The organism is Brevibacillus sp. FW301-21C12A (assembly GCF_058788915.1).
In genome coordinates this window covers 227972-283366 of record NZ_JBYTBG010000001.1, presented here as the reverse complement: position 1 = coordinate 283366, position 55395 = coordinate 227972, and the positions used below count along the sequence as shown (strand labels likewise).

Genomic DNA, 55395 nt, shown 5'->3' with positions numbered 1-55395 from the left:
TGAGGCAAACGTCAACCGCTTCGCCGAGTACATGCAGCAGTTCAGCAGCCAGACGCAGTTCATTTGCGTGACGCACCGCAAAGGCACGATGGAGAGCGCAGACGTTTTGTACGGGATCACGATGCAGGAGGGCGGCGTGTCCAAGCTGGTCTCGGTCAAGCTGGAGGACAGCGACAAATTCGTCGAGTCTGCCTCGTAATTCGCCGCAGCATCGTCAGTGCCCGCAAGCAATAGAAACGAGCATACAGCCGAAGCTCGACTTCATGCGAGCTTTTGACAAGATTATCCGCAAAGGAAGATGAACATGAGCTTTTTCAAGCGCCTTCGTGACGCGATCGTCCAAAAATCCGAAGAAGTAACCCAGAAGTTTACGGATGGACTGGCGAAAACGAGAGATTTGCTGGTAGAAAAAGTGGAGGATCTGGTCCGCCGCTACAAAAAAATCGACGACGATTTCTTCGATGAGCTGGAAGAAATTTTGATTACGTCCGATGTCGGCGTCAACACCGTCATGGAGCTGATTGACGATTTGCGGACAGAAGTGCGCAAGCAAAAAATCGAAAACGCCATGGACTTGCAGCCGATTTTGTCGGAGAAGCTCGTGGCCCTGCTGAAAAACGACGAGGCGGCAGACACCGCGCTCAACGTCGAGGACGGACGGCTGAATGTCATTTTGTTCGTCGGCGTAAACGGAGTCGGCAAAACGACGACGATCGGAAAAATGGCGCACATGTTCAAGCAGCAGGGTAAAAACGTGCTGCTGGCCGCAGGCGACACGTTCCGGGCAGCCGCGATCGAGCAGTTGGAGGTATGGGGCGAGCGCGTCGGCGTTGACGTCATCAAACAGCAGCAAGGCTCCGATCCGGCAGCGGTCATTTACGACGCCATCCAGGCCGCCAAATCGCGCAAGGTCGACGTGCTTTTGTGCGATACGGCCGGACGTTTGCAAAACAAGGTCAATCTGATGGAGGAGCTGGCGAAGGTGCACCGCGTGTTGCAGCGCGAACTGCCTGGCGCGCCGCATGAAGTGTTGCTCGTCCTCGACGCCACGACTGGGCAAAACGCGCTGTCCCAGGCGAAGACTTTCGGCCAGTCCGCCGGAGTGACCGGCCTAGTACTTACCAAGCTCGACGGTACGGCGAAGGGCGGCATCGTCATCGCGATCCGCAACGAGCTGAACATCCCGGTCAAATACGTCGGCCTCGGCGAGAAGATGGACGATCTGCAGCAGTTCGATCCCGAGCAGTTTGTGCATGCGCTGTTTGCCGGATTGATCCAAAAAGAGGAAGCCGAAGAGCAGGAAAACGCGTAATATCATAATGTCTGGAACGCAAAAAAAGATGTCAATAAAAAACCTTGACACTAGGTGTAGAATTAGGTACTATAATCTACGTGCTGTAAAGAAAAAGCCTTTACAGTTTCGAAACGAGTACCTCACAGCAAAGGATTGGTTTCATGTTAGAAAAGACCAATCAAGTCAATCTCTTGTTTGACTTTTATGCGCCGCTACTCAAGGGCAAGCAGCGAGAATATCTGGAGCTGTACTATCTGGATGACTTGTCGCTCGGAGAAATCGCGGAAATGCACGAGGTCAGCCGACAAGCTGTTTACGACCACATCAAGCGGGCAGAAAAGCAGTTGTTCGAATACGATCAGAAGCTTAATCTGGCACAGCGCCACGAGAAGCGGATGGAAGTGCTGGCACGAATGAATGAGCTTGTAAATGGGCTTGCAGAGAGCGAGACAAGAGACGAGCTGAATACTTTGCTCCACCAACTGTCAGAGATGGATTAGGAGGGCTCGCATGGCGTTTGAAAGCTTGGCCAATCGGCTGCAAAACGCATTTGACAAACTGCGCGGCAGAGGAAAGATCGACGAAACCGTCGTCAACGAGGCGATGCGGGAAGTCCGCCTTGCCCTGCTGGAAGCAGATGTTAACTTCAAAGTAGTAAAAGACTTCGTCGCTCGCGTCAAAGAGCGCGCAGTCGGCCAGGAAGTCATGAAAAGCCTGACGCCAGGTCAAATGGTTATCAAAATCGTGAACGAAGAGCTGGTCGCCCTGATGGGTGGCAGCGTAGCTCAGTTGACGATGGCGCACCGTCCGCCGACCGTCATCATGATGGCGGGTTTGCAAGGGGCGGGGAAAACGACCACGACTGGTAAGCTGGCCAAGTATTTGCAAAAGCAAAACAAGAAGCCGCTTCTGGTGGCAGCCGACATTTACCGTCCGGCTGCGATCAAGCAGCTACAAGTTTTGGGGGAGCAACTGAATGTTCCCGTCTTCACTCTCGGAGATCAAGTCAGTCCTGTTGACATCGCTCGGCAAGCGATTGAACACGCGAAAGCCAATCACCTCGACGTTGTGATTCTCGATACGGCAGGTCGCCTGCATATTGATGAAGCGTTGATGGACGAGTTGAAGCAAATTCGCGAAGTTGCCAAGCCCGATGAGATTTTGCTCGTCGTGGACGCGATGACAGGTCAGGACGCCGTCAATGTGGCGGAGAGCTTCAACAGCCAGCTCGAACTGACTGGCGTGGTTCTCACCAAGCTCGACGGGGATACCCGAGGCGGTGCGGCACTATCCGTCAAAGCTGTCACTGGCAAGCCGATCAAGTTTGCGGCGATGGGTGAAAAGCTGGATGCGCTCGAACCGTTCCATCCGGATCGCATGGCTTCCCGCATTTTGGGAATGGGTGATGTACTCAGCCTGATCGAAAAGGCGCAGGCGTCCGTGGATGAAGAAAAAGCGCGCGACATGGAGCGCCAGATGCGTCAAGGGGAATTTACCTTCGACATGTTCCTGGATTCCATGCAGCAGTTGCGCAATTTGGGGCCTTTTGAGGACATTCTCGGCATGCTGCCCGGAATGAACAAGATGAAAGGCAAAATGAACGTGGACGAGAAGCAGATTGCCCGCGTGGAAGCAATCGCCAAATCCATGACCAAGGCAGAGCGTGCCAACCCCGACCTCTTGAACGCCAGCCGCCGCAAGCGCATTGCGAGCGGAAGCGGCACGAGCATTCAGGAAGTGAATCGGTTCATCAAGCAGTTCGAGGAAATGAAAAAAATGATGAAGCAATTCTCTGGCGTCGCCGACAAGATGGTCAAGAAGTCGAAGAAAAAAGGCGGCTTCGGACTGCCGTTCATGGGCAAAGGCGGAGGAACCAACCAAGGCGGCATGAACTTCCCCTTCAATTTCAAACCACCGTTCAAGTAAAGAGGCATGATCTCTTCGCGCCGCTGACTTGTCAGACAGCGCGATGGTTCAGATATAGTAGCACCAACGCAGATGTTTATCTCGCGTTGATCCATACAGGAGGTGACACAACATGGCAGTTAAAATCCGTCTGAAACGCATGGGTTCCAAGAAAGCTCCTTTCTACCGTGTAGTAGTAGCTGACTCCCGTTCCCCACGCGATGGCCGTTTCATTGAAGAAATCGGTTACTACAATCCGGTTGCTCAACCGGCAGTGGTGAAAATTGATACCGAAAAAGCGGTACAATGGATCCTGAATGGTGCAGCTCCGACTGATACCGTTCGTAACCTTCTCTCCAAAGAAGGCGTTCTCGCAAAAGTGCACGAAACCAAATACGGCAAATAAGTCGGTCATCTGGGGGTCTGATGATGAAAGCGCTGGTCGAAACGATCGCTAAAGCTCTCGTCGATCATCCGAATGAGGTTCGTGTGAATGCAGTGGACAAAGAGCGCACTCTCGTCTTTGAATTGTCGGTGCACCCTGATGATATGGGGAAGATCATCGGCAAGCAAGGACGGATCGCCAAAGCCCTGCGCACTGTCGTGATGGCGGCATCCGTGGAAACGGACAAGCGCGTCACGGTTGAGATTGTTTGACAAAAAGGCTGGGAGCTTTCCCAGTCTTTTTTGGTTGATATGAACTGATACGTCGAAAGGAGTGACAGGACATGCTCACGATTTTTCGGTCGGTACAGGTCAAACTCATCATGACAGAAGCATCCCGCGCTGTGCTGATTGACCAGTACAGCAGACAGCTTCGCCAGCAGCGCGAAGAATGGGAGCAATGGCAGTTCCAATCGAAAAAAATATTGGCCGAAGCGAAGAAAAAGTCTGCGGATACATATGCGCTCGCGCAAGAAAAGATTGCCCAGGAAGAGCGGCGGCGCAAGGAAAAAATCGCCCAGCTCTCTTTTGCCTTGCAGCAGGCGGAGAGTCTTCCCGAAGGCAGTGAGATGGATTATCAGACTGTGCAAAGTCCCGTCACAATCCAAGTAGGCGATGTTTGGGATGAAATCATGGCAGGAACGGAAATCATGATAAAAGATGGACGAGTGCATGAGATTCGACAAACGGCAGGACATGCAGCCGATGAATAGAAGGAGTGAATACGCTTGGGCAAACAAAAGTTTTACACGGTGGGCAAGCTGGTCAATACGCACGGGCTCAAGGGAGAAGTGCGCGTAACCTCGACGACGGATTTTCCCGATCAACGGTTTCGCAAAGGCAGCGAGCTGTTTTTGTTTCACCCGTCTCTTTCCGAGCCAGTGAAGCTGAAAATCGCGACTCGTCGCGCCCATAAAGACTTTGAGATTTTGAGCTTCGAGGGTTATGGACACATTAACGACATCGAAAAATACAAGGGCGGCGAGCTGAAAATTCCGGAAGACGCGCTGATGGAGCTGGAAGAGGACGAGTTTTACATCCATCAGTTGATCGGCTGCGAAGTCGTTACGGACGAAGGGGAAGAGCTCGGAAAAATCGTCGATGTGATGCAGCCGGGAGCAAACGATGTGTGGGTCGTAAAAGGGCGGCGCGGAGAGATTTTGCTGCCGTTTATCGACGATTGCATCAAGGAAGTGGACATCGCCAACAAACGCGTGGTTTGCCATCTGATGGAAGGCTTGCTGTAGGAGGTACTTCTGATGCGGATTGACATTTTTACGCTGTTTCCCGAAATGTTTGCGGGCGTCTTGTCCAGCAGCATTTTGGGAAAAGCCCGCGAGAAGGAGCTGGTCGACTTTCACGTCACCAACTTTCGCGATTTTTCCGAGAGCAAGCATGGCACGGTTGACGATACGCCATACGGCGGCGGCGGGGGCATGGTGCTCAAGCCCGAGCCGTTGTTTCGGGCGGTAGAGGCGCTCGCAGGGGAAAAGAAGCCGCGTGTGATCCTCATGTGCCCGCAAGGCGTGCCGTACAACCAAAAGCTGGCCGAGGAGCTGGCCCAGGAGGAGCATCTCGTGTTCATCTGCGGCCATTACGAAGGCTATGACGAGCGCATCCGCGAGCATTTGGTCACGGATGAAATCTCGATTGGCGATTACGTGCTGACAGGCGGCGAGCTGGCCGCGATGGTCGTGATCGACAGTGTCGTGCGCTTGCAGCCGGGTGCTCTGGGAAACCAGACGTCAGCCGTCGAGGATTCGTTTTCGACCGGGTTGCTCGAATACCCGCACTATACGCGGCCGGCGGAGTTTCGCGGCTGGAGGGTCCCGGATATTTTGCTCTCCGGCCACCATGCCAACATCGAGCGCTGGCGCCTGAAAGAATCGTTGCGCCGAACGAAGGCGCGCCGTCCCGATCTCTTGGCGAAGCTTGAGCTGACAGACGAAATGAAAAAGCTGCTGGCAGAGCTTGAGCAGGAGCAAAACATGGAAGGAAAATTGTAGAACAGGCCTTGTAGTTTCCTGCCTACTATGTTAATATACTTCTTGTGGCAATTTTGCCCGCTGACTAAGGCGGTCCGCTACTCGTAATTCGGTCCCTGATGGGTGACCGGGCCAAACTGGCGAGACGAGTAAGAACGTCTATCGGAAGGAGGGAATTGAAATGAACCAAGTTATCCGTGAATTGGAAAAAGAGCAATTGAAACAGGATATTCCTGCGTTCCGACCTGGTGACACTGTTCGTGTACACGTTAAGGTTATCGAGGGTCAGCGTGAGCGTATTCAGCTGTTCGAAGGCGTAGTGATTCGCCGTCGCGGTACAGGTGTCAGCGAAACATTTACTGTTCGTAAGATTTCTTACGGCGTAGGTGTTGAGCGTACGTTCCCAGTACACACGCCTAAGATCGAGAAGATCGAAATCGTGCGTCATGGTAAAGTACGTCGTGCGAAACTGTACTATCTGCGCGATCGCGTAGGTAAAGCAGCTCGTATTAAAGAAATTCGTCGATAAGCGAAGCGCTTGAAAAGGGGACTGGTCTGCTTGCCAGGCCTCTTTTTTCCATTTACAGGGTTGGACGAGCCAGCTTGGGAGGGCGTAAGTGATGAACGAAGAAGTATCCTCCGGTCGCACGAAAAAAAATGAGCTATGGGAATGGACGAAGGCGCTCGGCATTGCCTTGATTCTCGCTTTTCTCATTCGAACCTTTTTGTTTGCCCCGTTTATTGTCGAGGGCGAGTCCATGGAAACGACGTTACATAACAGCGAAAAACTGGTCGTCAACAAGGCCATTTACTATTTGCAGGAGCCGAAGCCGGGTGACATCATCGTGTTTCACGCAGAGAAAACGCGCGACTACATCAAGCGCGTCATCGCTGTGGCGGGAGATACCGTCGAGGTGAAAGGCGATCAGCTCTACATCAACGGCAACATGGTTGAAGAGCCATATCTTGCACAACATAAGGAACAGGCGAAACAACAGGGAGAGCCGTATTTTACGAACGACTTCCCACCCGTCACGGTACCGGCAGGCCACATTTTTGTAATGGGCGACAACCGTCCGAACAGCCATGACAGCCGGGCCATCGGTCCTGTCGCTGTCAGCACGGTGGTTGGCAGAGCGGAGTTTACGTTCTGGCCGATTGCAAGCATTCGCATGACGAGATAATCGCAATAGCTTCAAGGTAGGTGAGACAACATGACGATCCAATGGTTTCCCGGACATATGGCCAAGGCGCGTCGGCAAGTTACGGAAAAGCTGAAATTGATTGATGTGGTGATCGAGCTTCTCGATGCGCGGCTTCCCCTTTCCAGCCGGAATCCGATGATTGACGAGATTGTCAGTGACAAGCCACGATTAATTTTGCTGAACAAAGCCGATCTCGCAGACGAGAAGGCGACAGAAGAATGGATTGCCTATTTCCGCAAAGAGGGCATTCGCACGCTGCCGATTGATGCCTTGAGCGGAAAAGGCGTAAACAAACTGCCTGAGCTGTGCAAGGAGCTGGCGGCAGACATGCTGGCGAAGCGCAGCGAACGCGGAATGCAAGGACGCGCGATCCGCATCATGATTTTAGGAATCCCCAACGTCGGAAAATCGTCGCTGATTAACCGTCTGTCCAAGCGCTCGGTAGCGGCAACGGGCGACCGCCCGGCCGTCACGAAGGCGCAGCAGTGGGTGAAGATGGGCGACACGCTTGAACTGCTCGATACGCCGGGGATTCTCTGGCCCAAGTTTGAAGACCAGATGGTTGGATTGCGCTTGGCGGCGAGCGGTGCGATCAAGGACGAGCTGATTGACTTTACAGAGGTAGCGCTGTTTGTCATCAGCTATATGATGCACTACTATCCGGAACGCTTGATCGAGCGTTTCAAGCTGAAGGAGCTGCCGGACGATCGCATCGCCATGCTGGAGGAAATCGGGAAAAAGCGCGGCTGCCTCATTTCGGGCGGCAACATCGATTACGACAAAGCGGCGGAAATCTTTTTGCGCGAGCTGCGCTCAGGGAAGCTCGGGCCGATCTCCGTGGAACGCCCGATTGACTGGGAAATGGACGAACCGATCGGCAAGCCGCTCTCGCTTATGGAATAGCGTAACGTTTTGCCGCACACGCACACGAAAAGCCTGTCTATCGATTGCTGATAGACGGTTTTTTTCGTAAGAAGGAGAAATGAGTCAATGAATCTGGCGGATATGTCGATAAAAGAAATACGGATGGCGATCGAAAAATTGGACGAGGTACCTAGTGATTTTTTACAATGTTTGCAAGCGGACAAACGGGCAGGCGTGCAGGCGCTGGCGAAGCAGGTAGAAGCCGCGAAGGCTCGCCAGGCCAAGCTTCAGCAACTGTGGACCGAGATGAGTACATATGAACGCGCACTCTATGCCGACGGGCACCAGCACGTTTTTGGGGTGGACGAGGTAGGGCGCGGGCCTTTGGCCGGGCCTGTCGTGGCGAGTGCCGTTTGCTTGCCGAAAGATTTTTATTTGCCAGGCTTGAACGATTCCAAAAAGGTTCCGGTAGCTACGCGCGAGGCGTTTTACGAGGTAATTATGCGGGATGCCGTTGCGGTCGGAATCGGCATGGTCGATGCTCGGCGGATCGATGCGATCAATATTTTGAACGCTACCAAGGAAGCGATGAAGGCAGCCATCGAAGACGCCGGAGTGCCCGCTGATGTGCTTTTGATTGACGCTGTGCAACTGACAGGGGTGTCCTGCAAGCAAATCCCGATCATTGGCGGCGATGCGAAATGCGTATCGATCGCAGCAGCGTCCATCGTGGCAAAAGTGACGAGAGACAGGATGATGGCTGAGTACGCCAAACAGTACCCGCAGTACGGCTTCGATAAAAACGCGGGCTACGGTACAGCCGAGCATCTCGCAGCGATTGCCGCATACGGGCCGACGCCGCTTCACCGTATGACCTTTACCGGGGTGAAAGAACAAGCCTGACCAACTGCTTAGCACTTTCGAAGGAGGGGAGTCCATGTTATCCACGTCGCAAATCATGTCGTCTTTCGTGCAAAAGACACCTTCGGCAAACGTCAAGCCGGTAGAGCTGACGCCCGGACAAGTATTCAAAGGCACGGTGGTCAAGCATTATCCGGACCAAATGGCGCTGGTCCAGATCGGCGGAATGCAGGTTCAGGCCAAGCTGGAGGCGAATCTCGAAGCGGGTCAAAAGGCGTGGCTGCAGGTTCAGCCTTCGAACGGAGTCGTAACCTTGAAAGTGCTGGACACGTCTGCGGAAGCGACAGGAAAGGAAGCATCGCTGGAAAGCTTGATGCGTTCTCTCGGCATTGCGGAGACAAAAGAAAGCAAGGCAATCGTACAGGCGCTCGTGAACGCCAATTTGCCTGTCACCAAGGAAATCGCCCAGGCTTTTTCGCAGGTGGCGCAGCGCATCGGGATGGATGACAGCACAGTCGATGCGTTTCTTTTGGCGATGAAGCGGAATTTGCCGCTGACGCCAGATTCGGTTTCGGGACTGAAGGCGTTTGTGTCCGGCAAACCGCTGGGCCAGGCGATTCAGCAGTTTTTGCAGGAAGCGACGTTGTTTTTGAACCAGGAGGAAAATGCCGCCAAGCAGCCTGGACAGCCTTCCGCTTCCGGCACAGGGGCACCGTCTGGCGCGATGAGCGCGGATGTTCGGCAAGTGGTCGGCCAACTGAAAGAAAAGCTGGCTGCGCTGCCGTTGTTGCTGCCGACAGCGGAAAGCGCGGAAGGTGCGGCTGTCTCCACCAAACCAGTCGCGCAAGGAAATGCAACCAGTCAAGGCACAGCGCAAGCGGCGGCAGGCAATGCCAGCCAGTCCACTCTCCAAGCGCTTTCTTCAAACGCGCAAGGGACGGCGTCCAACGCTTCTGTAGCTCCCGGATCAATCGGACTACAGGCGGCGGGAGCGCAAGTGCCAGCCAGTCAGCCGTCTGACGGTACGGGAAAAGCGACCAGCCTGCCAGGTGCTGTGCCACTCGCAGGGGCGGGTGAAGCGCCTTCCAGCGCAGCTTCGGCAAATGCCATGCGCCAAGCGAGAGCTGTGCCTGAGCAGACAAGCTCCGCTTTTCCAGCGGGAGCAGCTTTGGAAGGGACGAAAAACAGCCAGCAGCCGTCTGGACTTTTTCCCCAGCAAAATCAGGGGCCAAATATCGAGCTTCCCGCTACAGCCAGGCCAATCGCCACCCCCGGCGGACAACAGGCGAATGGCGCAGTGCAGCCGCCTGTGACGGGGACTGTAACAGGCTCGCCCTCCGCCAACCCGCTCGTCGAACTGTTTCGACACTTGGGCATCAACCATGAACGCGAATTGATGGGCCAGGCGCTTGGACAGCAACAAGCCGATCCGGGAGCGCGCAAGCAGCTCGAAACAGTGAAATCGTTGCTTTTGCAGATCAGTCAGGCGCCTGCGCAATCAGTGCCGACTGCGCTGCGCGAGGCAGCCGATCAGTTGCTGCAGCAAGTCACCGGACAGCAGTTGATGATGGTCCAGCCAGGCAGTCACACCTTGTCGCAAATCGTGCTGCAAATTCCGATTCGCCAGGCAGATGGCGAGGAGACGGCTTTTGTGCAGATCGAATCGAAAAAGCAGGGAAGCGGCAAGCTGGACCCGGAAAACTGCCGCTTGTTTTTCCATCTGGAGCTGAAAGGCATGGGGACGACGATGATCGACGTCGGAATTGTGAACCGGATCGTCAACCTGCAAATCTTCAATGATTCTCCTTGGCTGGAAGCACTGGCCCAGGGGACGAAGGAGCAGTTTGCGAAGCAATTGCACGACGTGGGCTATCATTTGTCCGCCATGCGCATTCAGCCAGTTCCCGACAGGCAGAGCAGCAAGCCGGGAGCGAGCCAGGCCAAAGGAGCGATTTTTGCCGATTACAAAGGGATGGATGTGCGCGTATGAACCAATCCGGCACCCCTGACAACAAGCGCAAGCAGGCTGTAGCCCTCAAATACCAGGCTGGCGCCATGGAAGCGCCAAAAGTGGTCGCAAAGGGGAAAGGCTTCGTTGCCGAGAACATGCTGAAAACGGCCAAGGAGCACGACATCCCTATTCAGGAAGACCCTTCGCTCGTAGAAGTGCTGGGGAAGCTGGATTTAGACCAGCAGATTCCCCCTGAGCTGTATCAGGTAGTGGCGGAAGTGCTCGCTTTCGTGTACCGCCTGGACAAAGGGGGAGCCAAAAGATGAGCAACCGCCGCAGACTTCTCGGACAAAAAGGTGAGCAGCTCGCGAAGCGTTATTTGCTGCAAAAAGGGTACGAGATCGTCGCGCAAAATATACGCACGAGACAGGGTGAGATTGACCTGATTGCCCAGGATGGCGAAACGCTTGTCTTTGTAGAGGTGCGCACCAGGAGCAGTCTTGCCTGCGGCACGGCTGCCGAATCCGTGACGTGGAGGAAAAGACAGAAGCTGCGTGAGCTGGCTGTCGCTTATTTGCAGGCACAGTCGCGGCATGTGCCGTCCATTCGCTTTGACGTCGTCGCCATTTTCCAGCCCGCCTCGGCCGATGGCGAGCAAGCAGCGCCGACGATCGAGCATTTTGTGGGGGCTTTTTAAAAAAACGGGCTCCAGGCTACCTGGATAATGGGGATATGTCTACAGCAAGGGTCACCGCACCTGCGTACAATGTACTGTACTCGACGCGATGAAACTCCTCCAAGCATCATCATTCGCCTTCCAGGCATAGGCTGGAAGGCATTTTTTCTTTTTTCCGGCATAAGCCACAAGTCCGATCAGCCTGTGTTGCCAAACGAAAGAAACGATTGCCTTTCGCGCTAAATTAAAGTTTTTTAGAAAAACAAATGTTTTTCTAAAAAACTTGTGATTTAATGTGACATTTTTCCATTTCATTCGTCTTACTCGGTGAAGGAAACAATGTGGAGGGTAAAACATGAAGCTGACAAAAAGCAAGGTAATGAAAAACGTCTCACTCGCTGTCGCAGCTATTTGCGCCGTTCAGTTTTCCGTAACGGGCATTGCGTCTGCACAAGTATCCACAGCCCAAGCTGCGAGCAGCTATGTAGCGAAAGCCGATGCAAGCGGCCTTGAGGCAAGCTCGTATTATGCGGAGGTAACCATCGGGCAGCCGCTGACCTTGAAAGTTACATACAATGGCCGCCCGCTGGATGGCGCGCTTGTAAGCTGGACAACTTCCAACAGCTCGATCGCAACGGTTCGCAATGGAGTCGTAACCGGATATAAGACAGGCATGGTCATCATTAACGGGAAATACAACGGCGATTCGATCCGCATCCGCGCTTCCGTCATCAAAGAGCCGACATTGGAAGCATCCAGCACTTCGGTAAGCCTGAAAAAAGGCGACACGAAAACGGTTTCCCTCCAATACGGAGGCAAAGCGCTTTCCGGCCTCGATGCATACTGGGTATCTTCTGATGAATCGGTGGCGACGGTAAAAAGAGGCGAAATTACGGCGAAAGCAAACGGTACCACAGTTATAACGGCTGAGTACAAAGGAAAGTCCATCAAAATTAACGTGAAAGTGTCCGGCAATCAATCCGGCAAGCTCGAAGCCAATGAGAGCAAAATTTCGCTGAAAAAAGGCGAGAAAGAAACGATCAAGCTCACCTATGATGATGAAAAGCTCGCTGGATCGAAAGCAACCTGGAAAACATCCAAATCTTCCGTAGCAACTGTATCGGATGGGGTCATCACGGCGAAAGCCAAAGGTACGGCAACCATCACAGCGGAATACAAAGGCTACAAGGTAGAAATCGAAGTCAGCGTCGACAACGGCAGCTCGGCTTTGCTGGAAGCAAACGAGACTAAGCTGAAGATGAAAAAAGGCCAGGAAAAAACGATTACCCTCCGCTATGACGACGAAAAGCTCAACGGCTCCAAAGCAGAGTGGAAAACATCCAAATCATCTGTAGCGACTGTTGACGACGATGGCGTTGTCACAGCGAAAAAGAAAGGGACCGCAACGATTACGGCTACGTACAAAGGTGAAAAAGTCGAAATCGAGGTTACGGTAGGCGACAAAGGCAGCAGCCTGCTGGAAGCGGACGACACCAGCCTGAGCCTGAAAAAAGGGGATTCGGAAACGATTACGTTGACCTATGATGGAACAAAGCTCACCGGCTCCAAAGCGAGCTGGAGCACGTCCAAGTCTTCCGTAGCTACCGTTTCCACGAGCGGCAAAGTGAAAGCGAAGGCGAAAGGAACGGCAACGATTACAGCCAAATACAAAGGCGAAGAAGTAGAGATCAAAGTAACGGTAAAATAATAACGCCCGCGAAAACGCTCGCTGAATCCAGACCATCTGGTTCAGCGAGTTTTTTTTAGGTCCGCACACAGTAGCCGGATGAAGACGCACTTGCTACAATCAGGAAAGACGGTAAAAATTCGGACGACACGTCAGCGTTTGTTTTGCGCTCGCGACTGTCGGGAAGGGGATGGCAGATGCAGGAACTCATCAGGCAAAAGCTGCTGGAAATCGAAAAAGAACACGAGCTGAAGGTGCTGTTTGCCGTCGAGTCCGGGAGCCGTGCCTGGGGCTTTCCTTCGCAGGATAGCGACTATGATGTACGGTTTGTGTACGTGAAGAAGCCCGAGTGGTATCTTTCCATTGATGACAAGCGGGATGTCGTGGAGCTGCCCATCGATGAAACGCTCGATATAAGCGGCTGGGATATACGAAAGGCGTTGAAGCTGTTTCGCAAATCCAATCCGGCTCTGCACGAATGGCTGGCTTCCGGTATCGTTTATCGGGACGAGCTCGGATTTCGCGCGGAACTGATTCAGATGCGCAACGAGTTGTTCTCGCCCAAAACAGCGATGCTCCACTATTTGAGCATGGCGAATGGAAACTACCGCAAGGATTTGCAGGGTGACCACGTGCGGATCAAAAAATATTTTTACGTCCTGCGCCCGATCTTGGCTTGCGAATGGATCGAAAAGTACAGGACAAACCCTCCGCTCCTGTTTCAGCAGTTAGTAGCCGAGCTGGTGACAGATGCGGACCTGCGGCGGGAAATAGACGAGCTGCTGCACCGGAAAATGGAGGGAGACGAGCTTGATCTGGAACCGAGGATAGATGTGATTCACGCGTATATCGACGACAGACTGGAAAGACTGAGCGCCTGTGCGAGCGAATACGCAGGCAGCATGCCCGATCAGACGGCCAGGCTGGACGAGCTGTATCGCCGCTATTTGCGCTTGGCCTGGCCGGAGTGATGCGAGTGCCGTAGGAGCAGCGAAAAGAGCACAGGGATGGGGGAGCAGCCAATGACAAAGCTGCCTGAGCATACCCGCGAGGAACTGAAGCGCAAGGACAAGTTGGGCGAGCCTGCAAAGTCCGCAAAGCCCGCATGTGTCCAAGCGACCGCCTTCATGCAGCGAAACACCACTTGCTGGGAGCCAGGCGTGACGGAGAGAGGTTCGGCAGCAGCGTGTTCAAAGCGTTTGCATCCGACAGACTTTCCAGCCTGCAAGCGATTTGTCATTGCTCCTTACGTCGGGGCTGGAGTGATTTTGCTTGGCATGAGCCGGGAGGAAGCGGCCGATGCCATGCAGTTCATTCCGCGACCATTTCGCACGTTTCAGCAGCCTTTGGACAGTGACGATTTCTCGTGTTGCTTTGTTTCCTACAAACCTCCCGGCGTTTGTGAGGCGGTGGAATTTCATCCGAATGTTGAAGTTCTTTTTTACGGAAAAAATTTGCTGGGGCAGCCGTATCAGGAAGTAGAAGCGTTCGTTCGGGAGCATGATCCTGATTGGCAAGCGACAGGCGACGGTTTTACTTCGTTTCGCTACGGCTTTGGCGTCTACGCTCCCTATGCGTTTGAAGACGTGTGCCAGCCTGTGGAATCTGTCATCGTCTTTGAAAAAGGCTACTACGCGCAAGCACCTGGAAGCGGCTAGATTGTAGCGGACGCATTGAAAAGCAAGCTCACAGTCGATTGCCCGCCAATTATTTGGTATAATGCCGTAGGTACATACGATCTTTTCCAACCATTATTTTTTCGTGCAAAGTGAGGATTTCCATGATGAAGAAGCTGGTACTCGTATTAGACGTAGAAAAAGCAGACAAAATCGACATGCAAAAGCTGGCCGACTCGATGTCGGAAGCCATTCAAACTGTAGAGGGCATCGTCTTGCACGACCTCGTCATGTTTGACAACGACGAAAACAATGCCGACAAGCTCATTGCCAATGTGAAAAAGGAGCTTTCCTAAAACGAACAGCGCTGCGCCGCGCAAGTGACGGCTTGCCGCCAGGGTGTAGCGGCTGCAGGGACAAAAGAACAGCCATGCCAAGACTCGCGTATTGTGTAGCGGGTCTTTTTGTGTTTGGACAGATTTGTTGCAAGACACAGCCAGTTGCAAGAGAAGGGAGGCAGTCTGTGAGAAACGGATATGCGGCAGGTTTGGAAGATTTTCTGCCGCTGCGATAAACTTTCGTACTCAGCTTGCTTTTCCACTTGCGCTAAACCTGCGTGTACCTCGCTTTCATTCTCACTGCTGAGCTAAACCTGCGCACCTCGCGTTTTCATTCCCGCCACTGTAATAAACTTGCACATCCCTGCTATCTTTTCCTACGCTACTAGCAAAGGGGGAGAGAATATGTACGCATGCAGCTTTTCCGGGACTGTTCTCGGCATAGACGGGATGATTGTGAGCGTGGAAACGGACATTGCCAATGGACTGCCGCAGTTCGACCTGGTCGGGCTGGGCGGCTCTGCCGTGAAGGAAGCGAGGGACCGCGTTCGTGCTGCCTTGCGCAATGCAGGCTACGATTACCCGATGCAGCGAATTACGGTCAATCTGGCGCCAGCGGACCAGCGCAAGGAAGGCTCTGGCTTTGACCTGGCCATCGCGTTTGGCATTTTGCTTGCCTCCAAACAAATACTGCCCCGACCAGAGCGAATTTTGATCCTCGGAGAGCTTGCCCTCGATGGCTCCCTGCGTCCCGTGCCGGGCGTTCTCCCCATCCTGCTGGAAGCGACGAAGGCAGGCTTTACCCACGTCATTTTACCCGAGGCAAACGCCGCCGAAGCGCATCTGGTCGAGATTATCGTCTTGCCCGCCGCCAATTTGACGGAAGCGGTGCAGTATTGGAAAGAAGGACTACAGCCCAAAAATCCGCAGGCTGCGGCGTCTGCATCAACGCGGACTAGCCAAGCCCCGGTGACCCCGCAGGCACCGGATTTTGCGCATGTGTACGGCCAGCGTTTCGTCAAACGCGGGCTGGAGATCGCGGCAGCCGGTTTTCACAACGTCATTCTGGTCGGACCGCCCGGCTGTGGCAAGACGCTGCTGGCCACCTGTTTGCCAGGCATCATGCCAAAAATGACGACGGACGAATCGTACGAGGTCACGAAAATATACAGCATTGCAGGACAACTGAAGCGCGAGGGCGGACTCATCCAAGAGCGGCCGTTTCGCGCTCCGCATCATACGATTACAGCGACAGCTCTGATCGGGGGAGGGGCACAAATTCCCCGACCGGGCGAATGCAGCCTCTCGCATGGCGGGATTTTGTTTTTGGACGAGATGCCCGAGTTTTCCCGTCACGTCCTTGAGGTGCTGCGCCAGCCACTGGAGGCAGGGATTGTGACGATTGGCCGCGCCAAGCAGGTGTTTTCCTTTCCGGCGAGATTTTTGCTGATCGGCTCGTGCAATCCTTGTCCGTGTGGATTTTTCGGCACCCGGGAGAAGCAGTCGTGCTCCTGCTCCCCGCAACAAATATACAAATACCGCTCCAAGCTGTCCGGGCCGCTTTTGGACCGGATTGACCTGCATATCGAAGTCCCGCGTGTGCCCGTACAACTGTTGCACAACCGCTCCATGGAGGAATCGTCGCGGGACATTCAGGCGCGAGTAGAACGGGCGCGCGCCATTCAATGCGACAGATATCGGCATCGCCCCGCCAGCCCCTTCAATAGCATGATGAACGCCGAAGAGCTGCGCAACTACGCCAAACTGGACAAAGAAGGACAAGAAATGTTGCAGCTTGCGTTTGAGACGCTCGGTCTGAGCGCGAGAGCCTACGACAGAATCGTCAAGGTAGCGCGAACGATTGCAGATTTGGAGGGAGCAGCGAAGATTGAGGCCGCGCACGTCGCGGAGGCGATTCGGTACAGGGCGTTGGACAGAGGGGTGCCGTTTTGACCGCGTGCAGCAGGTGGGCAAGTGCGGTTGAGCGCTTTGGCACGCAACCGCTGCAAGCAACTACAACACCTACTGCAAGCACCTACCCAAACATCTAGCTACAAACCTCATTCTGGCAAACAAGCGCAAGCGAATACTCTCTGTACCGCTTGGCAAACGCCTTGCTTAACCCAAGCCTTTTACAAATCGCCTTTTTCTAAGCAACACGAAAACCCAGCTTCACTCACCCCATACCCAACCACTAAAACTCACACAACCGTAACGACATAAAAAACAAAGCTGGCACAATCAGACGGCTCCCACGGACGGCAGTACTTGAACGAAAGCGAAGTCACACCCCGGCGCAGCGCCCGAAAAGTGAACCGCTGCTGACCGCCTTGCCCAATCCGAGCGGGCTGCGAAGGCGGAACAAATTCACTGGATTGCAGAAACAGAAACGTCTCGTCCACCGAATTGGACAGTGCCCACTGGTACCCAGTCGTCGGATTTGCGTCGAGCGTGACCGCAAACGGCTGGCCGCTCTGCACCTGAAGCGTATAAGTCGAGATCATCGCCATTTTCATCATCCTTTCCTCTGCAAAACACCTTTCCCCAAACTGTATGAAAAAAACGGCAAAGTGCCTAAGCAATCCGAGTGGAGAGCGGCGAAAGGAGAGCAACTGGAGAGCGACAAAGCCAAAAATAATTGTTCCATATAGGAAAAAACGGCATGCCTCGCGCAGAAAATTATGCCGAGCTATCCAAAAGCTGCTTTTTTTTCAGCAGAAATTTAGTATGATTTGGAAAGGGATATGCAAAACAATGGCGAATAACTAGGAACAAAGACATATGTTGTCGAATAGACTGGAGATTTTGTGATCTCTTTTACCTAGTTTTCGCGCCGAAAACTTCTAGGGTTTGCGGTCTTACTGGTCGTTGAACTTCCCAGCACTTCCAATGAATTGGGCGTACATCCTATGCACCTCACACTTGGGAAGCTTTCTCTGTGTTCATATTTGCTAGGAAAGGGAAAGGAAAATTGATGGAGAGCATTGCGGAACTATTTGAGAAAAGAGAGTATTATCATGCGTTTCAGCCCATATGCCAATTCCCTGATAAAAAAAGAATAGGGTATGAGGTGCTGCTCCGCAGCAAAGCGGGACTAAACCCGGAACTGTTGTTTTCGATGGCCAAGGAAAAAAGAAAGTTGCCGGAGCTGGATACCCAGTCATTTCGGCATGCGCTTTTGTCTTTTCTTCGTTCATCCAAGGAACACACCCAGGAGCTCCTGTTTGTCAATATTTTTCCGTCCACGATCGTGGAAGATTCGTTTCCGGGATTCATCGAGGAAATCAAGCAAGCTTTTTTTCCGTATTTGAAAAGAATCGTACTGGAAATAAACGAATCGATCATGGAAGGGGAATGCTGGCATGAGCCCGTTTTTACCAATCGCATTGGCGAATTGAAAAAGATGGGTTTTTTGATCGCGTTAGATGATGTAGGGGATGCAGCAAATATTTTTCATAAAATAACTGATCTTTCGCCTGATTTCATCAAAATCGATCGTTTCTATTCCAAGGAGCTTTCGACTTCGCAAGAAAAACAGACAGTCGTCAAGCTGTTTGTTGACTTTTGCAAGTACGAACCTCAACTCATTCTTGAAGGAGTTGAAGAAGAAGAAGATTTTGCTTGCGCCTCTTCATTGGGAATTGCAATGGGACAAGGATACCTTTTTGGGAAACCAGATCGCCTGCGAGAAGATTAAGAGGGGAGAGCAGAATTGGAGGAATTACTGATGTTTGGTGATAGTAGCGTATATTCTAGGAAAGCCACTCTTTCCTTAAAAATATCCGAGTTTGAAGTCCCTCCGATGCAGGATATGCTGATTATCGGCAGAAAAGCGCCGATCGGACCGGAAGCAGTACGGAGGATGGCAGAGGCACTGTCTCCGGAGCAGTTTACCCTGCTGAAAATCGATCATCCGAAGATCGAGGCGGTGTTGCTGAGAAACTCGCTCCTGCAGATGATGGACGAAAAACTGCTGATGAAAATTATTCTTGAGGAATCAGAGCGGATGATTAGCGAATCAATGGTGTTGCGTTCTGAGCTGAAAATTGCGTTGTCTGTACAGCGAGAGGTGGATTTGCTATGAACATCTCCGAAATCATGAACCCGACGATCCATTCCATTTCCTCTGACAAATCCGTTTCCCATGCTGCAAGGCTCATGAGTGAGTATCAGATGGATTCGCTGGTCGTCATTGACCATGGAGAGGTCGTAGGTTTAGTGACTTCCCGAGATGTCCTGACTGCGCATCCAAACCGGATTGTCGCCGATGCGATGTGCAATCAGGTGCATTACCTGCTGGCGGATCAAAACATTTGGGAGGCGCACCATTACTTTCTCAATGAAAATGCCAGACTGGCGATTATCCTGGACGACGAGCAAATAAGCGGGATGATTACGAAAGAAATCGTGGAAATGCAAATTGCCCAATACAAAGACCCGCTGTCCGGTCTGTATCGGGCGCCTTATATCCAGTTTATCGGGGAGAGCTATTTGCAGAAAAAAATTCCGTTTCACCTGCTGTTCATCGATTTGAACGATTTCGGCAGAATTAACAAGCAATACGGGCATCCGTTCGGCGATGACGTCATCCGCACTTATTCGGCTGTGCTTTCCTCGATCGCCGAGGATCAGGGAGATCATCTGTGTCGGTATGCAGGGGATGAATTTGTCTTGATCTCTACTGCTCCTGACGCGCTCGTCGAGCAGTATATCGAGCTGATTTCGCGTCCGACCGACGTGCTGGACATCACGGTTTCGGCCGCAGTCGGCCATGTGAACGGCTACAGTGAGCCTGATTTCTTCGCCCACTCCTGGAGGGAGCTGATCGCGCAAGCAAGCCTTGCCTCGTCTGCGATCAAGGCACAGAAGACGGCGTCTACGTTTTCCTGATCGTTACGTAAGCACGCTGCTGGATAAGGGCATGGTTACAGGCACACACTTTGAGTAAGCCGCCCGCTAAAAAAGGGGCAACTGAAACCGCCGCAAAGTTCATTCGTATTACATATTGTCAGAGTGAAATGAATTCGGTTAGAGGAGGCCTTTTCCATGATTATTACCACAACCAGCACGTTGCAAGGTAAAGAAATTGAAGCCTATTTGGATATCGTCAGCGGAGAAGTCATCATGGGGGCGAACGTGGTCCGCGACTTTTTGGCAGGAATCACGGACATCATCGGTGGCAGAAGCGGCTCCTACGAAAGCAAGCTGGCAGAAGGACGCGAAATGGCGCTGCAAGAAATGAAGGAAAAAGCGCGCGCGCTCGGGGCAAACGCAGTCGTTGGAGTCGACCTCGACTTCGAAACGCTCCGAGAAGGCATGATGATGGTCATCGCGACTGGAACCGCTGTTCGAGTAAAATAAGCCGGCAAATGCCCGGCTTTCTTTTTTTGTGCGAACACTTGCGAGCGCTTCAAGCCAATGAGAGCGAGAGCGAAGCGAGCGACGTTCCCCGACTGGTGTAAACGGTGCTGGTACGAAAAGCTGACGAAAGGGCGCCTCGCCTCTTCGCACGGCGTATAGAGGAAGCGGCGACAAAAGGGTGATGAACGTGTCTGTAGCAGATACACTGATAGAGCTGGCGCAAAAAATCAAAGCGAATCCGAAGCCGATCCGCAACTTTTCTGCCGTCTATCATTTTGTGCTTGCCGGAAAAGAGGGCGGTACGTACGAAATCAAATTTGCCAATGACGAAGCGACCTATCGCCTCGGGGCTACCGAACAGGCGGGCTGTACGCTGGAATTGTCCGATGAAAATTTCATCAAACTTGTCCGTGGTACACTCAATCCTGCCGCAGCTCTTGTCACGGGCAAGCTGAAAATAAAAGGGGACATGGGACTGTCTTTGAAGCTTCAAACATTGCTGTACGCCTACCAGTCCCGCCCTGAAAAAGCAGGAAACTAGACGGCGGCGCCTGTCTTTTGGCGGGCGTTCCGCTGTCGCTTTCCGGGCGATTGCATAAAAAAACTGGTCAACCTCCAAATAGTTGCGTTAAAATTATGACCAAACAATGACAAGGATTCCAAACAAAAGAACGAGGGAAAACATGCGCCATATTTGTTCCTTACTCGCCGTTGTCCATGAACTGACAGAACAATCTGTGCGTTTCGACTTGTACCAGGAGATTCGAAGGTCTACGGTTGACCGAGAGCTGCTGCGGCAAAATGCCCAGTTGCCTAGGCACTATTTTGACTTTTTGTTTCATTCCGGCGTCCTGGAAGTGGAGAACGATCCCCCTTATCAACCAGGGATTACGAAGCCTGCTTCCATCGGAATGAACATTCGATCACTCGGCGGCAACGTATTGTTTGACATGTGCTTCGCTCCACAGACGTATAAATTATGGCAGAATACAGATGCGAGTCTGGAAGACCTGTCTTTGCCGGCTGATATCTTTGAAGAGTACGTATATCGCTTGGGGGCGATCAGCAGGTTTCGCTATCTCGGGCGGGTAGACGATCCGCTCGTGGCAACCTCGCTTGGCGAAAACGACATGATCGAATTCAAGCGCGACTTTTTGCTGTCCAAAGGCGGAATTATTAAAACTGTCGTAGCATTTGCCAACTCGAACAACGGCAATCTCTTTTTGGGGATTACGGATGAAGGTACCATTTGCGGCATCGATCACGAAATCGAGCAATACGGCGACCCGGATAAATACATTTTGGCCATAACACAGTACATTCAGGACAAAACATCGCCATTTTTAACCCCTTTTCCTAAAATCTCCCTGAAAAAAGTGGACGGCAAGCATGTCGTCGCGATTTTTGTGGAGGTTTCCTCCGAGCTGATTTGCGGACTGGATAAAAACGGTGAGAAGTACGTTGTCATCCGCACGAACAATCGCTCGGTTGTGGTCAAAGACCCGCACCAAATAGGCGAAATTTACGTCAAACGAAAACTTGGCAGTGAGATCAGCCGACGATTGGGACTTTTGTAGAATCATCGGGCACGATTGATACTCGAAGGAGGGTGCTGCATGGTATCGTCTTTGCGTGCTTACCTGTTAATTGTGATGGTCGCAAGTATGATGATTTCCGGTTGTGCGCAGCCTGACAAGGTGCCGGCCGACATGAGTAACCGTATCGAGAAAGAGCTTGGTGCGGTAGAAAAGGTAACCGTCATGTCAACAGATGGGCAGGAAGTGATGCTGGATTTGCCGACATTCATGAAGGAGCTGTCTGGGCAAGGCAAAGATTTGCAGCTTTCAGAAACAGCCTTGAAGCAGGAAGACGTGCGCTTTACGCTCGTGCTCTACCGCAAGCAATTAGCCCCTCTCGTCGTGGCCGTCGGAGAAGGAGCCAGCCAGTTTGGCGAAAATACATATCGCGGTGCAGGCGCTGTCGCTTTTTATCACTGGATTCAAAAGCTGACAGGAAAAGGACTGCTGTCGCAAAAAATCAACACGGTCCTGCTCTCGGCTGAGGACCTCGCCAAGACACGGGTGCTTGGCGAGACGGAGATAGAAGACATCCGCAAGACGTTGGCAGCGGCTGTGCCAGAGACGGGAGCGAGCCTCAAGCAGTATCCGCTCTACCCGAATTATCGCTTGCGCATCAATTCAGCAGAAAGGCCGCTGGAAGTGACCGTGCTGACCCCTACCTTAATCAGTGTGCCGTTTGGAAAAGAAACCCACACGTTTCACTTGGACGGCGGGCTGTTTTCCAAGCTGACAGAATGGATTTCGCCAACGGACAAGAAGGAAGAAAAACAGCTCGAGCAGCTATTCAAGGCGAGCCGGATTCGGATTGCCGCAACAGGTGCGATGGCTGTAGAGAGCCTTGAACTGGAAGTCCGAAAAACGACCGTGGAGCAAGGGATTGCGCACCAGGCCGTGCGTCTTTTGCAAACGGCAGAGCTGCTGAAGGAAGCACCGAAAGATCCGGGACCGGAGCAGTATCGCTTGTTCTTTACCGTCAATGGGAAAGAGCGCGAAGTCATTTGGTATGCCAAGTATTTTCAATTGGATGCAAATTGGTTCACTCACAATGAAATGGCCGAAGCGCAGTGGAAATTGTTGCAAAGTCTTAGAAAATGATGGGTTTTCCTCATGAAGTTTCGAAGTTCTGGTCACGATAAAGAGAACATATTACTACCACTTTTGCAATTTTTGTCGTAGAATAGTTACGTTGCACTGATAGTGGAGGCTTTCGACCGGAAGAAGACAGATGTCTTTGTGCCGGTCTAAAAGCTTGCCGATCTTTATCTGCCATAGGAGGATGGAGAATGAACATTCATGAGTATCAAGGTAAAGAGATACTTAAGCAGTACGGTGTAAAAGTTCCTGAAGGTCGCGTAGCTTTCACAGTGGATGAAGCTGTTGAAGCGGCGAAAGAACTGGGCACCCAGGTTGTTGTCGTAAAAGCGCAAATCCACGCTGGTGGCCGCGGTAAAGCTGGCGGTGTAAAAGTGGCGAAAAACCTGGATGAAGTTCGTACATATGCCAGTGAAATTCTTGGCAAAGTGCTGGTAACTCATCAAACAGGTCCGGAAGGCAAAGAAGTAAAACGCCTCTTGATCGAGCAAGGCTGCGATATTAAAAAAGAATACTACGTGGGTGTCGTTGTTGACCGCGCAACAGGTAGCGTTGTCATGATGGCTTCTGAAGAGGGCGGTACGGAGATTGAGGAAGTAGCAGCGCAAACTCCGGAAAAAATCTTCAAAGAAGTAATCGATCCGGTAACGGGCCTGAACGCGTTCCAAGCGCGCCGTCTGGCTTATGCGATCAACATCCCGAAAGAACTCATCAACAAAGCAGCTAAGTTCATGATGAGCCTGTACCAAGCATTTGTTGAAAAAGACTGCTCTATCGCTGAAATTAACCCTCTCGTTGTTACTGGCGACGGTGAAGTAATGGCACTCGATGCCAAACTGAACTTCGACAGCAACGCTCTCTACCGTCATCCTGACATTGTAGCTCTGCGCGACCTGGATGAAGAAGACGAGAAAGAAATCGAAGCGTCCAAATACGATCTGTCCTACATCGCCCTCGATGGTAACATCGGTTGCATGGTAAACGGTGCAGGTCTTGCAATGGCTACCATGGACATCGTGAAATTTTACGGTGGAGATCCTGCCAACTTCCTCGACGTAGGCGGCGGTGCTACTGAAGAAAAAGTAACCGAAGCGTTCAAAATCATTCTGCGCGACGAAAAAGTAAAAGGCATTTTCGTTAACATTTTCGGCGGTATCATGAAATGTGACGTCATTGCAAACGGCGTAGTGAATGCAGCGAAACAAATCAAGCTGGATAAACCGCTCGTTGTGCGTCTCGAAGGTACAAACGTAGACCTCGGTAAGAAAATCCTTAACGAATCCGGTCTGAACATCGTTGCGGCTGAATCCATGGCTGATGGCGCTGAGAAAATCGTATCCTTGGTAAAGTAAGCAATTGCGAGTAGATACGTAAAAAAGGTGGGAAAAAAACGCGATGAGTATTCTCGTTAATAAAAATACAAAAGTAATTACACAAGGGATTACCGGTGCAACAGGTTTGTTCCACACTCGCGGAGCCGTTGAATACGGTACACAAATGGTTGGCGGCGTGACTCCAGGTAAAGGCGGAACCGAAGTAGACGGTATTCCAATTTTCAACACCGTAGCAGAAGCGGTAGAAAAAACAGGCGCAAATGCTTCCGTTATCTACGTTGCTCCTCCTTTTGCTGCTGACGCGATCATGGAAGCGGTTGACGCTGAACTGGATCTGGTCATCTGCATCACCGAAGGTATTCCTGTCCTCGACATGGTAAAAGTAAAACGTTACATGGAAGGCAAGAAAACCAAGCTGATCGGACCTAACTGCCCAGGCGTTATCACTCCAGGCGAGTGCAAAATCGGTATCATGCCAGGCTACATTCACACCCCTGGTAAAGTGGGTATCGTATCCCGCTCCGGTACCTTGACTTATGAAGCTGTACATCAAACTTCCACTCGCGGCATCGGTCAATCCACTGCTGTAGGTATCGGTGGCGACCCTGTAAAAGGGATGGAGTTCATCGATGTACTGAAAATGTTCAACGAAGACCCAGACACTGAAGCCGTTATCATGATCGGTGAAATCGGCGGTACGGCGGAAGAAGAAGCGGCTGAATGGATCGCGGCGAACATGAAAAAACCAGTAGTAGGCTTCATTGGCGGACAAACTGCTCCTCCAGGAAAACGCATGGGCCACGCTGGTGCGATCATCTCCGGCGGTAAAGGTACAGCCGCTGAGAAAATCGCGAAGCTCGAAGAGTGCGGCGTTCGCGTAGCGAAAACGCCAGCAGTAATCGGTGAAACACTGGTAGAACTGCTGAAAGAGCGCGGCATGCTGGAGAAAGTGTTGAACAAGTAATCGTTTTGATAGCAGAAGTGGACAGGCAGATGCTTGTCCACTTTTTCTTTTTTTGAAAGAGGCCGCTGTCTTTCGCTACAATAGCACTCGAAGCCGTCCAAGGTAACGCTTGGAATGCAAGGAGGGTGTTTGATGGGCAAACCGCAAATCAGTGAGCGAGATTGGCTGTATGTACTGGCGATGACACCGGGGTTGGGACGTCGAACAATCAGGAAAATTAGCGAAACAGCAGGGTCTTTTCAGAATGCTGTCGATCATTGGCTTTTGATCGGGGAAGAGTTGGGGCTTTCTGTCGAGCTTGTGCAACAAGTTGATATGCAAACAAATGCCGCGGCTGTCATGCACCTGTTAGCAAAACGGGAGGCGAGTCGGACTCGCTTTCTTTGCATCTTTGACGAAGACTATCCCTCCTTGCTGCGGCATATTCCTGACCAGCCGCTGACGCTGTTTTGCCGAGGCGATCGCAAGCTGCTTGCAGAGGCGGCCATCGGTGTTGTCGGCTCGCGCAAGCCAACGCCGTACGGCCGGGCGAGCTGCGCGTATTTGGTGAAAGAGCTGGTGCAGGCGGGGCTTGCGATTGTATCCGGTCTGGCCTATGGCATAGATGGCGAAGCGCATCAGACGGCGCTTGCGGCTGGAGGAAAGACCATCGCCGTATTGGGCTGCGGGCTGAATCATGTGTACCCGCCAAGGCATCAAATGCTCTACGAAAAAATTGAATCTTTTGGACTACTTTTGTCCGAATACCCGCCAGATACTCCGCCCGTCCCAGGGCTGTTCCCCGAGCGAAACCGCATTATCAGTGGACTAAGTTTGGGCGTAGTAGTCGTGGAAGCAGCAGAAAAAAGCGGATCGCTGATTACAGCGGACTGTGCGCTGGAGCAAGGACGCGACGTTTTTGCCGTTCCAGGCCCGATTTTTTCCTTGATGAGCGCAGGGCCGCATAACTTGCTCAAACAAGGAGCAAAGCTAGTAACAAGACCCTGCGATATCTTGGAGGAGTTGCCGCGGGCTTATGCGAGCGGTGCTGAATCAGCGTCTGTCGCCGGAAAAGGCAGCAGTTCCATGACGCTTACCGCAGAGGAAAGCGTGATTGTGGAGGCGATCACTTACGAAGGCGTGCACGTGGATGAGCTTGTACAGCAACTGGAGCCTGACCGGCGCAAAAACGTGCACCAATTGCTTGTCCGACTGGAGGCAAAAGGGGTGCTTGCGGCACTGCCAGGGGGGTATTTCGCGCGGCGCTAAGGCATGTTTGACCTTTCACGGGAATCCCCTAAAGCTTGCAAGTGTTTGACAAATCGGATAAGCATATTTAATAATAGGGAAGATTCCTTACTAAAAGGGGAGGAAAAAAATGGCTGATACGCTCGTAATCGTAGAATCCCCTGCGAAAGCGAAAACCATTGGAAAATATCTGGGTAGCAAATATATCGTGAAAGCGTCCATGGGACATGTGCGCGACCTCCCGAAAAGTCAGATGGGGGTAGATGTCAATCATGGCTTTGAACCCAAATACATAACCATTCGCGGCAAGGGCGATGTACTCAAGGGCCTGAAGGATGCCGCCAAAAAAGTAAAGAAAGTCTATCTGGCAGCCGACCCGGATCGCGAAGGGGAAGCAATTGCCTGGCATCTGGCCCAATATCTCGGACTCGATTTGAACCAGCCGCTTCGCGTGGTGTTCAACGAGATTACCAAAGACGCGATCAAGGAAGCGTTCAAGCATCCGCGCCATATCAACATGGATTTGGTGAACGCCCAACAGGCGCGGCGTATTTTGGACCGGCTGGTCGGCTACAACATCAGCCCGATCCTGTGGAAAAAAGTGCGCAAAGGTTTGAGCGCCGGACGCGTCCAGTCTGTCACCGTCAAGCTGATTATGGATCGGGAGCGCGAAATCCAGCAATTCATTCCCGAAGAGTACTGGACGATTGCCACCAAGCTCGCAAGCAACGGCAAAGAGTTTGAGGCGAAGTTTTACGGCTATGAGGATGAAAAAGTCGAGCTGAAGTCGGAAGAGGACGTCAAGCGCGTGCTGGACAAAATGAAGGATCAGTCGTTTGTCGTGCAAAAGGTAACAAAGCGCGAGCGCAAACGCAATCCTGCACCGCCGTTTATCACCAGCTCTCTGCAACAGGAAGCCGCGCGCAAGCTCAATTTCCGTACCGCCAAGACGATGCGGATCGCCCAGGAGCTGTACGAGGGGATTGACGTCGGCAACAAGGAAGGCGCAGTCGGTTTGATTACGTATATGCGTACAGACTCGACCCGCGTATCCGAAACCGCGCAAAATGAGGCGAAAGAGTACATACTGGAAAAATTCGGCGCTGACTACATACCGGCAGAACCTCGTGTCCAGGTCAAAAAAGAAAACGCTCAGGACGCGCACGAGGCGATCCGCCCAACCTCGGTCGCACGTACGCCGGATGAGATCAAGGAATTTTTGTCGAGAGATCAACTGCGCTTGTATCGACTCATTTGGGAGCGGTTTCTGGCGAGCCAGATGTCTTCCGCTGTACTCGATACCATGAGTGTAGATATTGATGCAGGGGGCGTCATGTTCCGGGCGACTGGCTCGAAAGTGAAGTTCCCTGGATTTATGAAGGTTTATATAGAAGGAAATGATGACGGCACGGAAGAAGAGAGCTTCCTGCCGCCAATCGCTGAAGGCCAGACGCTGGAACAGCGAGAAATAACGCCGGCGCAACATTTTACCCAGCCGCCGCCGCGTTACTCGGAGGCGCGTCTCATCAAGACGCTCGAAGAAGGCGGCATCGGCCGTCCCTCTACGTACGCTCCAACGCTGGAAACTATTCAGAAGCGCGGCTATGTCGCGCTGGAGGAAAAGCGGTTCATCCCGACAGAGCTGGGCGAAATCGTCATTACGCTGATCGAGGAGTTTTTTCCGGAAATTCTCAATGCGGAGTTTACCGCCCATATGGAGTCCGATCTCGACGAAATCGAGGAAGGCACAGCGAACTGGGTTCAAATTCTCGATGCGTTTTACGGTGACTTTGCCAAGCGAGTGGCCGTAGCGGAAGAAGAAATGAAGGAAGTCGAGCTGAAAGACGAAGAGTCTGACGAGACTTGCGAGCTGTGCGGCCGCGTGATGGTCTACAAGCTCGGGCGCTTCGGCAAGTTCCTCGCTTGTTCCGGGTTCCCGGAATGCCGCAACACGAAACCGATCGTCAAAGAAACAGGGGTAAAGTGCCCGCAATGTGAAACTGGACATATTATCGAACGTAAATCTAAGAAGAGCCGTATTTTTTACGGCTGCAACCGATATCCGGAATGCGATTTTGTATCGTGGGACAAACCGATTGCCCGTCCTTGCCCGAAATGCGCAAGCCTACTCGTGGAGAAAAAGCGCAAGAAGCAAGGGGTTAGCGTTGTCTGCACCAAATGCGACTATCAGGAAGAAGCAGACTCCTGATTGGACGAGGTAGAATTTGTAGCTTGGAGGAAGAACAGCATGACAACACCAACTATTACTGTAGTAGGCGCGGGTTTGGCCGGAAGCGAGGCTGCCTGGCAAATTGCCAAGGCAGGCATTCCCGTCAAGCTGTACGAAATGCGGCCTAAGACCCAGACACCTGCCCATCATACCGACAAATTCGCGGAACTGGTCTGCAGCAACTCCTTGCGCGCGAACTCCTTGGCCAATGCCGTCGGCGTATTAAAGGAAGAAATGCGCCGTCTAGGCTCGGTCATTATCGAGGCTGCTGACCGTTGCGCCGTTCCGGCAGGGGGAGCGCTTGCGGTAGACCGGCATGAATTTGCTGGCTATGTCACGGATGCTCTGAAAAATCATCCGCTGATCGAGGTTATCACCGACGAGATCACCGACATTCCCGCGGATGGCATCGTCGTCATTGCGACAGGACCACTGACATCGCCAGCGCTTTCCCAAAAGCTCAAGGAGCTGACTGGGGAAGAATACCTATATTTTTATGATGCTGCAGCACCAATTATCGAAAAAGACTCGATCGACATGAACAAAGTCTTCGTGGCGTCCAGGTACGATAAAGGGGAGGCTGCTTACCTGAACTGCCCGATGACGGAGGAAGAATTTAATCGCTTTTACGATGAGCTGATTGCCGCCGAAGCGGTTCCGCTGAAGGAGTTTGAAAAAGAAATTTTCTTCGAGGGCTGCATGCCGATCGAAGTCATGGCAAAACGCGGACGCCAAACGATGCTGTTCGGCCCGATGAAGCCTGTCGGTCTGACAGACCCGCGCACAGGCAAAAAGCCGTACGCAGTCGTTCAGCTTCGCCAGGACAACGGCGCGGCTACGTTGTACAACATCGTCGGCTTCCAGACCCATCTGAAATGGCCGGAGCAAAAGCGGGTGTTCTCGCTGATCCCTGGCCTGGAAAACTGCGAAATCGTCCGTTACGGCGTCATGCACCGCAATACGTTCATTAATTCGCCGAAGCTGCTGCGCCCTACGTATCAGTACAGGGAGCGGAACACCTTGTTTTTTGCAGGCCAAATGACAGGGGTGGAAGGCTACGTGGAATCTGCCGCTTCCGGACTGCTCGCAGGCATCAATGCCGCGCGTCTGGCAAAAGGCGAAGAGCTGATCGTGCTCCCGCCGGAAACGGTCATGGGCAGCATGGCGCGCTATATTACGACGGCGGATTCGAAACATTTTCAGCCGATGAACGCGAATTTCGGGCTGGTTCCCGAGTGGCCAGAGCGCATTCGCAACAAGCGTGAGAAAAACGAAAAGCTTGCTAAGCGGGCGCTAGATACAATTCAGAATTTTACACAATAACGACACAATTAGCGTTGATATCCGAATTTCGTCTGTGTTACTATATAGGTGCTTCGAGGAGGGTGCATCCCATATGGACATTTCGCAACAAATTTCTGCGGATCTTGCGATGTTTACCCGTTATTTGCGAGTCGAAAAAAACGCCTCTCCTCATACGGTAAAGCAGTATTTGGCAGATATCAGCGAATTTGTCTCCTTTATGGAACAGCACCAAATCTCTGTATTTGCTGCTGTTTCTTATTTGCATGGTCGCTCCTTTCTCGCGCACTTGGCGGGCAGGGGGTTATCCCGGCGAAGTATTGCGCGCAAGCTCTCGAGTTTGCGAAGCTTGTATCGATTTTTGTTGCGTGAAGGTCAACTGGAGCAAAATCCGTTCCAACTCGTTTCCACTCCGAAGATGGAGAAGAAACTCCCTTCCTTTTTGTATCCACAAGAAGTTCAAGCGTTTTTTGATCTGCCAGATACATCAACGCCTTTAGGAATACGCGATCGGCTGATATTTGAACTGTTGTACGCGAGCGGCATGCGAGTTTCTGAGCTGGTTACCTTGTCAGTCGACGATGTGAATCCGAGCATGGGCGTCGCGCTTGTATATGGAAAAGGGGCAAAAGAGCGGTATGTGCCTGTGGGAAGTTATGCCTGCGACGTTCTTAGGCAATACCTAGAGTATGGAAGAGAAAAACTGTTGGCCGGCAGAGTAGATCACGGCAACCTGCTGCTTAACTATCGCGGAGAGCCGTTGTCCGACCGCAGCGTCCGCCGGATTGTAGACAAATACGTAGATATGTGCGCTTCTCATTTGCGTGCTTCACCTCACACCTTTCGTCACACGTTTGCGACCCACATGTTGAATGGAGGAGCTGACCTCCGGACGGTCCAAGAGCTGCTGGGACATGTCAATGTCTCTACGACGCAGGTTTACACGCATGTGACCAAGGAGCGACTTCGCCATGTATATGACACCGCTCACCCGCGGGCTAACCCGAATAGTACAGGTTCCGCCAATCGGACATAACGGGAGGAATCAGTGATGGAACAGTTTCACGCAACAACCATATTCGCTATTACGCATAACGGGGCAACCGCGATGGCCGGTGACGGTCAGGTTACCTTTGGAAACAGCATGGTCATGAAGCATGGGGCCAAAAAAGTGAGAAGGCTCTATCGCGGAGAAGTTTTGGCAGGATTTGCAGGCTCAGTTGCCGACGCAATTACGCTGTTTGAAAAGTTCGAAGGCAAGCTCGAGGAATACCATGGAAACCTTCAGCGGGCTGCTGTTGAGCTGGCGAAGGAGTGGCGTTTGGACAAAGTTTTGCACCGCCTGGAAGCGATGATGATTGTCGGCAACAAGGATCACCTGCTGCTGATCTCCGGCAACGGAGAAATCATCGAGCCAGATGACGGGATTTTGGCGATCGGCTCTGGCGGAAGTTTTGCCCTGGCTGCCGGTCGCGCTCTGAAAATATACGCGCCGCACCTGAGTGCCCGGGAAATTGCAGAAGCATCACTTCGAACCGCTGCGGAGATTTGCGTGTTCACGAACAACAATCTTGTGGTGGATGAGTTGAATTGAGCAAAAGGGAGGAACTTCTGTGCTGAATCTTGAGCAATTAACTCCGCGTAAGATCGTAGAGCATTTGGACAAATACATCGTCGGGCAGGCACAAGCCAAGAAAGCCATCGCTGTGGCGCTTCGCAATCGCTATCGTCGGAGCCTTTTGCCGGAGCAGATGATTGACGAAGTGGTTCCCAAAAATATTTTGATGATCGGACCGACCGGGGTGGGGAAAACCGAGATTGCCCGCCGGATCGCCAAGCTGACCGGCGCGCCGTTTATCAAAGTAGAGGCGACCAAGTTCACCGAGGTTGGGTATGTAGGACGAGATGTTGAGTCGATGGTGCGCGATCTGGTGGAAGCCTCCATCCGAACTGTGAAGCAGGAAAAAGTGGAATCCGTCAAAGAAAAAGCGGAAAAGCTCGCCAACGAGGCGATCGTAAACGCATTGGTTCCATCCCGGAAACAGCAAAGCTCGTTCAAAAATCCGCTGGAAATGCTGTTCGGCGGACAACAGCAGCAAGAGCAAACGTCGCATGACCAGGAAGAAGCTTCCGTTCTGCAACAGCGCAGACAGGTGGCTTGGCAACTAGCGAATGGACAGTTGGAAGAACAAATGATCGAGATAGAGGTAGAAGATCAATCGCCAACGATGTTCGACATGTTCCAGGTTCCGGGTACAGAACAAATGGGGATGCAAATGCAGGATATGCTCGGCAGCTTGATGCCTAAACGGACGAAGAAGCGAAAATTGCGAATTAAAGATGCCCGAAAGGTATTAATTCAGCAGGAAGCGCAAAAACTGGTGGATATGGACGAAGTTACGCAAGAGTCGATCCGTCGGGCAGAGCAGCATGGCATTATCTTTATCGACGAGATCGACAAGATTGCAGGCAAGGACGGCCGTGGACCGGATGTATCCCGCGAAGGCGTGCAACGAGATATTTTGCCGATCGTGGAAGGTTCTACGGTTATGACGAAATACGGTCCGGTAAAAACCGATTACGTCCTGTTTATCGCGGCTGGAGCGTTTCACATGGCCAAACCGTCTGATTTGATTCCTGAGCTGCAGGGGCGTTTTCCGATCCGGGTTGAGCTGACGAGCTTGCGCGTCGAGGATTTTGTGCGAATTTTGACGGAACCGAAAAATGCGCTGCTCAAGCAGTATGTGGCTTTGCTGGAAACAGAAGGCGTGCGGGTAGAATTTACGCAGGAAGCGATCCAGGAGCTCGCGAAAATGGCTGCGGAAGTCAATCAGAGCACAGACAACATCGGTGCTAGACGCTTGCACACCATCCTGGAAAAGCTGCTGGAGGATCTCTCGTTTGAAGCCCCGGAAATTCATCTGGAAGTTGTGCAAATCACCCCTGATTACGTCCGGCAAAAGCTCGGATCGATCGCGGGGAACAAAGACTTGAGTCAATACATTTTATAATGATTGGGTAGGTAGTACACATACATTGGGAGGAAATACAGATGGATCTACTGTCGAAAACAAGAAGAATTAACCGCATGTTGCAAAAATCTGCGGGCCATGCTGTTAATTTTAACGAAATGGCGCAAGTGCTGAGTGACGTAATTGAAGCGAATACATTTGTCGTAAGTCGCAAAGGCAAGCTGCTTGGTTTTGCCATCCACCAGGAAATGGACAATGGCCGCATGCGCAAAATGCTGGAAGAGCGCCGTTTTCCAGAGGAGTACAGCCAAGGTCTTCTGAAAGTGGAAGAAACGTCCGCAAACCTGGACGTAGAAAGCCCTTACACTATTTTCCCGGTGGAGATGAAAGACGTATTCCGTTCCGGCTGGACGACTCTCGTTCCGATCATGGGTGGCGGAGACCGTTTGGGTACACTGATTCTCGGACGCATCAACGACCAGTTTGTGGACGATGACCTGATCCTCGCGGAAGTGGGCGCGACCGTAGTAGGAATGGAGATCCTGCGCGAGCGTTCGGAAGCGATTGAGGAAGAAGCGCGCAGCAAGGCTGTCGTGCAAATGGCAATCGGTTCCTTGTCCTACAGCGAGCTGGAAGCGGTTGAGCACATTTTTGAAGAGCTCGAAGGCAAAGAAGGCTTGCTCGTCGCTTCGAAAATTGCCGATCGCGTAGGCATTACCCGCTCCGTTATCGTAAACGCACTGCGCAAGCTGGAGAGTGCGGGGGTCATTGAATCCCGTTCCTTGGGAATGAAAGGAACTTTTATCAAAGTTTTGAACGAAAAACTGCTGCCTGAGCTGGAAAAGCTCAAAACTTCGTAAGGAAAATTGCAATAAAAGTTTAGTCAAAGTGAACTGAAAGGTATAGCGACATCGGTTGCTATACCTTTTTTTATGGGTATTTATACCCAGTTTCAACAATGTCCGACAAACCGCTTCCAGAAATTATCTATTAATTTTTTAGTGCTAGCCCACTTGTGACGCATTGAATATGGATTGCATGTCAAAACAAGTAAAAAACAGGGATTTAGTGCCATTGAATCATTTTGAAAGTCGCCATCAATAGGGGCTTTTTTCACTATTACGATTTTGCTATGATTGAATCGTAAATTGGATGTCGAAAATACAGGAATTATAGGCAGTTTTGTGGAAATGAATTGACACATAATTGGGGGAGAAGGCTATATGCTGGAGAGCTATCATCTGCAGGTCCTAGAGAGAGCGATGAATGCCGCGACGTTGCGGCACCGGACGATCGCGAACAATCTTGCCAACATCGATACCCCTCAATTCAAAAGTCAACAGGTAATTTTTGAGGGCTATCTGCAAGAGGAACTAAATGGGCAAATAGGAAATGGGAAGCTTGCGGCTTATCGCACCGATCAACGCCATATTCCATTTGGCAATGCCGGCGGGTTTGCAATGCCTCAAGTCGTTTCCAATCCGAATAGCTACGTGCAGAACAGCGGGAATGATGTCGATCTGGAAGCAGAGACAACAGAGCTGGCGAAAAACCAGATCTGGTACAGCGGCTTAACACAACTGACAGCAGGGCATTTCCAGAAGCTGCGCAGTGTCATTGAGGGTGGAGGGAAATAACGATGAGCTTGTTTCAAGGAATTAATACGAGTGCCTCTGCATTGACTGCCAATCGCTTGCGCCTGGATACGATCGCGTCGAATATTGCGAACGCAGAAACGACACGCGCGAGTTTTGTCGATGGCAAGTGGCAGCCGTACCGTCGAAAAATGGTCGAATTGTCACCCCGCTCGACCCAATCGTTCGACAGCTTTCTGCAGGCGGCAGTGGGAACTGTTTCTGGCAGTGGCGGAGAACAAGGGGTAAGAGTCACGGCCATTCAGGAGGACACCACGCCATTTAAACGCGTATATGACCCTGCTCATCCCGATGCGGATCAAGAGGGCTACGTGCTTTTGCCGAATGTCGATCCGATGAAGGAAATGGTCGACCTGATCTCGGCATCACGATCCTATGAGGCCAACGTGACAGCTTTAAACGCAAGCAAGGCGATGATGTTGAAAGCATTGGAAATCAAATAAAGCAGGTGAACAATAAAAGATGGACATAAACGCACTTTCCCAAACGGTTCCGGTTCGGACGCCTGTCGCAAACAAACTGCCAACGCCTGCCGAAGTGACAAAAGACTTTTCGTCGTACTTGACGGACGCGCTAAGCCAGGTGAATCAGGCTCAAGTAGAATCGGCAAATCTCGCAGATCGATTCGCTGCCGGAGAAATTACGGATGTGCATCAATTGACAGTCGCCGGACAAAAAGCTTCCGTGATGCTGCAATTGACCATGCAAGTCCGGAATAAAATGATCGAGTCCTACCAAGAAATCATGCGAATGCCGATTTGATTGTCGTTTTATCCAGTGAGAGGTGAATCATGAACGAACGTTTAGCTTTATACAGAAATCAGCTTACGTCTAAATGGAACCAGTTTTCCAAGAAACAAAAATGGATGATTGCCGGAATCTCGCTTTTTCTGCTAATTTCGCTGGGCTTATACATATACATCGCTTCTCAGCCGGTCTACAAGCCACTCTACGATCAGAGACTGAGCGAGCAAGAAATCGGCGCAATCAAAAAAGAACTTGAAGGCCAGCAGATTCCGTACCGGATTACGGGAAATGGGACAAGCATTGAAGTACCGGAAAAAATGGCACAGGATGTCATCGTCGATCTGGCCGCACAAGGAATCCCCAGCCAGGCAGGCATCAACTCTGAGATTTTTTCCAATACGCTCGGTGTTACCGACAGGCAATTCGATGTGATGAAAAAAGAAGCGTTGCAACAAGAGCTGCGCAAAATGCTCGAACGTGTGAAAGGCGTGCGCTCGGCACAAGTGATGATTACACTGCCGCAGGAAAGTGTTTGGGTGACAGAGACACCGGATACGGCAACGGCATCGGTCATCGTCGACGTGGAACCGGGTACGACGCTCGATCAAAAGCAGATTAACTCGCTGTATTTGCTCGTTTCCCGAAGCGTTCCGAAATTGCCGATGGACGCCATCGCGATTACGGACCAATACTCGAATCCGCTGGAACGCGCGGAAGGCAACGAAGCAGAAGGAACATTAAGCAGCTTCAAACAGCAAGAAGCAATCAAGTCCGAGGTTGAGAAGAAGATTCAACAAAACCTGTACAACTTGCTTGGAACGATTATGGGCCGAGACAAAGTGATTGTGCACGCATTTATCAAAATGAATTTTGATAAGGAAAACCGCGTGGAAAATCTCGTGGAGGCGCCCGACAAAGAGAACAACGAAGGACTTATCATCTCTTCTCAAAAATTATCAAAAGCTTTCTCGGGTCAAGGCCAACCGCCGGGGGGCATCGCCGGAACAGGCGCGAATGCAGTCCCCAACTACCCAGGGAACAATCCTCAGGGCAGCAACAGTCAGTATGAAGAACTGAATGATACCATTAACCGCGAAGTCAATCGAATCACGCGAAATGTTACACTAAGCCCGTACAAGATTGAAGATTTGACGATCAACGTAGGGGTCGAACCGCCGACTGGCGGAGAATTAGATGCTGCTACAATCGAAAGTATCAAACAGGTACTGCGCAATGTCGTCCGTGTGACACTGAGCGACAGAGCGACCGATTTGAGCGAAGAAGAACTGGACAAACACATTTCCGTTCTCCCACGTCAATTTTCTGGCAAAGTGGCTGTCGAAGAATCCAGTGCACTCAGCCCGGCTGTATTGTGGACCGTTGGTGGTATTGCCGTGCTGGCTCTCGCCGCTGTAGCCTTCCTCATCATCCGCAGACGCAACCAAGCGAAGCAGGAACAGGAAGAAGAGATGTCAGACTTGCTGGCTCCAAACCAACCTGCCGAAATCCCTGACTTGATCTATCAGGAAGATGGAGACCAGGTCGTGGTCAGAAAACAGCTTGAAAAATTGGCGCGAAGCAAGCCGGATGAATTTGTTGTTCTGCTTCGTACTTGGCTAGCAGAAGATTAAGGAGTGAAAGATATGGCTCGCGGCGCTAAAGAGTTGTCGGGAAGACAGAAGGCGGCTATCCTCCTCATCTCACTAGGGCCGGAAATCTCTGCCCAGGTGTTCAAGCATTTGCGTGAGGATGAGATTGAGCAGTTGACATTGGAAATTGCCAATGTGCGAAAAGTAGATACTGATGAAAAAGATAAAATCTTGGCTGAATTTCACCAAATCGCCGTAGCGAAGGAAGTCATTTCGCAAGGCGGCATTACGTACGCAAAAGAAATTTTGCAAAAAGCGCTGGGCGAGACGAAAGCGATGGATATCATCAATCGCTTGACGGCAAACCTGCAAGTGCGGCCGTTCGATTTTGCCAGGAAGGCAGATCCTGGTCAAATTTTAAACTTCATCCAAAACGAGCATCCGCAGACCATTGCACTGGTGCTTTCTTATCTCGAACCGCAGCAGGCTGCGATGATTTTGTCGGCTTTGCCGCAAGAGCGCCAGGCTGAGGTAGCGAAGCGGATTGCGACGATGGACAGCACTTCTCCGGAAGTGATCGCCCAGGTGGAGCAAGTCCTCGAGCAGAAGCTCTCGGCAACGGTGACACAGGATTATACGCAAGCTGGCGGGATCGAGGCAATCGTGGCAGTTCTCAATGGTGTCGATCGTGGGACGGAGCGCACGATTCTCGATTCTCTCGAAATTCAGGACCCCGAATTGGCCGAAGAAATCAAGAAGCGCATGTTTGTATTCGAAGATATCGCCACACTGGACAACCGCTCCATTCAGCGCGTCATCCGCGACGTGGAAAATGCGGATTTGCAGCTTTCGCTCAAAGTGTCCAGCGAAGAAGTTCGCGAAGTTATTTTCCGCAACATGTCCAAACGGATGGCGGACACTTTCAGAGAAGAAATGGAGTTCATGGGACCAGTTCGTCTGCGCGACGTCGAAGAAGCACAATCTCGTATCGTTGCGATTATCCGTCGCTTAGAGGAGGCTGGTGAGATCATCATCGCCCGCGGTGGAGGAGATGATATCATTGTCTAGGATCATTAAAGTGGCGAATTATCGGCCTTCAGAGGACTCTGTCCTCCTCTCGGTGACGCCTGTACCACCTAAGACGGAAAGTGATCCCGAAAGGTTGCAAAAAAATCTACAAATTTTTCAAGAAGCTGAAATAGAGGCCAAAACGATTCTGGCAGACGCGGAAGAAACCGCGCAAACCATTCTCCGCCAAGCGATAGAAGAGGCCGAACAACTGAAGCAGGAAGCCTCGCTGGAGATTCAGCAATGGTGGGAGCAGAAACAGCAGGAGGCTGCCCAGTTGTTCAGCTCGACGCAGGAGCAAGCGACGGCCGAAGGACACGAAAAAGGCTTTGCAGAAGGCAAGCAGCAAGCGTACGAGGAAGAGACGCAAGCACTCGCCGAGGCGCGTGCGATTCTGGAGCAGGCATACAGCAGCAAGCAGCAGATCATCGCGGAAGCAGAGCCGTTTTTGGTAGAGCTGGCCCTGGAAATCGCCAAAAAAATTATCGGACAGGAACTGCAGCAAAATCCGGAGCAGGTGCTGGAAATTGCGAAAAAAGCGCTGCGGCGCTCGCGAGTCCACGGCGAGATCACGATCTGCGTCAACCACAACTACTTCCATTACGTTTCCGAGCATCGCCCCCAACTGCTGGCGTTGCTGGAAGGACAGGCGGAGCTTTCCATCTATCCGGACTACACGATAGCAGATGGCGGCTGTGTCATTCGCACACAGCTCGGAAGCGTGGACGCACGGGTGGATACACAACTAGAAGAGATCAAACAAGCATTGCTTGCGATTGCCGGAGGAAGTGAGTCCCGATGAGCATCCTGGACATATCCAAGTACAGACAGGCGCTGTATGAGCTCGATCCGCTACGCGTGAACGGGAAAGTGACACAGGTGGTCGGCCTGACCATCGAGTCGCAAGGACCCGAAGTGAAGCTCGGCGAGATTTGCCATCTGTACCCGACGAACAGCAAAGAGCCGATTATCGCCGAAGTGGTTGGTTTTCGGGAAAACAAAGTGCTGCTGATGCCGCTTGGCGAGCTGACAGCCATCGGACCGGGCTGCGACGTTGTGGCGACGGGCCGATCGCTGGAAGTAAAAGTAGGGCCGGAAATACTCGGCTCGGTGCTGGATGGACTGGGCAGGCCGTATCAAGGGACGCTGCCGCTCGGACTGGCTTCCTATCCGACGAACAACCTCCCGCCGAACCCGATCCTGCGCCCGCGCATCAAGGAGCCGCTCAGCGTCGGCGTACGCGCCATAGACGGACTTTTGACGGTCGGAAAAGGACAACGTGTCGGCATCTTTGCCGGATCAGGGGTAGGGAAAAGTACTCTGATGGGGATGATCGCCCGCAATACGACGGCGGACATCAACGTCATCGGGCTGATCGGGGAGCGCGGACGCGAAGTCATGGAGTTTATTGAACGCGATCTGGGGGAAGAAGGGCTAAAGAGGTCTGTCGTCGTCGTCGCCACTTCCGACCAGCCGGCCATGATTCGCATCAAGGGAGCCTTGATTGCGACCTCGATCGCCGAATATTTCCGGGATCGCGGACTGAATGTGATGCTGATGATGGATTCTGTCACCCGGTTTGCCATGGCGCAGCGGGAAGTGGGACTAGCCATCGGAGAGCCTCCAGCCACACGCGGCTACACCCCGTCCGTGTTCGCCCTGATGCCGAAGCTGATGGAGCGGGCAGGAACGGCCGACAAAGGCAGCATCACGGCGTTTTACACGGTACTCGTCGACTCGGATGACATGAACGATCCGATTGCGGATACGGCGAGGGGAATTTTGGACGGACACATTGTCCTCGACCGGAAAATCGCACAAAAAGGCCATTTTCCTGCCATTGATGTGATGGCAAGCGTCAGCCGCGTCATGTCGGAAATCGTCTCGGACGAGCACAAGGAAGCCGCCAGACAGTTGAAAAAGCATCTGGCGACATTCCGGGAAGCGGAAGACTTGATTAACATCGGAGCGTACAAGCCAGGATCAAACCGCGACATTGATGCCGCGATCCGCTATAAAGACATCATTTCTGAGTTTACGGCCCAAGGCACACATGAGCCCTCGACCCTTCAAAGCGCAATCAAGGCGCTGTTAGCCCATTTCGGAGGAGTGAACTAGAGTGAAAGTGTTTCAGTTTCATCTCCAAAAAGTTCTGGATCTGAAGGAAAAAGAGAAAGAGCAGGCAGAGTGGGCATTTGGGAAATCGATTCAGCGCAAAAACGAAGAAGAGTGGAAACTTGTGCAATTGACTGAACAGCATGATGAGATGACCCATATGCTTGAGGAAGCGCAAATGCAGACGTGCAGCGCGGCGCAGCTTATCTCTATCGCGCAGTACCAGCAAGCGGTAGCCCGCTCGATTACGAGGCAGCAACGAACCTTGCGCGGGTGTGAGCAGGACGTGGAGCGCTGTCAGTCCCATTTGACCGAGAGAATGAAAGAGTCCCAGTTGTGGCAACGACTGCGGGAAAAATCTCTCCATCAATTTCTCGACGAGCAGAGACAGCGTGAGCAAAAAGAAATGGATGAGATCGGCACGCAGCTCTATCTTCGCCGCAGCAACTAAGGGAGGTACCAGATGGAAGAAATCCAAGAAGAACGGGAATACGGCAGGTTGGAATGGTTTTTTTACATGATCGTCATTCCTGCACTGTTTGCCAGCCTCCTTGGCGGCGTTCTCCTGAGCTTGCTGGGAGTGAACGTGCTAGGGAATGTTCTCCACTGGGCTAACTCCATACCGTACGTGGAAAAGCTCGTCCCGGACGAATACGACACGCTGTCCGGTGAGGAGGAAAAGAAAGAACCAGACACGGAGAAGCAAGTGGCGACCCTGCAGCAAGACCAGGCGAAAAATCAGCAGCAAATTTCCGCGCTGAAAGAAGAAGCAGCGAAAAAAGACGCCACGATTCAAGCGCTGGAAAAGCAGGTGCAAGACTTGAACAAGCTCATGGAGGAACAAAGAGCCAGCGAAGAGGAGCGGCAAAAGCAGTTTACGGACCTCGCCAAAGTGTACACGACGATGTCAGCGAAAAACGCAGCAGCCATCATCGAAAATTTGAGCCTGGACGAGTCTGTCGCGGTCATGACCAAAATGAAGCCCAATCAGCGCGCAGACATTTTGGCAAAGATGGACCCGAAAAAAGCGGCAGACATTTCGATACTGCTGAAAGATTCTGTTGTCAACAAGGACGACGACATTGCGGCCTTGCAACAGCGGGTTCAGGTGCTGACAAAGGCGCTTAGCGAGACACGCAGCGGCTCTTCCTCCAGCGCAAACGACCAGGCACTGAGCGAGACATTCGCGCAGATGCCGGCAGAAGATTCTGCTGCGGTCATTCGCTCGCTCATGAGTACGAACAAGAGCAGAGCGCTTACCCTCTTAAAAGAAATGCCTGCGGACAAGCGGGCGCAAACACTCTCTGCGATCGCCAAGGAAGACAAAAAAGAGAAAGACAATCTGGCGGCACGCATCACAGAAGAGTTGCTTCGATAACAAAAAGCATGGCTTTTCGTTGTCGTTTCCATAAGCAACAAATCCAAAAGAGGAGGTGAACGAGATGAATGTAGCCAATCTGACTCCGCCAGTAGGTTCAGCCGGGAGCGTCACATCTGTCGGTGCTGCCACAGGCAATGGAGATGCTGGCATGGGGCAGTTGTTCTCTTTGCAAATGCTGCAAACTTTTGAAACGATGCTAGACTCCAAAGGGGCAGTTGCTTCTCCGGCAGGCTTGTCAGAGGAAGACCAGAAATTGCTCGATGAACTGATGGCGTTGATCGCTCAACTGCTTGCCGCAGGACAGCAAGGAAACGCAGAACTGAACGAGCAAGTAGGCGAAAAGGCAGCAGCGGTTGAACAGCTTTTGGGCAAAATGTCCGGACAAGGCATGGAGCTTGCCTCGCAGGCTGGAGTGGATCTCAAGCAACTTTTGTCCAAGCTTTCGCAAAAGGAAGCATCTGCCGATGAGATGGACAAGCTGGCCGCACTTCTCGAAGCACTGAAGAACCAAAAAGGCAATGAAAGCAAAGCGAAGCATGGCGCGCTGCCGCTGCGCTCCGAGACGATTCCCAATCTAAATGCATCGCAGCAAGAAGCGTTCAAGACGATTTCGCCTTTGCGGATGAACCTCGGCCTGGCTGCCTACAAGCTGGAAGCGGGAGTATCTTCCCAACCGATCCAGCCGACGCTTTCCGGCAGTTTGCTGAATCAGGAAGGAAACCCGGAGGAATCGCTGCTGACGACAGCGAACCAAATTTCGGTTGTTTCCCAGCAAGCGCCTCAGACGCAAAGCGTGGCAAGTTTTCAACAGGCAGTCGGACAGACGCACCATGTGAACGCGAACCAATTGCCGCAGCAGCTTACCCAGCTTTTCGTTTCCAAGCTGCAACTAAGCGGCCATAACGGTGTGCATGAAGCACGGCTGATCTTGAATCCGCAGTCGCTCGGGCAGGTGGACGTGACGATTACTTCGCACAACGGGGTAATTACCGCCCAGTTCCACGCCGAGACACAGGCCGGAAAAGATTTGCTCGACAACCAGCTTCCGCAATTGCGGCTGGCTTTGACGCAGCAAGGCTTGCAGGTCGATCGTCTGGAGGTCAATCAACAGCAGGACACGGCATTCAGTTTCCAGCAACAGCGCGAGCAAGCCGGACAGCAGCGGGACAATCATCAGCAACAGCAACAAAAACAGGCTGAACAAGAGTTTGCGCTAGAGGCGCTCGTAGACAGCAGTGAAACGAGCGAGTCGCTATGGAATCGCCTGCGGGAATCAGCCCGTGGAGTGGGCGATCTCGTCTAGGGATGGGATGAAGGAGGAAGCAGCATGAACCATTTTCGTGTCGCGCAGCCCTATTTCCCTCCGAAACCGAATCACGTCACCAAAGCGGCTGCCCAGACAGCGCCGGGAGCCAGCAAAACGTTTCAACAGTACTTGACCGAATCGACGACTCCACATGCCAAAGCACAGCCACTTTCGTTCAGTCAGCATGCCATGAGCCGCCTGCAGCAACGTGGAATCGCGCTTGGAGGGCATCAGTTGGAACGTTTGGAGTCAGCGGTTCAAAAGGCAGCCTCCAAAGGGGCCAGAGAATCTCTCATCATTATGGATAACGTGGCTTATGTCGTGAGCATCGTAAATCGGAAAATCATTACCGCTGTGGACGATGGCAGCATGAAGGACAATGTATTTACCAACATCGACAGCGCCATCTTCGTATAAATGGCCTGTACGAGCGGGCTGGACCTCTCCGGAGGAAGCCTACGGGTTACCGAACGACAGAGGTAATCCAGACTTGTAAGAGAGCAGAGGAGGAGACAGATCATGCTTCGTTCCATGTATTCAGGTATCTCAGGTATGCGCGGCTTTCAAACAAAGCTTGATGTCATTGGGAACAACATTGCGAACGTAAATACGGTTGGCTTCAAAAAAAGCCGTGTCATGTTTCAAGATATTTTGAGCCAAAATGTGCAAGGTGCCGGCGCTCCGACCGACGGTGGAAAAGGCGGTACCAACCCGACCCAGATCGGTCTCGGTTCCTCGATCGCATCGATTGATACCGTGTTTTCGGCGGGAAGCCCGATGACGACAAACTTGCCGACAGACCTTTCCATTGAAGGCGACGCCTTTTTCATGGTGAGCCCGGATGACGGCGCGACGATCTACTACACGCGCGCAGGCAACTTCACCCGCGACTCCCAAGGCTTCCTGGTTAATCCGCAAGGACTGAAACTGTTGAACAGCGATGCTGCTCCGATCCAGATCAGCCAGGCTGACGGTGTCGTCTCCTACTCCATCGGCAAAGACGGCGTCATTACGACCGTAGACGATGCGGGCGCGCTTGCAGCCGACAACACGATTGGCGTCATGACGTTCAACAACCCGAGCGGTCTGAAAAAAGTCGGCAATTCGCTCTATGAAAACACGGTGAACGCCGGTGCTCGTGACGAAGACCCAATGACACCAGTTACTCCAGCAGATGCACGCGTGAGCATCATTGCCGGTCAACTGGAAATGTCCAACGTCGACCTCTCTGAAGAGTTCACGGAAATGATCGTGGCGCAGCGCGGCTTCCAGGCGAACTCGCGGATCATTACGACGTCCGATTCCGTTCTCGAGGAACTGGTGAATCTGAAACGATAACTTCTTGCAGTGGATTAGGCGGGGAAGCGATTTACTCCTTCCCCTGTTTAATCCCGAAAAGGAGCACACGATGATTAAACTGACCCGTTTTAACGGCACTGCGTTTTATCTGAACATCACTCACATCGAAACGGTTGAAGCAACACCCGATACCGTGATTACGTTGTTCAACGACAGGAAGTACATCGTGAAGGATTCCGTAGAGTCCATCGCTGAACGTGTTCAGGCTTTTTATCAAAACGCTCATCCGATAGCGACTGCACCCAAGCTGCCGGACGATTTAAATGAATAGCGGGAGGCATTGCGATGTTTCAAAATCGTTTGTTTAACATGGCTCTAATTATCATCATCGCGATTTCGCTACTGGGAGTCATCTCGTTTGTGCTCTGGCAAACGTATCTCTCTCCGGCCGCGCAGACGGCCAGCTCCGAAGAAAAAGAAGTGAAGCCTTTGTCAGCGAAAGAAATGCAGGAGTACTCCGTAGATACTGGCGAGATCACAACCAATTTGCTGACGAACAATTACATGATTGTGCGCTTCAGCATTACAGCGGACAGTGCAGATGCCAAAACGGAACTGGAGCAGCGATTGCCACAGGTCAATCAGGTGATTATTAAAACGTTGGCTGGCCTGACACCAGAAGACATAAAAGGAACCGAAGGCGTAAACAAGCTGGAAGCGAAAATCATGAATGAAATCAGCTCCCTGATGCAAGAAGGCAAAATCGTGCAAGTCGTGACGACCAAGCGGGTCTTGTCCTAAGGAAGCGATCACACGGATACATAGCAAGGAGGTGACGACATATGGCCGAGGTTCTCTCACAAAGTGAGATTGACGCGTTGTTGGCCGCTCTATCATCTGGTGAGATGGATGCCAACGAGCTGAAAAAAGAAGAGACTGAGCGCAAAGTCAAAGTGTATGATTTCAAACGCGCGTTGCGGTTCTCCAAAGACCAGATCCGTGGCTTGACACGAATCCATGAGAACTATGCGAGGCTGTTGACTACTTATTTTTCAGCTCAGCTCCGTACCTTCGTGCAAATTACGGTTGCCTCCGTCGATCAATTGCCGTATGACGAATTTATACGCTCCATTCCCAAGATGACCATCTTGAACATCTTCGAAGCTCCTCCTTTGGAAGGACGAATGGTCTTGGAGGTCAATCCAAACATCGCCTATACCATGCTGGATCGGCTTCTTGGTGGACAGGGTGCAATCCCGGAAAAAATGGGTGCACTTACGGAAATTGAAACAACGGTGATGGAGCGAGTATTCGGCAAGGCGCTGGATACATTCCACGAGGCATGGAAGCAAATTATTGAGCTTGATCCGTACCAGGAAGGACTGGAAATGAATCCCCAGTTCATGCAGATTGTCTCGCCAAACGAGATTGTCGTCGTAATCTCGTTCAGTACGAAAATCGGGGACACGACAGGAATGATTAACCTTTGTCTGCCTCACGTCGTACTGGAGCCGATCATGACCAAGCTTTCCGGTCAGTACTGGTTCTCCAAGCAGAAAAAGACACGGGATGAAGATGAACGCCTGCGTGTCGAAGAACGAGTAAAGGTGGCCAAACTGCCGATCATTGCGGAAATGGGGACGGCTACGATTACCGTCGGCGATTTTCTGGCGCTGCAAAAAGGCGATGTCATCCAGTTGGATCAGTCGCTTGACAGCAAGCTGAAGATCAAGATAGGCGATCAGTTGAAGTTCCTGGGGCAACCGGGTACGCTCAAAGGCAGAATGGCCGTGCAGATTGATGAAGTCATAGAGGAGGGGGAGGACCAAAATGAGTAGAGATATGCTTTCTCAAGACGAGATTGACGCGCTACTTCGCGCGAACAACTTGGTTGAGGACGAAGAGGAAGCAAAGCCCGCGGAGAGTCAGAATGTGGCTGATTTTCTTTCCCCGTTTGAACAGGACGCGCTTGGCGAAATCGGAAATATCTCCTTCGGCAGCGCCGCAACCGCGTTATCCACTTTGTTAAGCCAGAAAGTCGACATTACCACGCCGACCGTTTCCGTTGTCAACGTGGATGAGTTGGAAAGCGAGTTTCCAATTCCTCATGTGGCGGTCCACGTCGAGTACACGGATGGCTTCAAAGGGATCAACCTGTTGGTCATTCGGATGGAAGATGCGGCGGTAATCGCAGACCTGATGATGGGGGGAGATGGCAAGCCTGCCGATACGGAAATGTCCGAGCTGCACATCAGCGCAGTCCAGGAAGCGATGAACCAAATGATGGGTTCAGCGGCGACATCCATGTCCACGATCTTCAACCAGTTCATCAACATTACACCTCCGGGCATCGACGTGATGGACTTGGCGCAGGGCAAGGGCGGAGACAGCTTCACCGACGATGACAGCCCGCTGGTGAAAGTCTCCTTCCGCTTGAAAGTCGGCGAACATGGCGAGTTGATTGACTCGAATATCATGCAGCTTTTGCCGCTTTCTTTTGCGAAGAAAATGATCGACCGACTGGTGGGAGGCTCGGATGACGAGGCAGCCGCAGCACTTGTAGCCGAGACGGAAATGCCGTCTATTCCGGCCCCGAGCGCGTCCGCTCCACCGCCAGCCCAGCCTGTGCAGCAGGAGCCTGTACAGAGCCACGTACCGCCTGTAGCGCCGCCGCCTCCTGCACAGCAGCCGATGCAGCAGCCACCGGCTGGATATGCTCCGCCGATGGGTTATCCGGGGCAACCGATGTATCCGGACCCATACGCGCAATATGCGATGCCGCCGGGGTATGCTCCGTATCCGGGCGTTTACCAGCAACCGCCGATGGCTCCGCCAGCGCCGCAGCATTTCGGAAGCCCGGCAGCCAACCAGGCAAATGTCGTGCCAGCGCAGTTTGCACCGCTTGGCGCGTCCCCGATGTACACAGGAGAACTGCAAAATTTGAATCTCTTGCAAGACATTCCGCTGCAAGTAACGGTGGAGCTGGGACGTACCAAAAAGTTGATTAGAGAAATTCTTGACTTGTCTGCCGGATCCATCATACAGTTGGACAAGCTGGCAGGTGAGCATGTAGACATTTTGGTCAATAACAAGTTGATTGCCAAAGGCGAGGTTGTCGTCATCGACGAGAATTTCGGTGTCCGCGTCACCGATATCATCAGCCAGTTTGATCGTGTTCAAAAATTGCAATAAACCACAAATCAAGAGCAAGTATTGGGGAGGATCTATTCATGTCAAACAAAGTATTGATCGTTGATGATGCAGCATTCATGCGTATGATGATTAAGGAGATTTTGTCCAAAAACGGCTACAGCGTCGTAGGGGAAGCAAGCGATGGAGCACAGGCGGTTGAGAAGTACAAGGAATTGGGACCAGATTTGGTGACAATGGACATTACCATGCCGGAAATGGATGGCATTTCTGCTCTGAAAGAAATCAAAAAGCTCGATCCGAACGCACGCGTCATCATGTGCTCCGCGATGGGACAACAGGCCATGGTTATTGATGCGATTCAGGCGGGCGCGAAAGATTTCATCGTAAAACCATTCCAGGCAGATCGCGTGCTGGAAGCGATCAAAAAGACTTTGAGCTAATGATGAAGATCCGGAATGCAGGGACGAGGCTTTTGTGGATCTTCAGTCTGATCCTCGTGCTGTTTGTCTCCGCCCTGCCCATTGCCGTCCATGCGGAAGGTACTGTAGCCGATGCGTACAACCAAGGGAATACAGACAAGAGCAATGCGCCCGCCGGCGGCGAACAGCCGGCGGCCATTCCGGGCAGCGGAACAGGCAGCATGATCGGTTATTTGGTGCAAGTCATTTTTTCACTCGGCTTTATCGCTGTTCTTATCTTTTTCCTGCTCCGTTTTCTCGGGCGACGCCAAGTCGGGCAAAGCCAAGGACCGATCAAAATTATCAGTGCGGCAGCCCTTGGCAACGGGAAGACGCTGCAGGTGGTCATGATCGGAGAGTCCTTGTACATTGTGGGAGTGGGAGAGAATGTCCAACTGCTTCGCCGCATCGAACCGGGGGAAGAGGTGGACCTGATCTTGGCCGATGCGGAAATCGCACCGATCAAAAACCCGTTATCGCTGAACTGGCTGCCATTCGGCAAAAAGAAGCAGGCTGACGAAGAGTTGCTGTTTTCTTCGGATGTGGACGGAAAAACCTTTCAGGAGCTTTTGAAAGGGCAGTGGGACAACGTGAAAAATCGACCACTCAACTCCGACTTGTGGGACAAAGAGGAAGTTTCCGACAGAGGGGACCGAAAATGAAATATTTTTTACAGGTGCTTGTGCTTGTTGCCGCAGTGCTCGCGGTACCGGAGATGGCGGCAGCCGCGCCAGGAGGAACACCGCTAATTCCGAGCATTGACTTGCAAATCGGCGGCGGCAATGGGACACCACAGGAGACATCCTCAGCGATTCAGTTGTTGCTGATCTTGACTGTGCTCTCAGTGGCACCAGCTATCTTGTTGTTGATGACGAGTTTTACGCGAATTGTCATTGTCTTGTCGTTTGTGCGAAATGCCTTGGCGACCCAGCAAATGCCGCCCAACCAGGTGCTGGTGGCGCTCGCTTTGTTTCTGACGTTTTTCATCATGGCCCCGACTTTGGGCAAAGTGAATGAAACGGCCGTGCAACCATTTATGCAGGGCAAGCTGACGCAGCAGCAGGCATTCGATGCGGCGGTCATTCCGTTCAAGGAATTTATGGCCAAGCAGACGCGCGAAAAAGATTTGGCGCTGTTTTTGGAATTTACGAAAGCGGAGCGACCGAAGACGATTCAGGATATTCCGCTTACTGTTCTCGTACCTGCCTATGCGATCAGCGAGCTGAAAACGGCCTTTCAGATCGGCTTTATGATCTTCATCCCGTTTCTGGTCATCGACATGATTATCTCCAGCATTTTGATGGGGATGGGGATGATGATGCTGCCGCCGGTCATGATTTCGCTGCCGTTCAAAATTTTGCTGTTCATTATGGTAGACGGCTGGTACTTAGTAGTGAAATCCCTTTTGACCAGTTTTTAGCGACATTCCGAAGGGACCAGGAGGTTAGAGCATGACACAGGAATTACTGATGCAAATTGCCCAAAGCTCTGTTTACACCATCCTGCTGGTTTCGGCGCCCGCGCTCGGGATCGCCTTACTGGTCGGGTTGATGGTCAGCGTTTTTCAGGCAACCACGCAAATTCAGGAGCAGACGCTCGCATTCATTCCGAAGATCGTCGCCGTGTTTATTATCATTTTGGCGGTAGGACCGTGGATGCTGCGCGTCATGCTAGATTTTACGATGGGGATCTTCGGAAACCTGCATCGTTTTGTCGGATAGCGTATGAGCCTTTATCTCACGTATTTGCCTGTTTTCTTGCTGGTGTTTGTCAGAATGAGCGCCTTTTTTGTAGTGGCTCCCTTTTTCGCGATCAGGGGCGTGCCTGCCCAGTTCAAAATCGGCTTGGCCTTCATCGTCGCCTTGATTAGCTTTCAAGCGTTGCCGGTGCAAGGACAGATTCCGCTGGATTTGACGTTTATGCTCTATGTGATAAAGGAAGCGCTCGTAGGCTTGATTCTCGGCTATATTTGCGAGCTGATGTTTGTCGCTGTCCAGGTTGCCGGAGGGCTGATGGACATGCAAATGGGCCTGGCCATGGCGAACGTGATCGACCCGAAAACGGGCGCCTACATCCCTGTGACGGGGAACTTCAAGAATATCTTGGCGATTTTGTATTTTTTTAGCATCAATGGACATCACATGCTGCTGCGCGGGATCATGAGCAGCTACCAGGCGATTCCGGTGGATCGCATGTGGGCCGCTTTTGGCAGTGAAAGCGCGATGATGACAGCGGTCAAAGTGTTTCAGAACATGTTTTTGAGCGCGTTTTTGATGGCGGCGCCAATCGTGGTCGCGCTGTTTTTGGTAGACCTCTCTCTTGGTATTATCGCCAAATCTGTCCCGCAGTTTAATATTTTTGTGGTCGGCTTGCCGATCAAACTGCTTGCCAGTTTTCTGCTCTTGATCGTTGTCATGCCCGCCTTTTTACTGACGTTAAACGGACTGTTTGACAACATGTTCCGGGCACTCGCAGAAATGATGAAATCGCTCGGAGGATCACCATGACGCAGATGAGGTTCCTTTACCCCGTAGACCTGCAGTTTTTTAGCGGCGAAAAAACGGAGAAGGCGACTCCCAAGAAAAAGGAGGATGCCCGAAAAAAGGGGCAGGTGGCGAAAAGCCAGGATCTCTCTCCTTCCATCGTATTGACTTCGTTCTTTTTTTTGCTGATGATGCTCGGGCCTTCCATGCTCAGTACGTTCCAGAACCTGATGCGAGAAGCGCTTATCACGTTTACGAGCTGGCAGTTGAACGAAGAGAATCTGAAAGTCATCGTCATGTCGATGGCCTTCGAGGCGCTGAAAATCGTGGGCCCTGTACTGGGGCTGGCCTTTCTGGTCGCCTTCGCCGTCAATTACATGCAGGTGGGCTGGATGATTAGTACGGAGCCGCTGCAGATGAAGCTGGAGAAGCTGGACCCGATCAAAGGAGCCAAACGCATTTTCTCCATGCGCTCCCTCGTCGAATTGCTGAAATCGCTATTGAAAATCAGTGCTTGCATGTATGTGGCTTACGTCATTTTATGGAGTGCCAAAGAACAAGTCACCCAGCTTTCCTTGCTCTCGCTGGGGAGCGTCCTGTCTTTTACAGGAACTGAAGTAACCAAACTCGGAATTTACATCGGTTTGCTGCTGTTCATTCTGGCGATTATGGATTACGCCTATCAACGGTATGAACATGAAAAGAATTTGCGGATGTCCAAACAGGACATTAAAGACGAGCACAAGCAGGCGGAAGGGGACCCGCTAATCAAAGGGAAAATTCGCGAGAGGCAGCGGAGCATGGCGCTGCGTCGGATGATGCAAGAGCTGCCGAAAGCGGACGTCATCATTACGAACCCGACCCACTTTGCCGTCGCAATCCGCTACGATGCCAGTGCAATGAGCGCCCCTACGGTAGTGGCAAAAGGCCAGGATTACCTGGCGCTGAAAATCAGAGAGGTGGCCAAGAAGCACCGGATTGTTACGATGGAAAACAAGCCCCTGGCCCGGGCTCTCTATAGTCAGGTTGAAATTGGACAACAAATTCCCGAAGAGATGTTTAAAGCGGTCGCGGAAGTTCTCGCGTACGTCTACAAGCTGCAAGGGAAAGTGAAATAACGAGGAAGGAGGATGAACGGTGGGATTTCGATTCAAGGAAATTGGTACGATTCTATTTGTGATAAGCATTGTTGTCATGATGGTAATCCCACTCCCTTCTGGGCTTCTTGATTTGCTGCTCATTTTGAATATCTCCCTTGCGTTGACCATTTTGCTTGTGTCGATGTACACAAAAGAAACGCTGGAGTTCTCCATTTTTCCGACAGTGCTTTTGATTACGACGTTGTTTCGGCTCGCTTTGAACGTGTCCACGACGCGGAACATTTTGTCGCATGGGGAAGGCGGACAAGTGATCGAGACGTTTGGCAGCTTTGTCGTCGGTGGGAACCAGGTAGTCGGATTCGTCGTGTTTCTGATTCTGATCGTCATTCAGTTCATCGTCATTACAAAAGGCTCCGAGCGTGTCGCAGAAGTAGCCGCACGCTTTACGCTCGACGCGATGCCAGGGAAGCAAATGAGTATCGACGCGGACTTGAATGCAGGGATGATTACAGAAGCAGAAGCGCGTGTACGGAGAAAAAAGATCGAAAATGAGGCAGACTTTTACGGGGCCATGGATGGTGCCAGCAAATTCGTCAAAGGGGACGCCATCGCAGGAATTATCATCTTTATTGTGAACATCATCGGCGGATTCATCATCGGGATGCTTGTTCATGGCTTCAGCTTTCAAGAATCTGCTTCCCGTTTTACCACCATGTCGGTCGGGGATGCACTCGTCAGCCAGATTCCTGCGCTGCTCATCTCGACCGCAGCCGGGATCATCGTCACTCGCTCCACCTCCGGGGAAGGGCTGGGCGACGACATCGCCCGGCAAATGTTCTCCTTTCCGCGCCTTTTGTACATCGTAGCTGGCTGCATGCTGCTGCTTGGCCTGTTCACCCCAATCGGGCTGCTGCCTGTTTTGCCGGTGTCCGGGATCATGGGTTACGCAGCGTGGCGGATGGACAAGAAGCAGAAGATCGAGATTCAGGAATCGGCAGACAAGGTGGAGGAGCAGCAAATCGAAGAAGTGCGCAGTCCGGAAAGCGTGGTCAACCTTTTGCAAGTGGACCCGATCGAGTTCGAATTTGGCTACGGCCTGATTCCGCTCGCTGACGTAAAGCAAGGCGGGGACCTGCTGGATCGCGTCATCATGATTCGCAGACAGATCGCGCTGGAAATGGGGATCGTCGTTCCCGTCATCCGCATCCGCGACAACATTCAGTTGCGGCCAAACGAATACATGATAAAAATCAAAGGCAACCAGGTCGCCAAAGGGGAAATTCTGCTCGATCACTACCTCGCCATGAGCCCTGGAATTGACGATGATTCCATTGTCGGGATCGAAACAGTAGAGCCTGCGTTTGGATTGCCTGCATTATGGGTAACAGAAGAAAATAAGGAGATTGCCGAGCTGTCTGGCTACACGGTAGTCGATCCGCCGTCTGTCGTAGCGACGCATCTCACAGAAGTGGTCAAGCGCCACGCGCATGAGCTGCTCGGCCGACAAGAAACGCGGGCGCTTATCGACAACGTGCGAGAAGTGGCCCCGGTACTGGTGGACGAGCTCATTCCAGGACTTTTGTCGATTGGCGATGTGCAAAAAGTACTGCAGAAGCTGTTGCGTGAAAAAGTGTCGGTTCGCAATCTGCAAGTCATTCTCGAAGCGTTGGCGGACCACGCCATGTTTACAAAAGACCCGGAAGTGCTGACCGAGTACGTAAGACAGGCGATGTCCAGACAGATTACGCTGCAGTTTACAGAGCCCGGACAGCCTTTGCGGGTGCTGACAGCAGGCGCCGGCTTGGAAAAAGCAATCTCCGAGCGGGTGGAACAGTCTGAGCAGGGAAGCTACCTGGCGATGGACCCAGAGACGTCGCAACGGATCTTCCAAAGCATGTCGGCGGAAGTGAGCAAAATGATTAACTCCGGCCAGCAGCCGATCATCCTCTCGTCACCGGCCATTCGCATGTACCTGCGTCAGTTGGTGGAGCGAATGATGCCTGATATTCCTGTATTGTCGTACAGCGAGCTAGAGCCAAATGTTGAAGTGCAAAGCGTAGGGATGGTGAACATTTCGTGAGGGTAAAACGTTACATTGTCGATTCGATGCCAGAGGCGATGGAAAAAATCAGGCTCGATCTGGGAATAGACGCAGTCATCCTGAACTCCAAATCGATCAAGACAGGCGGATTGTTCGGTATGTTTGGCAAACAGAAAATCGAAGTAATCGCTGCTGTCGATGAAAAGGCAACGGAACGCGAGAGTGCTCCGGTCGCGGATGAGCATCGGTCGAAGGACGTTTTCTCCACTGGGCAGACGGGTACCTACACGGCTCAGCAAGCTTATCGCAGAGCCAACCAGGCAAAAGAAGCCGCTGAGCGAGCGATGCCGCAACGAAGCGAGCCAAGGACGCCGGACAATCCGGCATCTGCCCCGGCTGCTGTGGCGACGCGCGCGGAGGCGGCACAGCCGGCCAGCCGGCAGAGGGAAGTTGCGGTCAAAGAAGCTCCCGCCGAGCAGGCAAAGGAAAGCGCGGCAGCTCCCAGCAGCACGACGCACGATGCCCTCGCGAACGAAGTCCGCGACATGCGGCAAATGTTCCAGAAGCTGTTGGTCAACGATCTCAGCCAGCAACTGCCGCCCGCCGTACAGGAAGTACGCAGCCGGCTGGTCAGGCAGGAGACGGCGGAAGAGGTGACGGCGGAAATCATCCGCAAGCTGATGGAGCAGGCGCAACCTCAGGGCGGATGGAGCGAGGAAGCGGCTTTTCGCGAGACGCGCAAGATCATTGCGTCGATGCTTGCGCCCTACGCACCAAAGTCAGCAGGCATCCCGCGAAATGTCCAGTTCGCCTTCTTTTTCGGGCCTACGGGCGTAGGCAAGACGACCACGATCGCCAAGCTGGCAGCCAGCAGCATGCTGAAGGAAAAGCGCCGGATCGGGTTTATTACTGCAGATACGTACCGGATGGCAGCCGTGGAGCAGTTGAAGACGTACGCCAACATCTTGAATGTGCCGCTGGAGGTTGTGTTTTCTCCGAAAGAAATGGCCCCGGCTATGGAGCGTCTCAGCGACTGCGATCTCATTTTTGTCGACACGGCTGGCCGCAATTTCCGCAACGATGAATACGTGCAAGGGATTCGCGAGCTGGTCGAGCATGGGAAGAACAGCGTGAATTACCTCGTGCTGAGTCTCGGCTCGAAGTACAACGACATGAAAACCATCGTGGAAAACTTTGCGGAGGTCCCTGCCAAGCAGGTCATTTTCACCAAGGCAGACGAGACGAACAGCTACGGCTCGATCTTGAACATTTGCTATGAGAGCAAGCTTGCCCTCTCTTACTTCACGACGGGACAAAACGTGCCAGACGATATCGTGGCAGCCTCACCAGAGCTTGCGGCGACGATGATTATGGGAGATTGACTTAGATGAGAGACCAAGCAGAACAACTTCGCGTGCGCATGCAGCAATCCGGCGCAAGAGAAAAAACGACCCGGCTGGTGACCGTGACCAGTGGAAAAGGCGGGGTTGGCAAGTCCAATTTCAGCTTGAATTTTGGGCTTGGATTGCTCGAACGGGGCCATAAAGCAGTCTTGTTCGACGTCGATCTCGGCCTTGCCAACCTCGATGTGTTGATGGGGATTACGCCGAAGAAGCACCTGTTCCACTTGCTTGAGCCGGACACTGATGTTTGGGAAATCATTGAGCGAGGGCCCGGGGGACTGGAATTTATTGCGGGCGGGTCTGGATTTACCCAGATCATGCAACTGGACGAGCCGAAGCTGGATCGGCTGTTTTCCCGCCTGAATCCGTTGCAGGGCTATGCGGATACGATCATTTTTGATACGGGAGCGGGTTTGTCGAAGGAGTCGTTGCGCTTCATGCTCTCGTCGGATGAAGTCATCCTGGTGACAACGCCGGAGCCGCCCGCGATTACGGACGCTTACGCCGTGATTAAAATGCTCCACGCCCGCAACCCTGCGGTTGTCATCCGCCTGGTCATCAATCGCGTCTCCTCGGAGAGAGAAGGCAAGATGACGGCAGACAAGCTGGCGATGGTCGCCAAGCGGTTTCTGGACATGGACATCCAGTCGCTTGGACATGTTTCTGACGATCCTCACGTATCAAAGGCTGTGAAGCAACAGCGTCCTTT

Annotated in this window: 63 protein-coding genes (2 of these 63 only partly in view); 62 read left to right on the top strand and 1 reads right to left on the bottom strand. The window is 52.2% G+C overall.

Features of this window, described 5'->3' with window-relative positions:
- From smc to AC3WQH_RS01385, 21 genes are all read left to right on the top strand, one after another.
- Window positions 1-199 carry the 3' end of a chromosome segregation protein SMC gene (gene smc / locus AC3WQH_RS01485; RefSeq protein ID WP_005834329.1) on the top strand. The gene continues 3374 nt to the left of window position 1, outside the view, so 199 of the gene's 3573 nt are visible here — the last part of the coding sequence; its start codon lies beyond the left edge, outside the window; its stop codon occupies window positions 197-199.
- Window positions 200-304: 105 nt separating this feature from the next.
- On the top strand, window positions 305-1312 hold the full coding sequence (ftsY, locus tag AC3WQH_RS01480; RefSeq protein ID WP_005834327.1) for a signal recognition particle-docking protein FtsY: 1008 nt from the start codon (window positions 305-307) through the stop codon (window positions 1310-1312).
- 143 nt (window positions 1313-1455) lie between these two features.
- Window positions 1456-1794 (top strand): putative DNA-binding protein, encoded by a 339-nt coding sequence (locus AC3WQH_RS01475; RefSeq protein ID WP_005834326.1) that lies wholly within the window; start codon window positions 1456-1458, stop codon window positions 1792-1794.
- A 10-nt stretch (window positions 1795-1804) separates the two neighbouring features.
- A complete protein-coding gene (ffh, locus tag AC3WQH_RS01470; RefSeq protein WP_005834324.1) occupies window positions 1805-3220 on the top strand; it encodes a signal recognition particle protein in 1416 nt (471 codons plus the stop codon).
- Window positions 3221-3332: 112 nt separating this feature from the next.
- Entirely contained in the window at window positions 3333-3605 is a 273-nt protein-coding gene (gene rpsP, locus AC3WQH_RS01465) for a 30S ribosomal protein S16 (RefSeq protein ID WP_005834322.1), read from the top strand.
- A gap of 23 nt (window positions 3606-3628) precedes the next feature.
- Window positions 3629-3856 carry a KH domain-containing protein gene (locus AC3WQH_RS01460; RefSeq protein WP_005834320.1) on the top strand — a complete coding sequence of 76 codons (228 nt, stop codon included), beginning with the start codon at window positions 3629-3631 and terminating at the stop codon, window positions 3854-3856.
- A 71-nt stretch (window positions 3857-3927) separates the two neighbouring features.
- The gene (locus AC3WQH_RS01455) at window positions 3928-4356 is read left to right on the top strand and encodes a YlqD family protein (protein WP_005834319.1); all 429 of its coding nucleotides are present in this window, start codon (window positions 3928-3930) and stop codon (window positions 4354-4356) included.
- 15 nt (window positions 4357-4371) lie between these two features.
- Window positions 4372-4890 carry a ribosome maturation factor RimM gene (gene rimM, locus AC3WQH_RS01450; RefSeq protein ID WP_026557329.1) on the top strand — a complete coding sequence of 173 codons (519 nt, stop codon included), beginning with the start codon at window positions 4372-4374 and terminating at the stop codon, window positions 4888-4890.
- Between the two features lie 12 nt (window positions 4891-4902).
- A complete protein-coding gene (gene trmD / locus AC3WQH_RS01445; RefSeq protein WP_005834315.1) occupies window positions 4903-5649 on the top strand; it encodes a tRNA (guanosine(37)-N1)-methyltransferase TrmD in 747 nt (248 codons plus the stop codon).
- A 160-nt stretch (window positions 5650-5809) separates the two neighbouring features.
- Window positions 5810-6157, top strand: a complete 348-nt coding sequence (gene rplS / locus AC3WQH_RS01440; protein WP_005834313.1) for a 50S ribosomal protein L19 — start codon at window positions 5810-5812, stop codon at window positions 6155-6157.
- A gap of 91 nt (window positions 6158-6248) precedes the next feature.
- Window positions 6249-6812 carry a signal peptidase I gene (gene lepB, locus AC3WQH_RS01435; RefSeq protein ID WP_005834311.1) on the top strand — a complete coding sequence of 188 codons (564 nt, stop codon included), beginning with the start codon at window positions 6249-6251 and terminating at the stop codon, window positions 6810-6812.
- Window positions 6813-6842: 30 nt separating this feature from the next.
- Entirely contained in the window at window positions 6843-7736 is an 894-nt protein-coding gene (gene ylqF, locus AC3WQH_RS01430; protein WP_005834309.1) for a ribosome biogenesis GTPase YlqF, read from the top strand.
- A gap of 87 nt (window positions 7737-7823) precedes the next feature.
- On the top strand, window positions 7824-8600 hold the full coding sequence (rnhB, locus tag AC3WQH_RS01425) for a ribonuclease HII (protein ID WP_005834307.1): 777 nt from the start codon (window positions 7824-7826) through the stop codon (window positions 8598-8600).
- A 34-nt stretch (window positions 8601-8634) separates the two neighbouring features.
- Window positions 8635-10548: a TP0910 N-terminal domain-containing protein gene (locus tag AC3WQH_RS01420; RefSeq protein ID WP_122952502.1), complete on the top strand. Its 1914-nt coding sequence runs from the start codon at window positions 8635-8637 to the stop codon at window positions 10546-10548.
- On the top strand, window positions 10545-10835 hold the full coding sequence (locus AC3WQH_RS01415; RefSeq protein ID WP_005834305.1) for an EscU/YscU/HrcU family type III secretion system export apparatus switch protein: 291 nt from the start codon (window positions 10545-10547) through the stop codon (window positions 10833-10835). Before AC3WQH_RS01420 ends, AC3WQH_RS01415 begins: the two co-directional genes overlap by 4 nt.
- Window positions 10832-11206, top strand: coding sequence for a YraN family protein (locus AC3WQH_RS01410; RefSeq protein ID WP_025846155.1), 375 nt, complete (start codon window positions 10832-10834; stop codon window positions 11204-11206). The genes AC3WQH_RS01415 and AC3WQH_RS01410 overlap by 4 nt, the downstream gene beginning before the upstream one ends.
- 334 nt (window positions 11207-11540) lie before the next feature.
- Window positions 11541-12893 (top strand): Ig-like domain-containing protein, encoded by a 1353-nt coding sequence (locus AC3WQH_RS01405; RefSeq protein WP_483072763.1) that lies wholly within the window; start codon window positions 11541-11543, stop codon window positions 12891-12893.
- A gap of 176 nt (window positions 12894-13069) precedes the next feature.
- On the top strand, window positions 13070-13843 hold the full coding sequence (locus AC3WQH_RS01400; RefSeq protein ID WP_005834300.1) for a nucleotidyltransferase domain-containing protein: 774 nt from the start codon (window positions 13070-13072) through the stop codon (window positions 13841-13843).
- 51 nt (window positions 13844-13894) lie between these two features.
- Window positions 13895-14530, top strand: a complete 636-nt coding sequence (locus AC3WQH_RS01395) for a hypothetical protein (RefSeq protein ID WP_007777737.1) — start codon at window positions 13895-13897, stop codon at window positions 14528-14530.
- Window positions 14531-14652: 122 nt separating this feature from the next.
- Window positions 14653-14844 carry a hypothetical protein gene (locus AC3WQH_RS01390; RefSeq protein WP_007777738.1) on the top strand — a complete coding sequence of 64 codons (192 nt, stop codon included), beginning with the start codon at window positions 14653-14655 and terminating at the stop codon, window positions 14842-14844.
- A 387-nt stretch (window positions 14845-15231) separates the two neighbouring features.
- Complete coding sequence (locus AC3WQH_RS01385; RefSeq protein ID WP_025846147.1) at window positions 15232-16779, top strand: YifB family Mg chelatase-like AAA ATPase; 1548 nt, start codon at window positions 15232-15234, stop codon at window positions 16777-16779.
- Window positions 16780-17027: 248 nt separating this feature from the next.
- Here the strand turns inward: AC3WQH_RS01385 and AC3WQH_RS01380 are convergent, their stop codons facing one another.
- The gene (locus AC3WQH_RS01380; protein ID WP_005834292.1) at window positions 17028-17342 is read right to left on the bottom strand and encodes a protease inhibitor I42 family protein; all 315 of its coding nucleotides are present in this window, start codon (window positions 17340-17342) and stop codon (window positions 17028-17030) included.
- A gap of 458 nt (window positions 17343-17800) precedes the next feature.
- Between AC3WQH_RS01380 and AC3WQH_RS01375 the strand changes: the two genes are divergently transcribed.
- The 41 genes from AC3WQH_RS01375 to AC3WQH_RS01175 form a co-directional block, all read left to right on the top strand.
- The gene (locus AC3WQH_RS01375) at window positions 17801-18523 is read left to right on the top strand and encodes an EAL domain-containing protein (protein ID WP_007777743.1); all 723 of its coding nucleotides are present in this window, start codon (window positions 17801-17803) and stop codon (window positions 18521-18523) included.
- A gap of 15 nt (window positions 18524-18538) precedes the next feature.
- Window positions 18539-18910, top strand: a complete 372-nt coding sequence (locus tag AC3WQH_RS01370) for a hypothetical protein (protein ID WP_235694688.1) — start codon at window positions 18539-18541, stop codon at window positions 18908-18910.
- The gene (locus AC3WQH_RS01365; protein ID WP_005834288.1) at window positions 18907-19716 is read left to right on the top strand and encodes a GGDEF domain-containing protein; all 810 of its coding nucleotides are present in this window, start codon (window positions 18907-18909) and stop codon (window positions 19714-19716) included. Before AC3WQH_RS01370 ends, AC3WQH_RS01365 begins: the two co-directional genes overlap by 4 nt.
- A gap of 156 nt (window positions 19717-19872) precedes the next feature.
- Window positions 19873-20187, top strand: coding sequence for a YbjQ family protein (locus tag AC3WQH_RS01360; protein ID WP_005834287.1), 315 nt, complete (start codon window positions 19873-19875; stop codon window positions 20185-20187).
- 181 nt (window positions 20188-20368) lie between these two features.
- The gene (locus tag AC3WQH_RS01355) at window positions 20369-20728 is read left to right on the top strand and encodes an SCP2 sterol-binding domain-containing protein (RefSeq protein WP_005834285.1); all 360 of its coding nucleotides are present in this window, start codon (window positions 20369-20371) and stop codon (window positions 20726-20728) included.
- A gap of 142 nt (window positions 20729-20870) precedes the next feature.
- Window positions 20871-21764, top strand: coding sequence for an AlbA family DNA-binding domain-containing protein (locus AC3WQH_RS01350; protein ID WP_007777751.1), 894 nt, complete (start codon window positions 20871-20873; stop codon window positions 21762-21764).
- Window positions 21765-21803: 39 nt separating this feature from the next.
- On the top strand, window positions 21804-22862 hold the full coding sequence (locus AC3WQH_RS01345; protein ID WP_238500988.1) for a hypothetical protein: 1059 nt from the start codon (window positions 21804-21806) through the stop codon (window positions 22860-22862).
- A gap of 188 nt (window positions 22863-23050) precedes the next feature.
- A complete protein-coding gene (gene sucC, locus AC3WQH_RS01340; protein WP_005834279.1) occupies window positions 23051-24211 on the top strand; it encodes an ADP-forming succinate--CoA ligase subunit beta in 1161 nt (386 codons plus the stop codon).
- Window positions 24212-24254: 43 nt separating this feature from the next.
- The gene (sucD, locus tag AC3WQH_RS01335) at window positions 24255-25157 is read left to right on the top strand and encodes a succinate--CoA ligase subunit alpha (RefSeq protein ID WP_005834278.1); all 903 of its coding nucleotides are present in this window, start codon (window positions 24255-24257) and stop codon (window positions 25155-25157) included.
- Window positions 25158-25289: 132 nt separating this feature from the next.
- Window positions 25290-26405: a DNA-processing protein DprA gene (gene dprA / locus AC3WQH_RS01330; protein ID WP_005834276.1), complete on the top strand. Its 1116-nt coding sequence runs from the start codon at window positions 25290-25292 to the stop codon at window positions 26403-26405.
- A gap of 109 nt (window positions 26406-26514) precedes the next feature.
- The gene (gene topA / locus AC3WQH_RS01325; RefSeq protein ID WP_005834274.1) at window positions 26515-28593 is read left to right on the top strand and encodes a type I DNA topoisomerase; all 2079 of its coding nucleotides are present in this window, start codon (window positions 26515-26517) and stop codon (window positions 28591-28593) included.
- A gap of 39 nt (window positions 28594-28632) precedes the next feature.
- Window positions 28633-29937, top strand: a complete 1305-nt coding sequence (gene trmFO, locus AC3WQH_RS01320) for an FADH(2)-oxidizing methylenetetrahydrofolate--tRNA-(uracil(54)-C(5))-methyltransferase TrmFO (RefSeq protein ID WP_492331878.1) — start codon at window positions 28633-28635, stop codon at window positions 29935-29937.
- 73 nt (window positions 29938-30010) lie between these two features.
- The gene (xerC, locus tag AC3WQH_RS01315; protein ID WP_025846129.1) at window positions 30011-30952 is read left to right on the top strand and encodes a tyrosine recombinase XerC; all 942 of its coding nucleotides are present in this window, start codon (window positions 30011-30013) and stop codon (window positions 30950-30952) included.
- 15 nt (window positions 30953-30967) lie between these two features.
- Entirely contained in the window at window positions 30968-31510 is a 543-nt protein-coding gene (hslV, locus tag AC3WQH_RS01310; RefSeq protein ID WP_005834269.1) for an ATP-dependent protease subunit HslV, read from the top strand.
- Window positions 31511-31529: 19 nt separating this feature from the next.
- Window positions 31530-32927 (top strand): ATP-dependent protease ATPase subunit HslU, encoded by a 1398-nt coding sequence (gene hslU, locus AC3WQH_RS01305; protein ID WP_005834268.1) that lies wholly within the window; start codon window positions 31530-31532, stop codon window positions 32925-32927.
- 41 nt (window positions 32928-32968) lie between these two features.
- Window positions 32969-33748: a GTP-sensing pleiotropic transcriptional regulator CodY gene (gene codY / locus AC3WQH_RS01300; protein ID WP_005834266.1), complete on the top strand. Its 780-nt coding sequence runs from the start codon at window positions 32969-32971 to the stop codon at window positions 33746-33748.
- A gap of 363 nt (window positions 33749-34111) precedes the next feature.
- Complete coding sequence (flgB, locus tag AC3WQH_RS01295; protein ID WP_007777766.1) at window positions 34112-34525, top strand: flagellar basal body rod protein FlgB; 414 nt, start codon at window positions 34112-34114, stop codon at window positions 34523-34525.
- 2 nt (window positions 34526-34527) lie between these two features.
- Entirely contained in the window at window positions 34528-34986 is a 459-nt protein-coding gene (gene flgC / locus AC3WQH_RS01290; RefSeq protein WP_005834262.1) for a flagellar basal body rod protein FlgC, read from the top strand.
- A gap of 19 nt (window positions 34987-35005) precedes the next feature.
- Window positions 35006-35305, top strand: coding sequence for a flagellar hook-basal body complex protein FliE (fliE, locus tag AC3WQH_RS01285; protein ID WP_005834260.1), 300 nt, complete (start codon window positions 35006-35008; stop codon window positions 35303-35305).
- A 29-nt stretch (window positions 35306-35334) separates the two neighbouring features.
- A complete protein-coding gene (fliF, locus tag AC3WQH_RS01280) occupies window positions 35335-36921 on the top strand; it encodes a flagellar basal-body MS-ring/collar protein FliF (protein WP_005834259.1) in 1587 nt (528 codons plus the stop codon).
- A 12-nt stretch (window positions 36922-36933) separates the two neighbouring features.
- Window positions 36934-37947 carry a flagellar motor switch protein FliG gene (fliG, locus tag AC3WQH_RS01275; RefSeq protein ID WP_005834258.1) on the top strand — a complete coding sequence of 338 codons (1014 nt, stop codon included), beginning with the start codon at window positions 36934-36936 and terminating at the stop codon, window positions 37945-37947.
- Window positions 37931-38749: a flagellar assembly protein FliH gene (fliH, locus tag AC3WQH_RS01270; RefSeq protein ID WP_007777769.1), complete on the top strand. Its 819-nt coding sequence runs from the start codon at window positions 37931-37933 to the stop codon at window positions 38747-38749. Before fliG ends, fliH begins: the two co-directional genes overlap by 17 nt.
- Window positions 38746-40065: a flagellar protein export ATPase FliI gene (fliI, locus tag AC3WQH_RS01265; protein ID WP_007777772.1), complete on the top strand. Its 1320-nt coding sequence runs from the start codon at window positions 38746-38748 to the stop codon at window positions 40063-40065. The genes fliH and fliI overlap by 4 nt, the downstream gene beginning before the upstream one ends.
- Window position 40066: 1 nt before the next feature.
- Window positions 40067-40513 (top strand): flagellar export protein FliJ, encoded by a 447-nt coding sequence (gene fliJ, locus AC3WQH_RS01260; protein ID WP_005834253.1) that lies wholly within the window; start codon window positions 40067-40069, stop codon window positions 40511-40513.
- Window positions 40514-40525: 12 nt separating this feature from the next.
- Window positions 40526-41440 (top strand): MotE family protein, encoded by a 915-nt coding sequence (locus AC3WQH_RS01255; protein ID WP_005834251.1) that lies wholly within the window; start codon window positions 40526-40528, stop codon window positions 41438-41440.
- A 64-nt stretch (window positions 41441-41504) separates the two neighbouring features.
- Window positions 41505-42746, top strand: coding sequence for a flagellar hook-length control protein FliK (locus tag AC3WQH_RS01250; RefSeq protein ID WP_492331877.1), 1242 nt, complete (start codon window positions 41505-41507; stop codon window positions 42744-42746).
- A gap of 24 nt (window positions 42747-42770) precedes the next feature.
- Window positions 42771-43166, top strand: coding sequence for a TIGR02530 family flagellar biosynthesis protein (locus AC3WQH_RS01245; protein WP_005834248.1), 396 nt, complete (start codon window positions 42771-42773; stop codon window positions 43164-43166).
- Between the two features lie 102 nt (window positions 43167-43268).
- Window positions 43269-44087, top strand: a complete 819-nt coding sequence (gene flgG, locus AC3WQH_RS01240) for a flagellar basal body rod protein FlgG (RefSeq protein ID WP_007777776.1) — start codon at window positions 43269-43271, stop codon at window positions 44085-44087.
- A 70-nt stretch (window positions 44088-44157) separates the two neighbouring features.
- Window positions 44158-44379, top strand: coding sequence for a flagellar FlbD family protein (locus tag AC3WQH_RS01235; protein WP_005834244.1), 222 nt, complete (start codon window positions 44158-44160; stop codon window positions 44377-44379).
- A 14-nt stretch (window positions 44380-44393) separates the two neighbouring features.
- The gene (locus AC3WQH_RS01230; protein WP_005834243.1) at window positions 44394-44849 is read left to right on the top strand and encodes a flagellar basal body-associated FliL family protein; all 456 of its coding nucleotides are present in this window, start codon (window positions 44394-44396) and stop codon (window positions 44847-44849) included.
- A 41-nt stretch (window positions 44850-44890) separates the two neighbouring features.
- Window positions 44891-45886 (top strand): flagellar motor switch protein FliM, encoded by a 996-nt coding sequence (gene fliM / locus AC3WQH_RS01225; protein WP_005834241.1) that lies wholly within the window; start codon window positions 44891-44893, stop codon window positions 45884-45886.
- Window positions 45879-47240 (top strand): flagellar motor switch phosphatase FliY, encoded by a 1362-nt coding sequence (fliY, locus tag AC3WQH_RS01220; RefSeq protein ID WP_492331876.1) that lies wholly within the window; start codon window positions 45879-45881, stop codon window positions 47238-47240. Before fliM ends, fliY begins: the two co-directional genes overlap by 8 nt.
- 38 nt (window positions 47241-47278) lie before the next feature.
- On the top strand, window positions 47279-47641 hold the full coding sequence (locus AC3WQH_RS01215; RefSeq protein WP_005834238.1) for a response regulator: 363 nt from the start codon (window positions 47279-47281) through the stop codon (window positions 47639-47641).
- A gap of 32 nt (window positions 47642-47673) precedes the next feature.
- Window positions 47674-48321: a flagellar biosynthetic protein FliO gene (locus tag AC3WQH_RS01210; protein WP_238500992.1), complete on the top strand. Its 648-nt coding sequence runs from the start codon at window positions 47674-47676 to the stop codon at window positions 48319-48321.
- On the top strand, window positions 48318-49079 hold the full coding sequence (gene fliP / locus AC3WQH_RS01205; RefSeq protein ID WP_221843306.1) for a flagellar type III secretion system pore protein FliP: 762 nt from the start codon (window positions 48318-48320) through the stop codon (window positions 49077-49079). The genes AC3WQH_RS01210 and fliP overlap by 4 nt, the downstream gene beginning before the upstream one ends.
- 31 nt (window positions 49080-49110) lie before the next feature.
- A complete protein-coding gene (fliQ, locus tag AC3WQH_RS01200) occupies window positions 49111-49380 on the top strand; it encodes a flagellar biosynthesis protein FliQ (protein WP_005834233.1) in 270 nt (89 codons plus the stop codon).
- 3 nt (window positions 49381-49383) lie between these two features.
- Entirely contained in the window at window positions 49384-50166 is a 783-nt protein-coding gene (gene fliR / locus AC3WQH_RS01195) for a flagellar biosynthetic protein FliR (protein WP_025846110.1), read from the top strand.
- Window positions 50163-51260 (top strand): flagellar biosynthesis protein FlhB, encoded by a 1098-nt coding sequence (gene flhB, locus AC3WQH_RS01190; protein ID WP_005834229.1) that lies wholly within the window; start codon window positions 50163-50165, stop codon window positions 51258-51260. Before fliR ends, flhB begins: the two co-directional genes overlap by 4 nt.
- A gap of 19 nt (window positions 51261-51279) precedes the next feature.
- Window positions 51280-53322, top strand: coding sequence for a flagellar biosynthesis protein FlhA (flhA, locus tag AC3WQH_RS01185; protein WP_025846108.1), 2043 nt, complete (start codon window positions 51280-51282; stop codon window positions 53320-53322).
- Window positions 53319-54665: a flagellar biosynthesis GTPase FlhF gene (gene flhF / locus AC3WQH_RS01180; protein ID WP_197186865.1), complete on the top strand. Its 1347-nt coding sequence runs from the start codon at window positions 53319-53321 to the stop codon at window positions 54663-54665. The genes flhA and flhF overlap by 4 nt, the downstream gene beginning before the upstream one ends.
- A gap of 5 nt (window positions 54666-54670) precedes the next feature.
- Window positions 54671-55395, top strand: partial view of a MinD/ParA family protein gene (locus AC3WQH_RS01175; protein ID WP_005834223.1) — the 5' portion only. The gene runs 142 nt beyond the window's last position; only the first 725 of its 867 coding nucleotides appear in the window; it begins with the start codon at window positions 54671-54673; its stop codon lies beyond the right edge, outside the window.

What these genes read in the sequence shown, in the direction of transcription:
- fliQ (WP_005834233.1), top strand. Translation starts at nt 49,111, where the DNA reads ATGACACAGGAATTACTGATGCAAATTGCCCAAAGCTCTGTTTACACC.
- fliM (WP_005834241.1), top strand. Translation starts at nt 44,891, where the DNA reads ATGGCCGAGGTTCTCTCACAAAGTGAGATTGACGCGTTGTTGGCCGCT.
- trmD (WP_005834315.1), top strand. Translation starts at nt 4,903, where the DNA reads ATGCGGATTGACATTTTTACGCTGTTTCCCGAAATGTTTGCGGGCGTC.
- ylqF (WP_005834309.1), top strand. Translation starts at nt 6,843, where the DNA reads ATGACGATCCAATGGTTTCCCGGACATATGGCCAAGGCGCGTCGGCAA.
- dprA (WP_005834276.1), top strand. Translation starts at nt 25,290, where the DNA reads ATGGGCAAACCGCAAATCAGTGAGCGAGATTGGCTGTATGTACTGGCG.
- flgB (WP_007777766.1), top strand. Translation starts at nt 34,112, where the DNA reads ATGCTGGAGAGCTATCATCTGCAGGTCCTAGAGAGAGCGATGAATGCC.
- flgC (WP_005834262.1), top strand. Translation starts at nt 34,528, where the DNA reads ATGAGCTTGTTTCAAGGAATTAATACGAGTGCCTCTGCATTGACTGCC.
- AC3WQH_RS01395 (WP_007777737.1), top strand. Translation starts at nt 13,895, where the DNA reads ATGACAAAGCTGCCTGAGCATACCCGCGAGGAACTGAAGCGCAAGGAC.
- AC3WQH_RS01345 (WP_238500988.1), top strand. Translation starts at nt 21,804, where the DNA reads ATGGTATCGTCTTTGCGTGCTTACCTGTTAATTGTGATGGTCGCAAGT.
- AC3WQH_RS01355 (WP_005834285.1), top strand. Translation starts at nt 20,369, where the DNA reads ATGAACGTGTCTGTAGCAGATACACTGATAGAGCTGGCGCAAAAAATC.
- fliY (WP_492331876.1), top strand. Translation starts at nt 45,879, where the DNA reads ATGAGTAGAGATATGCTTTCTCAAGACGAGATTGACGCGCTACTTCGC.
- AC3WQH_RS01455 (WP_005834319.1), top strand. Translation starts at nt 3,928, where the DNA reads ATGCTCACGATTTTTCGGTCGGTACAGGTCAAACTCATCATGACAGAA.
- sucC (WP_005834279.1), top strand. Translation starts at nt 23,051, where the DNA reads ATGAACATTCATGAGTATCAAGGTAAAGAGATACTTAAGCAGTACGGT.
- AC3WQH_RS01245 (WP_005834248.1), top strand. Translation starts at nt 42,771, where the DNA reads ATGAACCATTTTCGTGTCGCGCAGCCCTATTTCCCTCCGAAACCGAAT.
- AC3WQH_RS01230 (WP_005834243.1), top strand. Translation starts at nt 44,394, where the DNA reads ATGTTTCAAAATCGTTTGTTTAACATGGCTCTAATTATCATCATCGCG.
- fliF (WP_005834259.1), top strand. Translation starts at nt 35,335, where the DNA reads ATGAACGAACGTTTAGCTTTATACAGAAATCAGCTTACGTCTAAATGG.
- flgG (WP_007777776.1), top strand. Translation starts at nt 43,269, where the DNA reads ATGCTTCGTTCCATGTATTCAGGTATCTCAGGTATGCGCGGCTTTCAA.
- AC3WQH_RS01400 (WP_005834300.1), top strand. Translation starts at nt 13,070, where the DNA reads ATGCAGGAACTCATCAGGCAAAAGCTGCTGGAAATCGAAAAAGAACAC.
- AC3WQH_RS01250 (WP_492331877.1), top strand. Translation starts at nt 41,505, where the DNA reads ATGAATGTAGCCAATCTGACTCCGCCAGTAGGTTCAGCCGGGAGCGTC.
- xerC (WP_025846129.1), top strand. Translation starts at nt 30,011, where the DNA reads ATGGACATTTCGCAACAAATTTCTGCGGATCTTGCGATGTTTACCCGT.
- fliI (WP_007777772.1), top strand. Translation starts at nt 38,746, where the DNA reads ATGAGCATCCTGGACATATCCAAGTACAGACAGGCGCTGTATGAGCTC.
- fliH (WP_007777769.1), top strand. Translation starts at nt 37,931, where the DNA reads ATGATATCATTGTCTAGGATCATTAAAGTGGCGAATTATCGGCCTTCA.
- AC3WQH_RS01410 (WP_025846155.1), top strand. Translation starts at nt 10,832, where the DNA reads ATGAGCAACCGCCGCAGACTTCTCGGACAAAAAGGTGAGCAGCTCGCG.
- fliE (WP_005834260.1), top strand. Translation starts at nt 35,006, where the DNA reads ATGGACATAAACGCACTTTCCCAAACGGTTCCGGTTCGGACGCCTGTC.
- AC3WQH_RS01215 (WP_005834238.1), top strand. Translation starts at nt 47,279, where the DNA reads ATGTCAAACAAAGTATTGATCGTTGATGATGCAGCATTCATGCGTATG.
- AC3WQH_RS01475 (WP_005834326.1), top strand. Translation starts at nt 1,456, where the DNA reads ATGTTAGAAAAGACCAATCAAGTCAATCTCTTGTTTGACTTTTATGCG.
- rnhB (WP_005834307.1), top strand. Translation starts at nt 7,824, where the DNA reads ATGAATCTGGCGGATATGTCGATAAAAGAAATACGGATGGCGATCGAA.
- AC3WQH_RS01405 (WP_483072763.1), top strand. Translation starts at nt 11,541, where the DNA reads ATGAAGCTGACAAAAAGCAAGGTAATGAAAAACGTCTCACTCGCTGTC.
- sucD (WP_005834278.1), top strand. Translation starts at nt 24,255, where the DNA reads ATGAGTATTCTCGTTAATAAAAATACAAAAGTAATTACACAAGGGATT.
- AC3WQH_RS01415 (WP_005834305.1), top strand. Translation starts at nt 10,545, where the DNA reads ATGAACCAATCCGGCACCCCTGACAACAAGCGCAAGCAGGCTGTAGCC.
- AC3WQH_RS01365 (WP_005834288.1), top strand. Translation starts at nt 18,907, where the DNA reads ATGAACATCTCCGAAATCATGAACCCGACGATCCATTCCATTTCCTCT.
- codY (WP_005834266.1), top strand. Translation starts at nt 32,969, where the DNA reads ATGGATCTACTGTCGAAAACAAGAAGAATTAACCGCATGTTGCAAAAA.
- topA (WP_005834274.1), top strand. Translation starts at nt 26,515, where the DNA reads ATGGCTGATACGCTCGTAATCGTAGAATCCCCTGCGAAAGCGAAAACC.
- AC3WQH_RS01350 (WP_007777751.1), top strand. Translation starts at nt 20,871, where the DNA reads ATGCGCCATATTTGTTCCTTACTCGCCGTTGTCCATGAACTGACAGAA.
- flhB (WP_005834229.1), top strand. Translation starts at nt 50,163, where the DNA reads ATGACGCAGATGAGGTTCCTTTACCCCGTAGACCTGCAGTTTTTTAGC.
- rpsP (WP_005834322.1), top strand. Translation starts at nt 3,333, where the DNA reads ATGGCAGTTAAAATCCGTCTGAAACGCATGGGTTCCAAGAAAGCTCCT.
- fliR (WP_025846110.1), top strand. Translation starts at nt 49,384, where the DNA reads ATGAGCCTTTATCTCACGTATTTGCCTGTTTTCTTGCTGGTGTTTGTC.
- AC3WQH_RS01380 (WP_005834292.1), bottom strand. Translation starts at nt 17,342, where the DNA reads ATGAAAATGGCGATGATCTCGACTTATACGCTTCAGGTGCAGAGCGGC.
- AC3WQH_RS01420 (WP_122952502.1), top strand. Translation starts at nt 8,635, where the DNA reads ATGTTATCCACGTCGCAAATCATGTCGTCTTTCGTGCAAAAGACACCT.
- hslV (WP_005834269.1), top strand. Translation starts at nt 30,968, where the DNA reads ATGGAACAGTTTCACGCAACAACCATATTCGCTATTACGCATAACGGG.
- ffh (WP_005834324.1), top strand. Translation starts at nt 1,805, where the DNA reads ATGGCGTTTGAAAGCTTGGCCAATCGGCTGCAAAACGCATTTGACAAA.
- AC3WQH_RS01360 (WP_005834287.1), top strand. Translation starts at nt 19,873, where the DNA reads ATGATTATTACCACAACCAGCACGTTGCAAGGTAAAGAAATTGAAGCC.
- AC3WQH_RS01235 (WP_005834244.1), top strand. Translation starts at nt 44,158, where the DNA reads ATGATTAAACTGACCCGTTTTAACGGCACTGCGTTTTATCTGAACATC.
- ftsY (WP_005834327.1), top strand. Translation starts at nt 305, where the DNA reads ATGAGCTTTTTCAAGCGCCTTCGTGACGCGATCGTCCAAAAATCCGAA.
- trmFO (WP_492331878.1), top strand. Translation starts at nt 28,633, where the DNA reads ATGACAACACCAACTATTACTGTAGTAGGCGCGGGTTTGGCCGGAAGC.
- AC3WQH_RS01255 (WP_005834251.1), top strand. Translation starts at nt 40,526, where the DNA reads ATGGAAGAAATCCAAGAAGAACGGGAATACGGCAGGTTGGAATGGTTT.
- AC3WQH_RS01390 (WP_007777738.1), top strand. Translation starts at nt 14,653, where the DNA reads ATGATGAAGAAGCTGGTACTCGTATTAGACGTAGAAAAAGCAGACAAA.
- fliG (WP_005834258.1), top strand. Translation starts at nt 36,934, where the DNA reads ATGGCTCGCGGCGCTAAAGAGTTGTCGGGAAGACAGAAGGCGGCTATC.
- AC3WQH_RS01460 (WP_005834320.1), top strand. Translation starts at nt 3,629, where the DNA reads ATGAAAGCGCTGGTCGAAACGATCGCTAAAGCTCTCGTCGATCATCCG.
- lepB (WP_005834311.1), top strand. Translation starts at nt 6,249, where the DNA reads ATGAACGAAGAAGTATCCTCCGGTCGCACGAAAAAAAATGAGCTATGG.
- AC3WQH_RS01375 (WP_007777743.1), top strand. Translation starts at nt 17,801, where the DNA reads ATGGAGAGCATTGCGGAACTATTTGAGAAAAGAGAGTATTATCATGCG.
- AC3WQH_RS01385 (WP_025846147.1), top strand. Translation starts at nt 15,232, where the DNA reads ATGTACGCATGCAGCTTTTCCGGGACTGTTCTCGGCATAGACGGGATG.
- rplS (WP_005834313.1), top strand. Translation starts at nt 5,810, where the DNA reads ATGAACCAAGTTATCCGTGAATTGGAAAAAGAGCAATTGAAACAGGAT.
- fliP (WP_221843306.1), top strand. Translation starts at nt 48,318, where the DNA reads ATGAAATATTTTTTACAGGTGCTTGTGCTTGTTGCCGCAGTGCTCGCG.